The 55098-nt window shown below is 45.5% G+C and carries 66 protein-coding genes, 1 pseudogene and 1 riboswitch (1 of these 68 only partly in view); of the genes and pseudogenes, 20 read left to right on the top strand and 47 right to left on the bottom strand.

Annotated features, from left to right (window positions below; genetic code table 11):
* Nucleotides 1-231: the end of a LysR family transcriptional regulator gene (locus R7035_RS06355; protein ID WP_005379650.1), read on the top strand. The gene continues 717 nt to the left of window position 1, outside the view; the window shows 231 of its 948 coding nt (coding positions 718-948); its start codon lies off the left edge, out of view; its stop codon occupies nt 229-231.
* A gap of 18 nt (nt 232-249) precedes the next feature.
* Here the strand turns inward: R7035_RS06355 and thiQ are convergent, their stop codons facing one another.
* The 5 genes from thiQ to mpl all read right to left on the bottom strand — a co-directional run bounded on the left by thiQ (nt 250) and on the right by mpl (nt 5823).
* Entirely contained in the window at nt 250-954 is a 705-nt protein-coding gene (thiQ, locus tag R7035_RS06350) for a thiamine ABC transporter ATP-binding protein (RefSeq protein WP_005379648.1), read from the bottom strand.
* Nucleotides 954-2540, bottom strand: a complete 1587-nt coding sequence (thiP, locus tag R7035_RS06345) for a thiamine/thiamine pyrophosphate ABC transporter permease ThiP (protein WP_017820277.1) — start codon at nt 2538-2540, stop codon at nt 954-956. Before thiP ends, thiQ begins: the two co-directional genes overlap by 1 nt.
* A 41-nt stretch (nt 2541-2581) precedes the next feature.
* A complete protein-coding gene (thiB, locus tag R7035_RS06340) occupies nt 2582-3574 on the bottom strand; it encodes a thiamine ABC transporter substrate binding subunit (RefSeq protein ID WP_318146022.1) in 993 nt (330 codons plus the stop codon).
* 72 nt (nt 3575-3646) lie between these two features.
* A riboswitch (TPP riboswitch) is annotated at nt 3647-3783 on the bottom strand.
* 37 nt (nt 3784-3820) lie between these two features.
* Nucleotides 3821-4459, bottom strand: coding sequence for a flavin prenyltransferase UbiX (locus tag R7035_RS06335; protein WP_005379640.1), 639 nt, complete (start codon nt 4457-4459; stop codon nt 3821-3823).
* 5 nt (nt 4460-4464) lie between these two features.
* Nucleotides 4465-5823, bottom strand: a complete 1359-nt coding sequence (gene mpl, locus R7035_RS06330; RefSeq protein WP_033906021.1) for a UDP-N-acetylmuramate:L-alanyl-gamma-D-glutamyl-meso-diaminopimelate ligase — start codon at nt 5821-5823, stop codon at nt 4465-4467.
* Between the two features lie 312 nt (nt 5824-6135).
* Between mpl and fbp the strand changes: the two genes are divergently transcribed.
* Together fbp and ppa are read left to right on the top strand one after the other, a co-directional pair.
* Nucleotides 6136-7152 carry a class 1 fructose-bisphosphatase gene (fbp, locus tag R7035_RS06325; protein ID WP_005383114.1) on the top strand — a complete coding sequence of 339 codons (1017 nt, stop codon included), beginning with the start codon at nt 6136-6138 and terminating at the stop codon, nt 7150-7152.
* Between the two features lie 127 nt (nt 7153-7279).
* Nucleotides 7280-7810, top strand: coding sequence for an inorganic diphosphatase (ppa, locus tag R7035_RS06320; protein WP_005379635.1), 531 nt, complete (start codon nt 7280-7282; stop codon nt 7808-7810).
* A 73-nt stretch (nt 7811-7883) separates the two neighbouring features.
* Here ppa and R7035_RS06315 read toward each other — a convergent pair whose 3' ends face one another.
* From R7035_RS06315 to R7035_RS06300, 4 genes are read right to left on the bottom strand one after another with little or no spacing between them, the layout of a single operon-like run.
* Nucleotides 7884-8246, bottom strand: coding sequence for a DUF2799 domain-containing protein (locus tag R7035_RS06315; protein ID WP_065274122.1), 363 nt, complete (start codon nt 8244-8246; stop codon nt 7884-7886).
* Nucleotides 8247-8295: 49 nt separating this feature from the next.
* A complete protein-coding gene (locus tag R7035_RS06310) occupies nt 8296-8643 on the bottom strand; it encodes a gamma-glutamylcyclotransferase (RefSeq protein WP_054576638.1) in 348 nt (115 codons plus the stop codon).
* A gap of 44 nt (nt 8644-8687) precedes the next feature.
* The gene (locus R7035_RS06305) at nt 8688-12452 is read right to left on the bottom strand and encodes a translocation/assembly module TamB domain-containing protein (RefSeq protein WP_065274121.1); all 3765 of its coding nucleotides are present in this window, start codon (nt 12450-12452) and stop codon (nt 8688-8690) included.
* The gene (locus tag R7035_RS06300) at nt 12449-14161 is read right to left on the bottom strand and encodes an autotransporter assembly complex protein TamA (protein WP_053349698.1); all 1713 of its coding nucleotides are present in this window, start codon (nt 14159-14161) and stop codon (nt 12449-12451) included. Before R7035_RS06300 ends, R7035_RS06305 begins: the two co-directional genes overlap by 4 nt.
* Before the next feature lie 167 nt (nt 14162-14328).
* On the opposite strand from R7035_RS06300, the gene msrA reads away from it, so the two are divergent.
* On the top strand, nt 14329-14967 hold the full coding sequence (gene msrA / locus R7035_RS06295) for a peptide-methionine (S)-S-oxide reductase MsrA (protein WP_005379620.1): 639 nt from the start codon (nt 14329-14331) through the stop codon (nt 14965-14967).
* A 70-nt stretch (nt 14968-15037) separates the two neighbouring features.
* On the opposite strand, the pseudogene R7035_RS06290 reads toward msrA, so the two are convergent.
* A pseudogene (locus tag R7035_RS06290) lies at nt 15038-15239 on the bottom strand (DUF1107 domain-containing protein).
* A 215-nt stretch (nt 15240-15454) separates the two neighbouring features.
* Between R7035_RS06290 and R7035_RS06285 the strand changes: the two are divergent.
* The 7 genes from R7035_RS06285 to R7035_RS06255 all read left to right on the top strand — a co-directional run bounded on the left by R7035_RS06285 (nt 15455) and on the right by R7035_RS06255 (nt 21085).
* Nucleotides 15455-16006 carry a YtfJ family protein gene (locus R7035_RS06285; RefSeq protein WP_213960810.1) on the top strand — a complete coding sequence of 184 codons (552 nt, stop codon included), beginning with the start codon at nt 15455-15457 and terminating at the stop codon, nt 16004-16006.
* A gap of 227 nt (nt 16007-16233) precedes the next feature.
* Nucleotides 16234-16533: a DUF2607 family protein gene (locus tag R7035_RS06280; RefSeq protein WP_132936729.1), complete on the top strand. Its 300-nt coding sequence runs from the start codon at nt 16234-16236 to the stop codon at nt 16531-16533.
* 134 nt (nt 16534-16667) lie between these two features.
* Nucleotides 16668-17321: a zinc uptake protein ZrgA gene (gene zrgA / locus R7035_RS06275; RefSeq protein WP_085569684.1), complete on the top strand. Its 654-nt coding sequence runs from the start codon at nt 16668-16670 to the stop codon at nt 17319-17321.
* Between the two features lie 52 nt (nt 17322-17373).
* A complete protein-coding gene (locus R7035_RS06270) occupies nt 17374-18102 on the top strand; it encodes an ABC transporter ATP-binding protein (protein WP_042522447.1) in 729 nt (242 codons plus the stop codon).
* Nucleotides 18099-19358: an ABC transporter permease gene (locus R7035_RS06265; protein ID WP_213971570.1), complete on the top strand. Its 1260-nt coding sequence runs from the start codon at nt 18099-18101 to the stop codon at nt 19356-19358. Before R7035_RS06270 ends, R7035_RS06265 begins: the two co-directional genes overlap by 4 nt.
* Nucleotides 19359-19362: 4 nt before the next feature.
* Nucleotides 19363-19857, top strand: coding sequence for a DUF3299 domain-containing protein (locus R7035_RS06260; protein WP_005379600.1), 495 nt, complete (start codon nt 19363-19365; stop codon nt 19855-19857).
* A 322-nt stretch (nt 19858-20179) separates the two neighbouring features.
* Nucleotides 20180-21085 (top strand): TIGR03899 family protein, encoded by a 906-nt coding sequence (locus R7035_RS06255; RefSeq protein WP_064368954.1) that lies wholly within the window; start codon nt 20180-20182, stop codon nt 21083-21085.
* Between the two features lie 89 nt (nt 21086-21174).
* Here the strand turns inward: R7035_RS06255 and cysC are convergent, their stop codons facing one another.
* The 5 genes from cysC to cobA all read right to left on the bottom strand — a co-directional run bounded on the left by cysC (nt 21175) and on the right by cobA (nt 27085).
* Nucleotides 21175-21792, bottom strand: coding sequence for an adenylyl-sulfate kinase (gene cysC / locus R7035_RS06250; protein WP_005379598.1), 618 nt, complete (start codon nt 21790-21792; stop codon nt 21175-21177).
* A 24-nt stretch (nt 21793-21816) separates the two neighbouring features.
* Nucleotides 21817-23541 (bottom strand): SLC13 family permease, encoded by a 1725-nt coding sequence (locus tag R7035_RS06245; protein WP_005379596.1) that lies wholly within the window; start codon nt 23539-23541, stop codon nt 21817-21819.
* A gap of 251 nt (nt 23542-23792) precedes the next feature.
* Nucleotides 23793-25223, bottom strand: a complete 1431-nt coding sequence (gene cysN / locus R7035_RS06240; protein WP_213971569.1) for a sulfate adenylyltransferase subunit CysN — start codon at nt 25221-25223, stop codon at nt 23793-23795.
* Nucleotides 25224-25241: 18 nt separating this feature from the next.
* Nucleotides 25242-26150: a sulfate adenylyltransferase subunit CysD gene (gene cysD, locus R7035_RS06235; protein WP_005379592.1), complete on the bottom strand. Its 909-nt coding sequence runs from the start codon at nt 26148-26150 to the stop codon at nt 25242-25244.
* A gap of 59 nt (nt 26151-26209) precedes the next feature.
* Nucleotides 26210-27085 carry a uroporphyrinogen-III C-methyltransferase gene (cobA, locus tag R7035_RS06230; RefSeq protein ID WP_167426973.1) on the bottom strand — a complete coding sequence of 292 codons (876 nt, stop codon included), beginning with the start codon at nt 27083-27085 and terminating at the stop codon, nt 26210-26212.
* Nucleotides 27086-27360: 275 nt separating this feature from the next.
* Between cobA and cpdB the strand changes: the two genes are divergently transcribed.
* Nucleotides 27361-29334, top strand: coding sequence for a 2',3'-cyclic-nucleotide 2'-phosphodiesterase (gene cpdB / locus R7035_RS06225; protein ID WP_318146021.1), 1974 nt, complete (start codon nt 27361-27363; stop codon nt 29332-29334).
* A 115-nt stretch (nt 29335-29449) separates the two neighbouring features.
* Here cpdB and R7035_RS06220 read toward each other — a convergent pair whose 3' ends face one another.
* The gene (locus R7035_RS06220; protein WP_318146020.1) at nt 29450-30547 is read right to left on the bottom strand and encodes an RNA-guided endonuclease TnpB family protein; all 1098 of its coding nucleotides are present in this window, start codon (nt 30545-30547) and stop codon (nt 29450-29452) included.
* Nucleotides 30548-30612: 65 nt separating this feature from the next.
* Here R7035_RS06220 and tnpA point away from each other — a divergent pair, with 65 nt between their 5' ends.
* Nucleotides 30613-31032 (top strand): IS200/IS605 family transposase, encoded by a 420-nt coding sequence (tnpA, locus tag R7035_RS06215; protein WP_213971566.1) that lies wholly within the window; start codon nt 30613-30615, stop codon nt 31030-31032.
* Between the two features lie 93 nt (nt 31033-31125).
* The gene (locus tag R7035_RS06210) at nt 31126-31704 is read left to right on the top strand and encodes a Crp/Fnr family transcriptional regulator (RefSeq protein ID WP_012841168.1); all 579 of its coding nucleotides are present in this window, start codon (nt 31126-31128) and stop codon (nt 31702-31704) included.
* Between the two features lie 52 nt (nt 31705-31756).
* Here the strand turns inward: R7035_RS06210 and dbpA are convergent, their stop codons facing one another.
* Nucleotides 31757-33136 carry an ATP-dependent RNA helicase DbpA gene (dbpA, locus tag R7035_RS06205; RefSeq protein WP_047009023.1) on the bottom strand — a complete coding sequence of 460 codons (1380 nt, stop codon included), beginning with the start codon at nt 33134-33136 and terminating at the stop codon, nt 31757-31759.
* Between the two features lie 142 nt (nt 33137-33278).
* On the opposite strand from dbpA, the gene R7035_RS06200 reads away from it, so the two are divergent.
* On the top strand, nt 33279-33740 hold the full coding sequence (locus R7035_RS06200; RefSeq protein WP_213971565.1) for a GNAT family N-acetyltransferase: 462 nt from the start codon (nt 33279-33281) through the stop codon (nt 33738-33740).
* A gap of 91 nt (nt 33741-33831) precedes the next feature.
* On the opposite strand, the gene R7035_RS06195 is transcribed toward R7035_RS06200, so the two are convergent.
* The gene (locus R7035_RS06195) at nt 33832-34428 is read right to left on the bottom strand and encodes a LysM-like peptidoglycan-binding domain-containing protein (RefSeq protein ID WP_017820296.1); all 597 of its coding nucleotides are present in this window, start codon (nt 34426-34428) and stop codon (nt 33832-33834) included.
* Nucleotides 34429-34660: 232 nt separating this feature from the next.
* Between R7035_RS06195 and R7035_RS06190 the strand changes: the two genes are divergently transcribed.
* Together R7035_RS06190 and R7035_RS06185 are read left to right on the top strand one after the other, a co-directional pair.
* The gene (locus tag R7035_RS06190) at nt 34661-35281 is read left to right on the top strand and encodes an FKBP-type peptidyl-prolyl cis-trans isomerase (protein WP_005383137.1); all 621 of its coding nucleotides are present in this window, start codon (nt 34661-34663) and stop codon (nt 35279-35281) included.
* A gap of 153 nt (nt 35282-35434) precedes the next feature.
* Nucleotides 35435-35914: a DUF2780 domain-containing protein gene (locus tag R7035_RS06185; protein ID WP_017820297.1), complete on the top strand. Its 480-nt coding sequence runs from the start codon at nt 35435-35437 to the stop codon at nt 35912-35914.
* A 135-nt stretch (nt 35915-36049) separates the two neighbouring features.
* Here the strand turns inward: R7035_RS06185 and rplQ are convergent, their stop codons facing one another.
* From rplQ to rpmE, 29 genes are all read right to left on the bottom strand, one after another.
* On the bottom strand, nt 36050-36430 hold the full coding sequence (gene rplQ / locus R7035_RS06180) for a 50S ribosomal protein L17 (RefSeq protein WP_005383141.1): 381 nt from the start codon (nt 36428-36430) through the stop codon (nt 36050-36052).
* A 26-nt stretch (nt 36431-36456) separates the two neighbouring features.
* A complete protein-coding gene (locus R7035_RS06175) occupies nt 36457-37449 on the bottom strand; it encodes a DNA-directed RNA polymerase subunit alpha (protein WP_213913697.1) in 993 nt (330 codons plus the stop codon).
* Nucleotides 37450-37473: 24 nt separating this feature from the next.
* Entirely contained in the window at nt 37474-38094 is a 621-nt protein-coding gene (gene rpsD, locus R7035_RS06170) for a 30S ribosomal protein S4 (protein WP_005383146.1), read from the bottom strand.
* A 27-nt stretch (nt 38095-38121) separates the two neighbouring features.
* Nucleotides 38122-38511, bottom strand: coding sequence for a 30S ribosomal protein S11 (gene rpsK, locus R7035_RS06165; RefSeq protein ID WP_001118870.1), 390 nt, complete (start codon nt 38509-38511; stop codon nt 38122-38124).
* An 18-nt stretch (nt 38512-38529) separates the two neighbouring features.
* The gene (rpsM, locus tag R7035_RS06160) at nt 38530-38886 is read right to left on the bottom strand and encodes a 30S ribosomal protein S13 (protein ID WP_005383154.1); all 357 of its coding nucleotides are present in this window, start codon (nt 38884-38886) and stop codon (nt 38530-38532) included.
* A gap of 149 nt (nt 38887-39035) precedes the next feature.
* Nucleotides 39036-39149: a 50S ribosomal protein L36 gene (gene rpmJ / locus R7035_RS06155; RefSeq protein WP_000868186.1), complete on the bottom strand. Its 114-nt coding sequence runs from the start codon at nt 39147-39149 to the stop codon at nt 39036-39038.
* Nucleotides 39150-39187: 38 nt separating this feature from the next.
* On the bottom strand, nt 39188-40522 hold the full coding sequence (secY, locus tag R7035_RS06150; protein ID WP_005379562.1) for a preprotein translocase subunit SecY: 1335 nt from the start codon (nt 40520-40522) through the stop codon (nt 39188-39190).
* A 20-nt stretch (nt 40523-40542) separates the two neighbouring features.
* Nucleotides 40543-40977: a 50S ribosomal protein L15 gene (rplO, locus tag R7035_RS06145; protein WP_005383155.1), complete on the bottom strand. Its 435-nt coding sequence runs from the start codon at nt 40975-40977 to the stop codon at nt 40543-40545.
* Nucleotides 40978-40982: 5 nt separating this feature from the next.
* A complete protein-coding gene (rpmD, locus tag R7035_RS06140) occupies nt 40983-41159 on the bottom strand; it encodes a 50S ribosomal protein L30 (protein ID WP_005379565.1) in 177 nt (58 codons plus the stop codon).
* 7 nt (nt 41160-41166) lie between these two features.
* The gene (rpsE, locus tag R7035_RS06135) at nt 41167-41670 is read right to left on the bottom strand and encodes a 30S ribosomal protein S5 (protein WP_004745894.1); all 504 of its coding nucleotides are present in this window, start codon (nt 41668-41670) and stop codon (nt 41167-41169) included.
* Between the two features lie 14 nt (nt 41671-41684).
* A complete protein-coding gene (rplR, locus tag R7035_RS06130; RefSeq protein ID WP_005379568.1) occupies nt 41685-42038 on the bottom strand; it encodes a 50S ribosomal protein L18 in 354 nt (117 codons plus the stop codon).
* Between the two features lie 9 nt (nt 42039-42047).
* On the bottom strand, nt 42048-42581 hold the full coding sequence (gene rplF / locus R7035_RS06125; RefSeq protein WP_005379570.1) for a 50S ribosomal protein L6: 534 nt from the start codon (nt 42579-42581) through the stop codon (nt 42048-42050).
* Nucleotides 42582-42594: 13 nt separating this feature from the next.
* Nucleotides 42595-42987, bottom strand: a complete 393-nt coding sequence (gene rpsH, locus R7035_RS06120; protein WP_005379572.1) for a 30S ribosomal protein S8 — start codon at nt 42985-42987, stop codon at nt 42595-42597.
* Between the two features lie 29 nt (nt 42988-43016).
* Nucleotides 43017-43322, bottom strand: a complete 306-nt coding sequence (rpsN, locus tag R7035_RS06115; RefSeq protein WP_004410442.1) for a 30S ribosomal protein S14 — start codon at nt 43320-43322, stop codon at nt 43017-43019.
* 17 nt (nt 43323-43339) lie between these two features.
* Complete coding sequence (rplE, locus tag R7035_RS06110) at nt 43340-43879, bottom strand: 50S ribosomal protein L5 (protein WP_005379573.1); 540 nt, start codon at nt 43877-43879, stop codon at nt 43340-43342.
* Between the two features lie 23 nt (nt 43880-43902).
* Nucleotides 43903-44220: a 50S ribosomal protein L24 gene (rplX, locus tag R7035_RS06105; protein ID WP_005379574.1), complete on the bottom strand. Its 318-nt coding sequence runs from the start codon at nt 44218-44220 to the stop codon at nt 43903-43905.
* A 13-nt stretch (nt 44221-44233) separates the two neighbouring features.
* The gene (rplN, locus tag R7035_RS06100) at nt 44234-44605 is read right to left on the bottom strand and encodes a 50S ribosomal protein L14 (protein ID WP_004410450.1); all 372 of its coding nucleotides are present in this window, start codon (nt 44603-44605) and stop codon (nt 44234-44236) included.
* A gap of 162 nt (nt 44606-44767) precedes the next feature.
* A complete protein-coding gene (gene rpsQ, locus R7035_RS06095) occupies nt 44768-45022 on the bottom strand; it encodes a 30S ribosomal protein S17 (RefSeq protein WP_140367210.1) in 255 nt (84 codons plus the stop codon).
* Nucleotides 45022-45213 carry a 50S ribosomal protein L29 gene (gene rpmC / locus R7035_RS06090; protein WP_261834582.1) on the bottom strand — a complete coding sequence of 64 codons (192 nt, stop codon included), beginning with the start codon at nt 45211-45213 and terminating at the stop codon, nt 45022-45024. Before rpmC ends, rpsQ begins: the two co-directional genes overlap by 1 nt.
* The gene (gene rplP, locus R7035_RS06085; protein ID WP_005379577.1) at nt 45213-45623 is read right to left on the bottom strand and encodes a 50S ribosomal protein L16; all 411 of its coding nucleotides are present in this window, start codon (nt 45621-45623) and stop codon (nt 45213-45215) included. The genes rpmC and rplP overlap by 1 nt, the downstream gene beginning before the upstream one ends.
* An 11-nt stretch (nt 45624-45634) precedes the next feature.
* A complete protein-coding gene (gene rpsC / locus R7035_RS06080) occupies nt 45635-46333 on the bottom strand; it encodes a 30S ribosomal protein S3 (RefSeq protein ID WP_005383161.1) in 699 nt (232 codons plus the stop codon).
* 18 nt (nt 46334-46351) lie between these two features.
* Entirely contained in the window at nt 46352-46684 is a 333-nt protein-coding gene (gene rplV / locus R7035_RS06075; RefSeq protein WP_005383164.1) for a 50S ribosomal protein L22, read from the bottom strand.
* A gap of 10 nt (nt 46685-46694) precedes the next feature.
* Nucleotides 46695-46973 carry a 30S ribosomal protein S19 gene (gene rpsS, locus R7035_RS06070; RefSeq protein WP_004394525.1) on the bottom strand — a complete coding sequence of 93 codons (279 nt, stop codon included), beginning with the start codon at nt 46971-46973 and terminating at the stop codon, nt 46695-46697.
* A gap of 21 nt (nt 46974-46994) precedes the next feature.
* The gene (gene rplB / locus R7035_RS06065; protein WP_005383168.1) at nt 46995-47819 is read right to left on the bottom strand and encodes a 50S ribosomal protein L2; all 825 of its coding nucleotides are present in this window, start codon (nt 47817-47819) and stop codon (nt 46995-46997) included.
* Nucleotides 47820-47834: 15 nt separating this feature from the next.
* Complete coding sequence (rplW, locus tag R7035_RS06060) at nt 47835-48137, bottom strand: 50S ribosomal protein L23 (RefSeq protein WP_004398471.1); 303 nt, start codon at nt 48135-48137, stop codon at nt 47835-47837.
* Nucleotides 48134-48736 carry a 50S ribosomal protein L4 gene (gene rplD, locus R7035_RS06055; protein WP_005379556.1) on the bottom strand — a complete coding sequence of 201 codons (603 nt, stop codon included), beginning with the start codon at nt 48734-48736 and terminating at the stop codon, nt 48134-48136. The genes rplW and rplD overlap by 4 nt, the downstream gene beginning before the upstream one ends.
* 17 nt (nt 48737-48753) lie before the next feature.
* Entirely contained in the window at nt 48754-49383 is a 630-nt protein-coding gene (gene rplC, locus R7035_RS06050) for a 50S ribosomal protein L3 (protein ID WP_005379555.1), read from the bottom strand.
* 14 nt (nt 49384-49397) lie between these two features.
* Nucleotides 49398-49709: a 30S ribosomal protein S10 gene (rpsJ, locus tag R7035_RS06045; RefSeq protein WP_004410492.1), complete on the bottom strand. Its 312-nt coding sequence runs from the start codon at nt 49707-49709 to the stop codon at nt 49398-49400.
* A gap of 456 nt (nt 49710-50165) precedes the next feature.
* Nucleotides 50166-50387 (bottom strand): 50S ribosomal protein L31, encoded by a 222-nt coding sequence (rpmE, locus tag R7035_RS06040; protein WP_005379546.1) that lies wholly within the window; start codon nt 50385-50387, stop codon nt 50166-50168.
* A 296-nt stretch (nt 50388-50683) separates the two neighbouring features.
* Here rpmE and priA point away from each other — a divergent pair, with 296 nt between their 5' ends.
* From priA to ftsN, 3 genes are all read left to right on the top strand, one after another.
* Nucleotides 50684-52885, top strand: coding sequence for a primosomal protein N' (priA, locus tag R7035_RS06035; RefSeq protein WP_213971563.1), 2202 nt, complete (start codon nt 50684-50686; stop codon nt 52883-52885).
* Nucleotides 52886-53188: 303 nt separating this feature from the next.
* Entirely contained in the window at nt 53189-54217 is a 1029-nt protein-coding gene (gene cytR / locus R7035_RS06030; protein WP_254901949.1) for a DNA-binding transcriptional regulator CytR, read from the top strand.
* Between the two features lie 215 nt (nt 54218-54432).
* The gene (gene ftsN, locus R7035_RS06025; RefSeq protein ID WP_053809480.1) at nt 54433-54981 is read left to right on the top strand and encodes a cell division protein FtsN; all 549 of its coding nucleotides are present in this window, start codon (nt 54433-54435) and stop codon (nt 54979-54981) included.
* The last annotated feature ends 117 nt before the right edge of the window (nt 54982-55098 follow it).

The following is a 55098-nucleotide window of genomic DNA, read 5'->3' as shown; positions in this document are numbered from 1 at the left end:
GGACTAGGCATCGCGAACTTACCTGTGCAGAACATGACGCAAGAGCTAGAAAGTGGCACCTTAGTCAGAGTGTTACCGCAATGGCACACGGTACCAATGCCTATTTATTTAGTGTATCGTCCTGGAGCAAACCGCCCACGGCGTGTACAAGCAATGATTGACCATATCATGAGCTTAAGATCTCAATTTGAATTTGGCCCTCGGCATGGTTTGTGTTGCGGAGAAGCATAACCTAGCAACTATCAGGCACTAGCATGCTGCTCGGATAAATGCCGCAAGCTTCTCACTAGCATGCTGTTCACTCAATGCAGACATATCACCCGCGGCTTCCACTTTACCATCTGCCACAAACACAAAGTGGCTGGCAATCGCTTTGGCATCGCTTAAATGGTGCGTGACCATCAATACAGTTATTCCCCGCTCTGCTGCGAGTTTTTTTACCAAGCTCAGCATCTCTTCACGCAACACCGGATCAAGCGCCGAGAACGGCTCATCCAATAGCCACATGGGATGAGGCTGAACAAAACAACGCGCTAAGGCAACACGTTGACGCTGGCCACCAGAAAGATGCTCTGGCAAACGGTCGAGGTACTCTGCAACACCAACTTGCTGCGCGGCTTGTTCAATCTGACGATTTTGGTCCACCGTAAGCTTTAGCCCTGGGTGTAAGCCCAAACCGATGTTGTCACGCACCGATAAGTGAGCAAACAAATTGTGCTCTTGGAACAACATAGAGAACGGACGCAGATAAGGCTCTTTACGCACAATGGACTCACCATCAACACAAATATCACCACGGTCAGGATGGATGAATCCTGCCACCAACGCCAGCAAGGTTGACTTCCCTGCCCCACTTGGTCCCATCAGCGACACAATCTGTCCTTGCTCAATCGTTAAGTCAAAACGAAACAGTTCACGTTGGTAGGTGTACTGCACATCATCCAACACTAACATTACGCTCTCTCCTTCGTTTTCAATACTTTCTCAATCAAGGCAAAACAGCCCACACTCAACAACAATAGGGTCACCGATACCACCGCAGCTGCGTCCATCTGATAACTGCCAAGCAACTGGAACAAATACAGAGGTAAGGTACGAAACTCTTGTCCACCAAACAGTGCTATGGCACTTAAATCCCCTATTGCAAACATAAAGCTGATCGCAAACGCATGTGCAAACGGCTTGCGTAGCGCCTGCCACTCCACCACTTTAAACCGTTGCCAGCCACGCATGCCTAAGCTGGCACATACATACTGATACTGTTGTTCAATGTGCAGCATTGGCTGCGCTAGCGTTTTGATCACGTAAGGCAAAGCCATCAAACCGTTCACCAAAATCACGACAAAAAATGCCAAGCTAAAAACATCGGTAAATGCGCGCAGTAGTAAGAATAAACCGGTGCTAATCACCAGACCTGGAGTCACCAAAATAACGGTGCCGATTAACTCAATCTGATCGGCTCGCGTGTTTTTGTACTGCAACCGCCAACGGCGACTGGTCAATAGTATGGACACCCCTGCAGCGACCGCAAGCGCGCTAGCGACACAGGCGACTTTGAGGGAGTTCAATAGCGCAGACCAAAAACGCTCATCGGTTAATACTGTCCAAACTTGTTGGTTGATGCCACTCAGTAACACCATCAATAACGGCGGTATTACCAGTAAAAAGGCACCTATGATCCAAAAGCTATCCCAAGCTTTTGACCACCCATGATCCTTCGTTAAATATTGCTGTACCGATGTGCTTCCAGCACTGATAGAAACAGGCCTTGTTAACTTCTGCACTCCAATAGCAAGCAGTCCACATAACAGCATCTGCCACAGCGCCAATAACGCCCCAGCTTGTAAATCAAAATCAAACTTAATCGCTTGGTAAATGGCCAATTCAATGGTGGTGGATTTTGGCCCGCCCCCCAACGCCATTACAGTGGCAAAACTGGTAAAGCACAACATAAACACCAACCCACAAACGTGGGGAAGCTGCTGCCTTAAACGCGGCCATTCTACCCAACGAAACTTATCCCAATGGCTCATCCCAAGATGCGCGCAAAGCTTATGCTGCTCGGCAGGAATAGACTCCAAGGCTTGCAGAAGCAATCGTGCCGCGTAAGGTAAATTAAAGAACACATGGGCGAGTAAAATGCCGTTCAAACCGTAAATAGAGAATGGCAGTTTAGTGTCGAAACTTTGCAACCACTGCGCCAACAAACCACTGTTGCCATAAATCGCTAACAGCCCAAAAACACCAACCAAAACCGGCAAAACCAGTGTCGATGCAAACAGCTTAAGCAGTAATGATTTACCAATAAATTGGCGACGCGAAAGTGCGTGCGCTACTGGAATGGCAAAGCCAACACTGAGCAATGTGGAAAGAAACGCTTGGTAGAAACTGAACTTGGTGACATGTTGATAGTACGGGTCGCCCCATACCACAGACACATCAAGTGAAGGGGCTTGAACAATCAAAGCACCTAGGGCAGAAATAACAAAGGTCGCGATGATCATCGCGACCCCTAAACCTATTTTTGGAACAGAATTCAAAGGTAAAACCTATCTCATTCAGATGAGGATGGAAACGTCAGCTAAAACGTCAATGAGCTTTGCCATTCGCGAATCCAAGACTTACGCATTTTTGCCACTTCATCAGCACTAAAGCTCAACGACTTGCTTGGAACACTCAAAGTTTCAAAACCTTTAGGTAACTCAACGTCAGTGACTGGGTACATCCAGTTACCCGTTGGCATCGCCGATTGGAACTCATCACTTAAAATGAAACTCATAAATTGATCAGCAAGTTCTGAATTTTTTGCCCCTTTCACTTTGGCGGCTACTTCAACTTGCATGTAGTGGCCTTCAGCAAAATTCGCCGTAGCAAACTTCGAATCGTTTTCCGCAATTAAGTGGTACGCAGGTGAAGTGGTGTAAGAAAGCACTAAATCGGACTCACCATTGAGGAACATAGAATACGCCTCAGACCAACCTTTCGTGACCGTTACGGTTTTGCTCGCTAGCTTCTGCCACGCTTGCGTCACATCGTCGCCATAAATAGATTTCATCCATAGCATTAAGCCTTGGCCCGGCGTTGAAGTCCGCGGATCTTGGTAAATCACTTTCAGATCGTCGCGCGTTTCCACCAGCTCTTTCATGCTTTTCGGCGGATTAGCCAGTTTCTCTTTGTTGTACACAAACGCGAAGTAGCCGTAATCGTACGGTACAAACGTCGTGTCACTCCAACCGTTTGGTAACACTGTGTTAGCCGTATCCACATTGTGCTCGGCAAGCAGATCGGTTTTCTTCGCTTCTGCCATCAGATTGTTATCCAAACCTAATACGATGTCCGCTTTGCTATTACCGCCTTCAAGACGAAGACGATTCAGAATCGACACACCATCGTCCAACGCTACGAAGTTAACGTCACAGCCACATTTTGCTTCAAAAGCTTGCTCGATTTTAGGACCCGGCCCCCAATCTGCGGCAAAAGAGTCGTAGGTATAGATGGTTAATGTGTTTTCAGCGGCAAACGCTGAAGTAGAGGTGATTGCAGCTAGGGCAATCAGATTTAGAGTGGGTTTCACTGCTCGCTCTCCATGAGTATTTCAGAGAAATAAGTTGAGCGGCACAGGGTTTGAGGCGGCTATTAAGGACTTCCAATATCCAGACTCAATTCCTACGCCAGCATTATCTGGTTCAGGTAATACGGGTCCCTAGTTAAACACTTAGGTCTCAGCGCCCCAATGCATTGATTGACTCAATGCTAAATGGGTTTGCTCCCCGATGAGTTGGATGGATTGTAAAGGTATTTGAGTGGTTACACAATCAGCTCACGAGCGCTGGTCATAACCCCAACGAGGCACCAAACCTTGCTCAATACCTAAGTGGTCAAGAATTCTCGCCACCATAAAATCCACTAAGTCTTCAATACTCTTTGGCTGATGATAGAAGCCTGGAGCTGCTGGCATGATGGTGACGCCCATTTGCGACAGTTTGTGCATGTTCTCCAGATGTAGCGTTGAAAATGGTGTTTCGCGAACCACGAGCAACAGCTGCCCGCGCTCTTTCATTACCACATCAGCGGCACGTTCAATTAAGTTATCCGACATGCCGTGTGCAATGGCCGCGACACTGCCCGCGGAACATGGACACACCACCATTTGTTTTGGTGCCGCAGAGCCAGAAGCCACGGGCGAGAACCAATCGTCTTTACCACAAACAGTGATGTTATTTCGATTGCAGTTCAGGTGCTCTACCAATGCTTGCTGCGCCGCTTCTGGGCCACTTGGTAGCTTAAGATTATGCTCGGTTGCCATCACAACACGAGCTGCCGAAGAAATCAGAACGTAGACATGATAATCCGCCGCAACCAAGCATTCTAAAAGACGAAGGCCGTAGGGAGCACCAGAAGCCCCCGTTAATGCCAACGTGATGGCTTTTTTATGAGAGGGTTGTGTTTTGTTTTGCATATCAATCAGGCTTTTTGTTTTAACTGCTCAAGAAGTTTTCCGTGAATACCACCAAAGCCACCGTTGCTCATGACTAGAATTTGGTCACCTGGTCGCGCACGTTCGACGATCTTGGCTACAAAGTTATCTATATCCGCATCGACAAACGCTGGCTGTGTGCATTGGTCGGCAATGTCTTGCACAGACCACTCGATATTATCTGGCTGGAACAAGAAGACTTCATCTGCACTGTGTAGTGACTCTGCAAGTGTGTTTTTGTGTACGCCACGCTTCATGGTGGCAGAACGCGGCTCTAACACAGCTAGGATGCGTTTTTCACCTACCTTGTTACGCAAACCACCGACAGTAAGTTCAATTGCCGTTGGGTGATGCGCAAAATCATCGTAAACCGTCACACCTTGTTCTTCACCTTTCAGCTCTAAACGGCGCTTGGTATTGATGAAACGCCCTAATGCCTGGCAAGCAAGATCCGGAGTGACTCCAACATGTCGTGCAGCAGCGATTGCCATTAGCGCATTATCCACATTGTGGTCACCCACCAAATTCCATTCGACGGTACCAACCTTCTCGCCTTGCAACGCAACGTCAAATTTTGAGCCATCAAGCACTAATTTGTGCGCTTGCCAGTCACCATTCTCACCAGAGAACTGTTTTTCAGTCCAGCAGCCACGCTCTAATACATCCGCTAACGCTTGATCTTTCCTCGGCGCTAAGATCAATCCATTGCCCGGTACAGTTCGCACTAAATGATGGAATTGGCGCTTGATCGCTTCTAGATCATCGAAGATATCAGCATGATCGAACTCAAGGTTATTCATGATTAAAGTGCGAGGATGGTAATGCACAAACTTAGAACGCTTATCGAAAAAAGCACTGTCATATTCGTCGGCTTCAACGACAAAAAACATGCTTTCACCCAAACGAGCAGACACTCCGAAGTTACCGAGTACCCCACCGACTAAGAAACCCGGTTGATAACCACAATCTTCAAGTATCCAGGCAAGCATGCTCGACGTGGTCGTTTTCCCATGTGTACCCGATACCGCCAATACCCAACGATCATGCAGCAAAAACTCGTTGAGCCACTGCGGGCCAGAGGTGTAACGCATGTTAGTGTTGAGCACATGCTCGACACAAGGGTTGCCACGGCTCATCGCATTACCAATCACCACAAGATCTGGTTGAGGGTCGAGTTGAGACGGGTCAAAGCCTTCAATAATTTCAATACCTTGAGACTCAAGCAGTGTGCTCATTGGCGGATAAACGTTGGCATCAGAACCAGTGACTTTATGTCCTAATTGGCGCGCTAGAATCGCTGCGCCGCCCATAAATGTGCCACAGATACCCAAGATATGAATGTGCATAAACTAAACCTTGTAATGCGTTTTTTAATGCTTTCATTATCGCGATTACCGCCTGAAAAGCGAGTGACTTTAGCCTTCTTCTTGCAGTCCCTTTCACAAATATGACAAGGTTGAACACAGACTGTACAACCTCTTGCTTACTGATGAATCCCTCAAACAAGTCTACAAATAAATTGAGATCTCAAACAGTTACTTCATTACCATTAAAAAGATCTGCGACTTAAACTTACATCCAGCGCAATCGTTTAACATCCATAAAGAGATGCTCACTTGCGCACTACCCCCAATGAAATGAAAATGTAAGGATTAACCATGTCAGGACTGCGCACCCTAGGCGAGTTCATTGTCGAAAAACAAGCGGATTTCCCCCACGCTAGCGGTGATCTATCATCCCTTTTAGCCTCCATTCGTTTAGCTGCAAAAATCGTTAACCGCGAAATCAACGCAGCGGGTCTCGGTGATATCACTGGTGCTGTAGGCACGGAAAATGTCCAAGGTGAAGATCAGCAAAAGCTCGATGTTTACGCGAACGATAAGTTCAAAGCCGCGCTTGAAGCTCGTGATCAAGTGTGTGGCGTTGCCAGTGAAGAAGAAGACGAAGCAGTTGCGTTCAATAAAGAACTCAACCAAAACGCCAAATATGTAGTACTGATGGACCCACTTGATGGTTCTTCTAACATCGATGTGAACGTCTCTGTTGGTACTATCTTCTCGATTTACCGTCGTGTTTCTCCAATCGGTACTCCACCAACTGAAGAAGACTTCCTACAACCTGGTCACAAACAAGTGGCTGCGGGCTACGTAATTTACGGCTCCTCCACCATGTTGGTATACACAACTGGTAACGGCGTAAACGGCTTTACTTACGACCCATCTATCGGCAGCTTCTGTCTTTCTCATGAAAACATGATGATTCCTGATGATGGTAAGATCTACTCCATCAACGAAGGTAATTACATTCGTTTCCCTCAAGGGGTGAAGAAGTACATCAAGTACTGCCAAGAAAACGTGCCAGAAGACGGTCGCCCATACACTTCTCGCTACATTGGCTCGCTGGTTGCTGATTTCCACCGCAACCTACTGAAAGGTGGTATCTACCTTTACCCAAGCACACAAAGCCACCCACAAGGCAAGCTACGCCTGCTTTACGAATGTAACCCTATGGCATTCCTCATTGAGCAAGCTGGCGGCATTGCATCGGACGGCGTGAATCGCATTATGGACATCAAGCCTACTGAGTTGCACCAGCGTGTACCTTTCTTTGTGGGTTCGAAGAACATGGTTCGCAAAGTTGAAGAGTTCCTTGAACTGCACCGCGACGAAGAATAATTTCAGACCTTTGTCCAACGCGGCAGGTGTTTACCTGCCGCGTTTTTGTCGCTAAAGTGAAACGCGAATTTATCATCAGATGAAACCGCTTTTGTGTGACTCATCGTTAATGAAAAGGAATATTCTAATGAGCTTAAACCATGTACCAGCAGGCAAGTCGCTGCCTGAAGATATCTATGTCGTTATCGAAATTCCTGCAAATGCAGATCCAATCAAGTACGAAGTAGATAAAGACTCTGGTGCTGTATTTGTCGACCGTTTCATGTCTGCACCAATGTTCTACCCATGCAACTATGGCTACGTGAACAATACCCTGTCTCTTGATGGCGACCCAGTCGACGTATTGGTACCAACACCATACCCACTCATGCCAGGTTCAGTCATTCGCTGCCGCCCTGTTGGCGTTTTGAAGATGACAGATGAATCGGGTGAAGATGCAAAAGTGTTTGCGGTTCCCCACTCAAAAATCTCGAAAGAGTACGAGCACATCCAAGATGTGGACGATATCCCAGAACTACTGAAAGCGCAGATCACGCAATTCTTTGAGCGTTACAAAGAGCTTGAAGCAGGCAAATGGGTGAAAGTGGATGGTTGGGCAGATGTTGCTGCCGCCAAAGCTGAAATCCTAGAATCTTACGAGCGCGCTCAGAAAAAATAAGCATCACTGCTGATACAAAACTAAAAAGAGCTGCTCTAGGGCAGCTCTTTTGCTTTCATCTTACCTGTGTCAACTAGATAGGTGCGCCTGCTGAAGACATTCGTCCAGCGTCGTAGTCATGTTGAAAGAAGGGGTCAACATCATCACAAATGCCAAAATACGGCCGCCCGATAACACCGAGCATATAAGCACTTTGCTCGCAATACTCTTGCTTGCCTTGCTGGTAACCCGCTTGATAAGCCATTATCAGTTCTGCCGTCGCATGGTTAACATCATCCAGCTTCGCAATTCGCTCCTCAGATAACTCCCGTAATCCATCTAAAGCTGACTGCTTACCAAACACTTGCCAATCGGTCACATTATTCGAAGTCGGTAGTGTTGTTTGTGCGCATGCAGCAAGAAGCAACGCCATTACTCCAATTACGAATGCTTTCATCGTGACTCCTTAGTGTTTAGCTCGTTGCTATTGATAATGTCAGTATAGCTCACACCTTTTGACACCAATCGCCGGAAGCGATTTCTTCGGTTAATTGCTCAGTATCTTGATATAAGTAGATCCAAGCTTGGCCAAACGGCGTAACGATGCTCTCTCGGCGATATTCCACTGGCACATCTTCCAACTTATCTAGCTCGGATAAGGTTTCATCATCAATCAGATACACTTCACCTTGAATCGAGCGTTGCCCATCAGACAACGCTGGATAAGGGCCTAAGTCATACATTGCAAATTGAGCATCCGTTTCATGTAAACCAAGAAACTGCGCCGAGCGCAAATACTGATGGTTGTACTCTCCCTTGCGTAACGTGCCGTAGACAAAAATCAAATGCTGCATAACCACTCCTTAGTCATGACTGTGTATGCTTAGGTTAAAGCACTTTAATCGAACTCAAACTGATAGAGTAGGTCAACGGCGCTATCTACACCAGATACCGCTTCTAAATACAAGTCTTGCATCAATCGGTAACGCACAGTGAACTCACCTAGGGAGTTAAAGATGCCGACACCATATTTCACCTGCAAACCTGGCAGAATATAACCACTCACCGTCACTTGCGAATCATCGCCCGAACCAGCAGTGTCCAGCTGTAAATCCTGTACGCCAAAGGCTTCACCGATTTCACCAACCACACGACCACTCTTCGCCAAGCTTAAACCAATTAAGGTAGTCGTCATTGCATTACCACCGGCTTCACCATCAATATCTTGACCACGAAGTAGATAAGAAAGTGCATTGGCTTGGTTCATCGCGGGCTCTGAGAAAATTTCTATACTCGGATCAGATGCTGGGCCCGACACTTGTACCCCCGCAATGACATCATCTTGGGTATTGTCTGGATTACGAATCGCTTTGATAGACAAGTAAGGTTGATCTGGTGGACCATTCATCAGAATCTTACCTTCTTTAATCAATAAGTCCTGACCAAACGAACGATAAGAACCATCGACAACATTCACTTCACCAACGATGAACGGACCTTTGTCTTTTTGTGTCACGTTTAGGCTCCCTTTCAACCCACCTTTTAGGCCAAAAGCGGCAAGTTGGAAGTCATCACCAATTTTAATGTTGATGTTCGTTTCCACATCAAACGGCATCGCAGCCACATCGTCCACTGGCTGCAAGTTTTTATCGAGAATAACGGTATCACTCGATACGCCTACTGCACTTGGTGGAAGCTCTTCGACGACAATTCTTCCCCATGGCAAATTAATATCACCCTCAATTTTCGCAAGCTGAGGGGTCACATCTATTGTCATGTCAGGCTCAACTTTGATTTTTACCATTGGAGGCACATCAACATTGAGCTCTTTAGCAAATACACGCGCTTTAGTGCGCCAGTTCTGTAAGTCCTGCCAGTCGGCATCACCGGTAACGTTCAACTCACCATCCGGGGTTAGAATTCCGGCATCCAAGTCCGCTTGATGGCCTTTAAAGTTGATGACGACCTGCCCTGAGTTTATATCTATCGGTGTGACTTCACCCTGTAGCTTCATTTGGTCAATCAAGAACTGACCATTCACCTTCGGATGCATGACGTCACCTGATATCGCTAGGTCAGTATTCATGTTTGCTTTAAACAAGCTGTACTCACCAATCAACGGTGCCAAGAAATCCAAGTGGAACGTAGAGAGTGAAACCTTACCATCAATAGTGGGCTTTTCAGACGAGACATTCAGTAAAGAAACCTTACCAGACAAGTCACCGTTATCTTTCACATCAAATAGCCACTCGGCATCAAGCTTGTCTTTCGCTAATGCTGCTTTAAAGTTGAAGCTTTCCCAACCGACTTTAATTGGCTGTTCAAGCGCTTGTTCAACTTGGCCTTTTGGCATATTGACACTTAAGGTTACTTCAGGCTTTTTCTCTGGTGCCCATTTAGCAAAAGCCTGTGCATTAACCGAGCCTTGCAGCTTGGTTTCTGACGGCAGGAATTGTTTGATTTGGTCAAAATCAAAATCATTGATGGCTAACTTCGCCTGGCCACTCTTACCGACACTAATGTCTTCGGTTAGACATACGCTCGACTCCGCTTGCAACCAACAATGCGCTTGAACGTTCGCGATCTGTTTGTCGATATTGACCTTCACCGCGGTCGATTTTTGCAACGCCCACGGGCCTTGTTGCGAGCTCAGCGTCAAGCGGCGCAGCGCCCCATCCCAAATCATTTCTGGTTTCTGCTGGAATGTCCCTTCAATTTCTAAACTGGTCGACACTAGGTCAGACACTACATCGAGCGTAAGTTGATGCAGTTTTTCATCCCCAGAGACTTCAAGGTCAGCACTATCAACTTTTATGTCGTCATAGGTAATGTTGTTCGCAATAAGGCTTATGTTCGCTTTTGGTGCTGGCAGAGGCTTCACATCACCCTTTAAAGTGATCGTTTCTACGTTCGCCTGTTGCTGCCAGTTTATCTGATTTAAAGCGAGAGCAAGATTGATGTCTGGTTCTTTCAAGCTACCACGTAGTGCGACTTTACCTTGCATTTTACCTGCAAGATCCGGAACACTTTTCGCAAAATCAGGGAAGTTAACCTCAACATCCATCAGAATTTGCTTATCGATCTTACCCTTTGCACTCAGTTGGTTTGGACCATGAGAAAGCGCTAGACCCTGAGTGGTAAGTTGGATGTCTTCGCCTTTGCCGTTTTTATCAGACGCTTCAAGTTGCCCTTCAACATTCAGCGGATACCCTCGCAAAATGCCGTCAATGTCTAACTTAGGCAAACTGACTTGCCAGCCGCCTTGTTCTGTTAACGACCCCGAAGTCGAAAGGTTACCGCTGATATCCCCTTCAGCTTCTTTCCATTGTAAACCTGGTTGAATGTTTTTCAGGTTCAAGTCAGCTTGCCAGTTGATTGGCGCGGCCCAATTGGCCATGACTTTCCCAGAGAGTTCGCCCCCTAAGGTTTTCACTACAAGGCTTTCGAGGTCAATTTGCTCTAGCGTACCTTTGCCGTTTAGTGCGACATCAACGGCGGGAATATCTTTGCCCGAAGCTTTGGTTTCTAATGCGACTTCGTAGCCATCAAGTGAGCCTTTTGCCGCCAAGCTTGGTACAGAAACCTGGTAATCGCTTTGTCCAAATAGCGGCCATTGCGCCTGTACATTTTTAATCGCGACATCAAACGGCAACTGTGTTTTAAGCGGTTGAATATCACCTTTGATCTCCGCTTGTACAAGCTCAGAAAGCGTAGCATTTAGTGACAAATCACCAACCGAACCCGAGACCGAAAGCGACAGTTTTTGTCCCTTCGCATCCGCTTGCTTCACTAACGCGTCCAATTGCGCTTTGATAGGGTAATCAGAAGAAAGCGTCACTTGTGTGCTCAACTTGCCTTCCACTTCTGGCATGTCGAGCTCTAACGTTTTGACATCAACACGTTCACCGCCTGCTCTTGCAACCAAACCAAGATGATTGACGATCACTGGCGTTTCACCCGCCAGTTTGAAATTGTGAATATCAAGACGACGCGCTTCAACCGTCAGTGGAATCCATACTTCGGGTAACACAATATCTTGCGGCGTAACGTCAGTTTCTTTCGGCTCCTCGGCAGCCGCTTCAGGTTCAGCCTCACTTGGTGCTAAAGCCACATTAATGTCTTTCAACGCGGTAGGTGCAATCACCAAACGATCACCCTGCATCGACAAAGCGGTCGAGAATGTTTGCCAATTAATTTGATTGCCCAGCACATTGACATTGATGTCATTAAAGCTGACTTTATTAACAAAAATTGGCACTGGCGTACTGATAGAACGCAGTGGTGGTGTTTCCTCTTGCTCCTCGGTTGCTGGCGGTAGCTCAGGCATCTTAAAGTCAAGCCCCTGCAGTCTTAACTCATCGACACAGACCTTAGGGTCAAAGAAACAGCGGAAGTTCACTGCCAAAGCTAAACGCTCAACTTTGGCGTCGATATTCAAAGACTCATCGACAAAACTGACGTTATGCAGTTCGAAGCGAGGAAACAATGAACCCTGCACTTTTTCAATCTGCAATTGTGGTAATGCTTTTTCAGCTCCCCACAAGGCAAATTTGAGGCCTGGGTGGGTAAACAAAACTGTCGCGACAATAATGATGAGCAACAGCAATAGGCCAATCAAACTGAGCGACAGCCATTTGGTCCACTTAAACATCATTTTGATCATAGCTCAGGCCCCAATGAGAAGTGGATACGAAACTCTCGTTCTGGTTTTGCATCCAACCCCCATGCAAAATCAAAACTAACAGGGCCCACCGGAGACGCCCAGCGGATACCAACACCAGCACCTGATTTCCAATCTGGTGTTTCATTAAACGCATCACCAATATCGTAAAACGTTGCAGCCCACCAGTTTCCATAAACACGATATTGGTATTCTAATGTACTGCTAACAATGTATTTACCACCCGTCAAAGCACCACTCTCATCCACAGGTGAAATAGATTCATAGCCGTAACCACGAATATTATTGTCACCACCTGCGAAGAAACGCAGCGACGGTGATAGCTTTTCAAGTTCATCGGTAATATTCGCACCACCTTCTAAGCGGAACAAACCACGATGATTCTCTCCAATACCACGAATCCAAGAAGTCGAGCCAATTAAGCGGAGCACTCTAGTTTCAGAAAGCATAGCGGTATCACCATACTCAATAGTGATGCTTTGCTTGTCTCCCCACATTGGCATATTGCCCCCTCGAACCCTAGTCCGAGAAAATGTCGCACCTGGAAGTACGAAGTTGAATTCATCATCTTGTAAACCTTGCGTAAAGCTCTCGTACAAATGACGAACATAAACGGTATTATGCCAACCACCGTCTGCTAACCAATGACGCTCCACTGCAAGGTTAGACTCGATACTCTGCGTGTCACGGTTGTCTAGGTTTTTAAGCCCATATTGAACTTGATAATAATCGTTAGCGACATCTTCTAAAGGAATTTTGTAAGAAGCAGTCACGGTTTGCTCTGGCTTAGATAGGGATAAAGCGGTGTTGAAACTGTGTCCTCGGGAGCTCACCCAAGGTTTCTTCCACTTCAACGTCCCTCGAACGCCGACATCCGTTGAGTAACCAATACCCGTCTCGATCTGATTCTTGGAAGCAGGAGATAAAGACACTTTAATTGGCAAGTCTCGGCCATCATCAAGCCTATCCAATTCAGGCTCAACAAAAACTGAGGAAAACCACTCCGTATTTGATAGCTTCTGGTTAAACTCGCCCAGCTTCGAAACGTTGTATGGGTCCCCTTCTTTAAAAGGTTGTAATGATGCGACACGATCTTCCCAGATGTGGTTGCCAATAAAAGAAACGTCGCCAAAATTGAAACGTATTCCACTGCTGTAGTGCAAACGGACATTAGCTTCGTTCAGATCAGGGATAACCTCTAATCGACTTAGCGTAAACTCACCATTGAAGTAACCACGCTGAAGCGCCAAGTTACGAATGCCTGACTTAAGGCTGTCGTATTGGCCTTGATTCAAAACTTGACCAACTTTGAGCGGAGAGCGCTCAATAAGTTTTGCAAACTCTTCATCGTCCTTGGCCTCTCCAGTGATGGCCACATCCATGACTTTCACTTTCACTGGCAAGCCCGGCTTGATGAGCACAATTAACTCATCATTCGCTTCAGGAATAGAGTATGAAATTTTTGCATGATAATACCCAAGCGCGTTAAGCGCTTCAGTGATACTTTGATCTAATCTCGCTTGAAAACGCAGAGAAGTGGAGTAATCCTTCTCTGGAATAGATGATAGATACGCACTGACATTCTCTTCTAAAGCGCCATCAATGCCTTTCAAAGTCAAAGAAACATCGGCATAGGCACCATGAGAAAAGGCAAACAGGCCAACAATGGTGGGGAGAGCTTTTTTTATCATGCTTTTATGGCTGAATGAGGTTAAGTAAACGTAAATAATGATAACGCCAATTAGATTCTAAGTCTGTAATATTAATAGGTTTAACGCGGTCTATGTCATCACAGCATCAGATACAGACGAAATGAAAAAGTTCGCAAATTTAAGACACGTATTGAAGGACAAATACCATGCTCAACAAACAAACATTGATCAGTATAGAAGATGCCTTGCCAGGTAGAGATCAACCAATGCAGATTGACGATCATCATTTTGTAAATAAATCTAACCTAAAGGCGCCTCTTGCGTCACACCAACAGCAGATTTTGCTCGGAATGGGCTGTTTTTGGGGCGCTGAGCGCGTATTTTGGCAACTCGACGGCGTTGTATCTACTTCGGTCGGTTACGCTGGGGGGTACACACCCAATCCCACGTATGAAGAGGTCTGTACAGGTAAAACGGGTCATACTGAAGTCGTACGAGTCGTTTTCGATGAACGCGTCATCTCATTAGAAAAGCTACTGGCTGTTTTTTGGGAAAAACACGACCCAACTCAGGGAATGCGTCAAGGTAACGACTTAGGTACTCAATATCGTTCTGCAATTTACACTTATTCGACGGAGCAGCTCGAGAGCGCAGAGAAATCGAAACTCTTGTATCAGCAAGCACTGCAAGAAGAGCAACGCGCGAACATCACCACCGAAATACAACCAGCAGGTCCGTATTACTTTGCGGAAACCTACCACCAGCAATATTTGGCGAAAAACCCTGATGGTTACTGTGGCATCGGAGGAACGGGAGTTTGCTTCCCACCAAGCCTCCAAGGATAAACCTAACCAGCAACAAAAAGAGCGACCGATATGGTCGCTCTTTTCTAAATCTAAGTGGGTACCAAGCTAACTAAGCCGATAATGATGCTATCACTTGGTTGACTTCTTTAAAGATGGTGAGCCTTTTATGATCGTTGACGTCAGGTAGTAACACTTTGCCATTGTCGAACTGAAAACAGCCAACCCCCAACAATAAAAAACTGACCTTTGAACAACGTTTTAACAAAACGGGCCACTTGTAATGGTCGATATACAGCAAACTCACGTAGCATAACTCACCTCAATTCCTTTGAGAAAACACGGATTGCTTATTTTTCCTCTGCAATCTTAATGCGCAATTTGCGACGGAACTCATTTTAGCAAATTCTAAATATAACGCAAGATTACACCACTCCATACGTTAAATAAATGTTATCAACGGTCCTACAAATTTCTAGGTTCTGGATATATACTGGAAGCTTCCAAACCTCGTACGGAATATAACAATATGAAAACTAAGACTCTCCTACCTCTATTACTGGCCTTAACGCCAAGCTTGACCTTTGCACACAACTTGTCAGTGGGAAAAAGCGTTCCTCCTGTCAATGTTGCCGCTTACGGCGAGATTGTTTTACAAGGCGAAGGCGTTGCATACCAACCCTGGGCAACTCAACATATGCAAGGCAAAGTTCGTGTTATTCAAGCCATTGCAGGCCGTAGCAGTTCAAAAGAAATGAATGCCCCTTTAATGTCGGCAATAACAGCGGCAAATTTTCCACAAGAAAGCTACCAGACCACAACTATCATCAACCAAGATGATGCAATTTGGGGGACAGGCTCTTTCGTGAAGTCTTCAGCTCAAGACAGCAAAAAAGAGTTTCCTTGGTCATCCATGGTTCTTGATGAAAATGGCGTAGTTGCCAATACTTGGGGCCTGAAAGAAGAAAGTTCGGCCATTATTGTTCAAGACAAAACGGGCAAAGTTCTGTTCGTCAAAGAGGGCGCACTTGAGCAAGATGAGATAACAAAAGTCATTGAGCTTATTAAACAGAACATCTAGCTTCATTGAATGGCTCCTTGTTCTTGTTGTAAGGAGCTATATGAATTTGATTAGAAGCATGGGCAGTGATAACTCTGCTCTTTATAAGTGCGACACTTCCATCAGAGAGTATTACCAATATTTTTCGGCACGTATGTGTGGAGTTAAATTTTTCTGCTAGCCAACAAAAGAGTGAACTTTTATTCATTATGGGTGTTATATTATAACAGTCGGTAAGAGGAGCTCAGATGTACCACCACCAGCAAAAAACACTAAGATATTGGTATCGCACTGCTTTATTTTTCAGTGTTGCGTTGCTGATCGCTTGGAACTTTGCGGTTGTACTCCATCAAGTCGATCTGACGCCCGACCATCATACCCATCATCATTGCCAATTGTTTTCTGGTGTTCAGCACGGTATAGCAAAGGTACAACCTACCCTCTCTACACCGACTTTTGCGCGCGCCCAGCATCATCATGTTTTTTTGCATCTCGTGTACGGCGAAGAAGTTCTTGGCGCTGCTCGTGCCCCTCCTTATTTTGCTTAATTTCCAAACTATTCCACACTCAAAATTATTGAGTTCATTCCCGCACCTAGTGTGTCAGGGAACAATAACTTAGTGAAACTCGAATCTGAGCAATACCGCCTTTGGTTAATGCCAGTAAAATTAGGAAAAATACAATGTCATCAAAACACGTTTTAGCCCTTGCTATTGGCCTCACTTTATCGACAGCAGCGAATGCAAACGAATACCGCCAGCATGGTGCTCATGTGCATGGTCACGTCGAGTTTAATATCGCCCAAGATGGCAAAGATCTGTTAGTAGAGATCACAGCTCCTGGAGCTGATGTTGTGGGTTTCGAACATGCTCCAGAAAACGCACAACAAGAGCAAGCGCTTAAACAAGCCGTCGCTACACTCGAAGACAGCAACGCATTGTTCGCTATTAACTCACAAGCTGATTGTAATATTGAAGAAGCTTACGTGAGCCACAACCTAAGCGAAACTCATGAGGAACATGATCATAGTGAGCACGACCATGATGACCATGCACATCACGATCATGAAGGACACGAACACCATGATCATAATGAACATCATGATAAACATGACCACCATGACGATCATGATGAGGCGCACGATCATGGCGGTCACGGTGAATTTTCGGTGCAATATCGCTTCAATTGCGAACAAGTTAATCAGCTTAGCCAAATCCAAACCGATTGGTTTAACCAATTCCCAACTACAGAGTCCATCAGCGTCAATATATTCACTGATACCATGCAATCAGCAATTAAATTAAGCAAAGATAACACCCAAATCGTAATCAAATAACACGAGTGGCGTGTAAGTACCCACTTACACGCCACAGCTTTGGTGATTTAATATGACTGAAACCACACCAAATGTTGTCGAGCTAGAGGATGCCCAATTTTTCTGGCCCGGTTCAACCAACGCGACCATCCACATCCCCAAATTACACATTACACAAGGCGAACATGTGTTTATCAAAGGTCCAAGTGGCTGCGGTAAATCGACCTTGCTCGCTTTGTTGACGGGGATTAACACATTAACTTCAGGCTCTCTATCTGTACTCGATACTGACCTTGCTAGTTTAAGTGCCAGTCAGAGAGACCGCTTTCGCGCCAATCATATTGGCTACATCTTTCAACAGTTCAATTTATTGCCGTACCTTAACGTACTTGAAAACGTATTATTGCCATGTCAGTTCAGTAAAATACGACGTGACCGTGCCCATTTAGGTGCCTCATCTCAAACGTTAAATGAACAGGCTCAGGCCCTACTAGAACGACTGCACTTGCCAAACGAGCTTCATACACGCCCTGTCTCTGAATTGAGTATTGGTCAACAACAACGTGTGGCTGCGGCTCGAGCTCTGATAGGACATCCAGAGTTAGTGATCGCTGACGAACCAACCTCAGCTTTAGACTATGACAATCGTAAAGCATTTATTGAGCTCCTTATGGAGCAAGCGAATCAAGCCAATGCCACACTGGTATTCGTTAGCCACGACCCAACACTCGAACCCTTATTCGATCGCACGCTCAATCTACCCGACATTAATCAAGTATCTAGCCTAGGAGCCATATCATGAGTGCTGTTGTAAAGCTCGCCTGGAAGAGCTTGATGAACCGCAAAGCGACGGCAATTCTAACCATCATGACCGTTGCGATTTCAGTGGTACTCCTCTTGGGCGTCGAGCGTATCCGAACTCAAGCCAAGGATAGCTTCGCCAATACAATTTCAGGCACAGACCTCATTATTGGTGGACGCTCTGGGCAAGTGAACCTATTGCTCTATTCTGTGTTTCGTATTGGTAATGCGACCAACAACATCGATTGGAAAAGCTACCAAGAGTTTGCCAATCATCGTTCAGTCGATTGGGCTATTCCAATCTCGCTTGGCGACTCGCATAAAGGCTTCCGAGTTATGGGAACCAATCACAGTTACTTTGAGCATTACAAGTTTGGAAGTAAGCAACCACTAACATTCAGCAAGGGTAGAGAATTCAATGGTTTATTTGAAACCGTACTAGGTTCTGATGTCGCTAAACAACTTGGTTATGATATCGGTAGCGAAATCATCATTGCCCACGGCATTAGCGACGTTGGCTTTAGCCGTCATGACAATCTGCCATTTAAAGTTGTCGGTATCCTTGCACCTACAGGAACACCAGTCGACAAAACTGTCCATGTATCATTGGAAGCCATCGAAGCCATTCACGTTGGGTGGGAAAGTGGTGCGCGTTTGGGCCCGACACCCAAGGCACAAGATCTCAAAAACAGAGACTTTCAGCCCAAACAAATTACCGCTATGCTCGTTGGTTTGAAATCTCGTATTCAAACTTTCGCCCTGCAAAGACAAATTAACACCTACCCCAAAGAGCCGCTTAGCGCCATTATGCCCGGCGTTGCGTTGCATGAGTTATGGGGAATGATGTCGGTTGCAGAGCAAGCCCTAATGGCAGTATCTGGTTTTGTCGTGATTGCAGGGTTGTTAGGTATGTTAAGCAGTCTATTAACTAGCCTACAGGAACGCCGCCGTGAAATGGCGATTTTGCGTGCCATGGGAGCAAGGCCTCGTCATGTTTTCTCACTCTTAATTAGTGAAGCCAGCTTGCTTACTGCTGCTGGTATTATTACTGGCGTTACAGGGCTGTATGCTATTCTTGCTATCGCGCAGCCGATCATCCAACAGCACTATGGAATACATCTCACCTTAAGCATCTTATCTACTTATGAGTGGATACTATTAGGTTTCGTACAATGCGCTGGTATTGTGATTGGTTTCATTCCCGCACTCCGCGCCTACCGACAGTCACTGAGTGACGGAATGACAATAAGGATTTAATAAAATGTGGAAAAAAATACTCGCAAGTTGCTTGCTGGTCGTCGCATTCACAGCGCCTGTTATGGCCAGCGAAGAACCATTGAAGCTTGACTGGATTGACCTTGTTCCAGAAAAAGAGCGTAAATTGTTCGACAGTATAGGCATGCCTGCATCTGATCACAGTGGTGGCGCAGCGCAGCAGTCCAAGATTGGTAATGTTCGACCAGAACTGAACGGAAGCCAAGTTAAAATTCCAGGGTTTGTTATCCCACTTGAAGGTGATGCCGATACCGTCACCGAGTTTTTATTAGTGCCATACTTTGGAGCTTGTATTCACGTGCCACCACCGCCTCCAAACCAGATCATTTACGTGAAGTTTCCGAAAGGCGCGCCTGTTCAAGAGTTGTGGGATGTTATATATGTGGTTGGAACGTTGAAAACCGAGACGATAAACCACGAACTAGCAGAAACGGCTTACGTTATTGAGGGATCAGAAATAGAAGCCTACGACGATATGTAATTTAAGTCGTCGATAAGCCTCGCTACACCTAAGGCGTCACACTGGCGCCTTTTTTAGCTTTGTGCTACACGATATAACGAGATAAATACGCTAATACGCCCACATAAATAACCAAAAGAAACGCTATCGACAGGTGCTTTTTGAGTTTACCTGCTTCTGAGAACTTCATAGCCCCTCCAAAATAACGATAACAATTTTAACAACTCATTATCATTTTGAATAGCCCTATTCGTTCAAAAACTGAGAACTCCTGTCTGGTCGCTTGGTCAGATAAGGTGTAAATTTAAACGTGCGAACCGCGCAGTTCTTGGTAGGAAAACGAATGGCAGACCCGACAAAGCAACCTGTTGTCATCGAACATCAGTCAGACACAAAAAAAAATACGCAACAAGAAAAGAAACAAGGCTACATAAAAGACAGTGCTAGTAAGGTAAAAACCATTGCCCAAATACACGGTCTTGACGCCTTACTGCAAACCGGCCCGCCAGCCAAATCTGCGTTTGAAAGAGCCCAATTGCGAGAGCAAAGACGCCAAGAACAGCGACAAAAAAACTTAGAACAGATTTTAAAATTAGCGCACAGTTCATGCCGAGATGAGACAGCGGGAGAGCCAGACCAAGATTGGTTGCATCGATTTTTTGAGATGGCTCAAGACATCCATAACAGCGCGATGCAAAAGCTATGGGCTCAAGTGATGAAGCGTGAAGTGACCAATCCGGGTTCAACGTCCATGAAAGCGTTGAAAACCCTCAAGGATATGTCACCAAAGGAAGCACAAACTCTGCAAAGAGCCGCCTCTTTAGCGTGCAGTTTTGGAGGGGATCACAGCAGAAAACTGCTGATTGGTTACAAAGCGCAAGGAGGCATATTTAGCTTCGGCAAGCGAGACGTCGCTAACAGCCTAAATATGGGAAGTTTTCAACTGCCGTATTCAAGCTTGTTGCTCTTAATTGAATTAGGGCTGCTGCACAGTGCCGAACTTGAATCTGGCGAAATTAGTATCGAGACACCGTTGGTCCTCACCTACCAAGGTAAAAACTTATCACTGAACGTAAACAGCAAAGGTGTCCGCCTTTTATATTACCGATTCACACCCACAGGTAATGAGCTCTGTACCTTGCTCGGTAACAAACCACATGCCGAATACTACGACCAAATGCTTGCACTGTTAAATCATAGATTTAGTGTCCATAGTGAAGCTAAAAGTACGGTTCATCATACCGTCTAGCCAGCTTGAGAAGCATTTGACTACCTATGAGCCAAATACTTCTCCAGCTGTTCAAAGAGCTTTAGGTCACCTATGATCTAAATGCTTTTTTATCGGATCACACCGCGTTGTTTAAGATCGATTAAGCACAAATCCACCAGCTCATCGACACTCTTTTCTCCCGCGGGCAAATCGATTTCAGGGTTCTCTGGCGCTTGATATTCCGAATCAATACCAGTGAAATTAGGAATCTCTCCCGCACGGGCTTTACGGTATAAACCCTTAGGATCTCGACCTTCGCAAACCTCTAGAGATGCATTGACATACACTTCGATAAACTCGCCTTCTGGCAATAAATCGCGCACTAACTTCCGCTCTGCACGATGCGGTGAAATAAACGCCGACAGAACAATTAAACCCGCATCTGCCATCAACTTCGCCAGTTCACCAATGCGACGAATGTTCTCGCGACGGTCCTGTTCAGAAAAACCTAAATCGCTACACAAACCATGTCGTACATTGTCACCATCCAATAAATAGGTGTGGTAACCCAATGCTGCAAGGCGATTTTCCAACGCCCCAGCTACGGTTGATTTACCCGCTCCAGATAAACCAGTGAACCACAATACGGCAGGTTTTTGCTTCTTTAATTCAGCACGAAACTGTTTATCAACCGAATGCTGGTGCCAAACAATGTTTTCATCTTTTACCGTCGTTTCGGCAGTCATAACGTATCCTTGTAAATATCGGAATTAAAACGGGAAAAAGACCGGGATCAAAGTAAGTACTAATACAGAGTACACAATCGAAATTGGCACTCCAATTCTCACGTAGTCGGTCAATTTGTAATTTCCTACGCTGTACACCAGCAGGTTAGTTTGGTAACCGTAGGGAGAGATAAAGCTCGCACTCGCGCCGAACAAAACCGCCATGATGAATGGCATCGGATCCACGCCATAACCCACCGCCATGCTATAGCCGATAGGAAAAGAAAGCGCAGCCGCGGCATTGTTTGTCACCAATTCAGTGAGTACCAATGTCATGATATAAGTCGCCACCAAGGCACCAAATACTCCCCAGCCATTAAACGCTTCAATAAACATCACTCCCATTCTTTCTGACAATCCAGAAGAGATCATCAGTTGAGCAATAGACAAAGCGGAACCGACAATCACGACGATATCGATCGGAAAACGGCGGCGCAGTTCTGAAATCTGCACAATACCAAACGCAATAAGCGCGATAAGGTACGCAGCTAGACCTTTAATAATTGGCACTAACTCTAATAGAGCGCATCCAATTACGGCTGCAAAGCCCAGTAATACAATGGAAGACTTATTGGTATCAAGCCGAGCGCTAGAGTCCAAGTCATGCACTAAGACAAACTCTTTACGATGAGCTCGGCGTTCAGACTCAAAACGCTTGCCTGGAACCAGAACTAACGTGTCCCCTGGCGCTAAGGTAATACTACCCAAGCCACCTTCTAGGCGTTCGTGGCCTCGGCGAATCGCCACAACAACGGCATCGAATCGGTCGCGGAATCGGCTCTCTTTGAGGGTTTTGTAGCAAAATGTCGCCGACGAGCTCACCACAACTTCGATAAAGTTTTGCCCATTTAAGTGCTGCTGACCAAACAACTTGAGGCCCGGAATTTCTTGCAGGGTCGCGACGCTCTCAACATCGCCACAAAATAACAGGCGGTCTTTTGCATTGAGCACAAAATCCGGTCCCACAGAAGAAACAGTAACACCATCGCGCACCACTTCTGCAAGAAACAGTTTGCGCAGAGCACGTAAATTATTCTCGCTGATCGTACGCCCAACTAGCGGTGAGCCTGGCTCAACGCGAGACTCAAGAAAGTAAGGTAAATCTTCTTGGTTTTGATCATCATAATTCGGTAGCAAGTAGCTGAGCGGGATAAGAATCAGCATCCCTCCCACCAGCACAGCCAAACCTATCATCGTGGGTGTAAAAAAGCTCAGGCTCGGTAAGCCTGCGTCTTCGACAAAGCTGTTGATGATTAAGTTAGTCGACGTACCAATCAAAGTTAATGTGCCACCAAAAATGGCGGCGTAAGACAAGGGAATAAGTAATTTCGAAGGTGCATGCTGCTGATTACGCTTAATCGCCCCAATCAATGAGACAACCACAGCGGTATTATTCGTAAATGAAGAGAGCAAGGCTGTCGATACACCGAGCTTAGCAATCACGCTGCCTAACTGACCCTCAGAGATACTTCGGCTCACCCAACTGATCAGCAGTGTTTTTTCTAGAGCACAGGATGCAAGAATCAATAAAACCAGGGTTAACAATGAAGAGTTGGTAAAATTGGATGCGATAGTGGCTGAATCCATCATCCCAGCCATGAATGCAATAAAAGCGGCACCCGCAAAGACGTAACTAGGCTTAATTTTCGTGACAAGCAAGCAAGTGATAATGCCAAGCAAAATCGCTAACACAAACCCTTGTTCCCACATAGCCTTTCCTTACCAAATAGCCCCAAAGGGCACAACAACGACTCATTTATCCATGAAACACCGACAAACGAGTAAACAGACAAAAATCAGCGCAAGCGAAAAGAACATCAGAATGCTCGGTTTTCTTGGGCTCCACCGAAGCATTCTGGTATTAGGAGAATACCTAACGACATTTCGCAATTCAGTTAGGTAGCGACGCCCCAAGTACAACAGCAGACAGAGCCTGAAATTATCGTACTTGGGTAAGCCAGTTACTTTTTCAGAAACTGGCTGACGTCTTTTGCTTCCCAGTGTGGGAAGTGTTTACGGACAAGCGCATTAAGCTCAACTTCAAACGCAGAGATGTCCGTCAAATCGCGCTCAACCACGGCGAGGCTCTCTTTAACCATGCCAGCACCAACCGTCACGTTTGTCAGACGATCGATAATGATAAAGCCACCGGTATCTGCACAGTCTTGATAATTGTCCAGCGCGACTGACTCATTAAGAGACCATTCACACAAACCAATACCATTCAATGGCAGCTCTGCCGAGCTATGAGTCGAGAGATTATTAATGTCATATTGATGACGAATCGCTTCAACATGACCTACGGTTTTCTTACCTGCGATTTTGATGTCATAGTCACGACCCGGTTGCAGGGGTTGCTCTGTCATCCACACCACATCGGCAAGCAAATGGTTTGTGGTTTCCACTTGAGCATTATCTAGAACAATTAAGTCGCCACGGCTAATATCGATCTCATCGCTTAGCGTCAGAGTGACAGCTAATCCGGCACGAGCTTCTTCGATATCACCATCAAAGGTCACAATACGAGCCACAGTTGACGTTTTACCCGATGGCAATGCTTTAATGGCATCACCGACTTTGATCGAACCAGAAGAAATGGTCCCCGCAAAACCACGGAAATCGAGGTTAGGACGATTAACGTATTGCACAGGGAAGCGGAATTCACCCGCGCCTTTTTCTTGATCCACATCGACCGTTTCAAGAAGCTCAAACAATGATGGGCCTTTAAACCAAGTCAGGTTTTGGCCTTTATCCACCACATTGTCCCCTTCAAGCGCTGAGATCGGGATGATTTGAATATCAATATCCCCTGTCAGATTCTCAGAGAACTTCAGATACTCATCGCGGATCTCTTCAAAGCGCTCTTGGGAGTAATCCACTAAGTCCATCTTGTTGATCGCCACAACAAAGTGCTTCAAACCCAAAAGGTTGGAAATGAAAGAGTGACGACGAGTTTGATCGAGAATGCCCTTACGTGCATCAACCAGAATCACAGCTAAGTCACATGTCGATGCGCCTGTAGCCATGTTACGTGTGTACTGCTCGTGTCCAGGAGTATCTGCAATGATGAATTTACGTTTCTGCGTCGAGAAATAGCGGTAAGCCACATCAATCGTGATCCCCTGCTCTCGCTCAGCTTGTAAGCCATCGACCAACAACGCAAGGTCGGGCTTTTCACCCGTGGTACCCACACGTTGGCTGTCTGAATGCACTGCCGCTAGCTGATCTTCATAAATTTGTTTTGAGTCATGGAGTAAGCGACCGATTAATGTACTTTTACCGTCATCCACCGAGCCACAAGTCAAGAATCTAAGTAACGACTTGTACTGGTGTTGTGTTAAATAGCCTTCGATACCAAGCTCGGCTAATTGAGCTTCAACTGCACTGTTCATTATCTTTCCTTAGATCCTTTAGAAGTAACCTTGACGTTTCTTAAGCTCCATCGATCCTGACTGATCGTGGTCGATCGCTCGGCCTTGGCGCTCACTCGACGTTGCCACCAGCATCTCTTCGATAATGCCAGTTAAAGTGTTTGCTTCAGACTCGATGGCCCCGGTCAATGGATAACAGCCAAGGGTACGGAAGCGCACACTCTTCTCTTCAATCACTTCACCCGGTTGAAGCTCCATACGATCATCATCAACCATGATCAGCATGCCATCGCGTTCAACAACTGGGCGTTTGTCCGCGAGGTAAAGCGGCACGATCTCGATGTTTTCTAAATAGATGTATTGCCAGATATCAAGCTCAGTCCAGTTAGACAGTGGGAATACACGAATGCTCTCACCCTTATTGACCTGACCGTTGTACGTCTTCCATAGCTCAGGACGTTGGTTTTTAGGGTCCCATGTATGGTTCTTATCGCGGAATGAATACACGCGCTCTTTCGCCCGTGATTTCTCTTCGTCGCGGCGCGCGCCACCAAAGGCCGCATCAAAACCGTACTTGTTCAGCGCTTGTTTTAAGCCTTGAGTCTTCATGATGTCAGTGTGCTTAGAAGAACCATGAACAAACGGGCTACAGCCCATGGCTAGACCTTCTGGATTCTTATGTACCAAAAGCTCAAAACCGTATTTGGCCGCGGTGCGATCACGAAATTCAATCATCTCGCGGAACTTCCAATCGGTGTCAACATGCAGCAATGGAAATGGAATCTTACCTGGGTAAAAAGCTTTACGCGCAAGGTGCAGCATCACTGATGAGTCTTTACCAATCGAATACATCATGACTGGGTTATCAAACTCAGCCGCAACTTCACGGATGATGTGGATACTCTCCGCTTCGAGTTGTTTAAGGTGAGTTAAACGTTGTTGGTCCATGTTTTGTATTTCCTTTTTAAGCTTGAAGGCGCATTACGTCTCTAATCTTTGGTCTGAAATTATATGGAGTTGGCAATAGCACTTTTGTTGAATTCAGTACTAGACAAAAACCAGTCTAACTTTTGAGACAGTCGCACTACCTCTCCGACAACAATCAAAGATGGCGACTGTGCTTCCTTCGATAAATCAGAGAGTTGGGAGAGTTCTCCCGTAAATACTTTTTGTTGAATCTGCGTGCCACGCTCAATAATGGCAATCGGAGTCGACGCTGAACGACCATGCTTAATGAGTTGATTCTGAATATAGTGTGATTTCATCAGCCCCATGTAGATCACTAAAGTCTGATTCCCACGCGCCAACGTGGACCAATCCATCTCATCACTTTCTTCTTTCAAGTGGCCAGTCACAAAGATGGCCGATTGCGCATAATCACGATGAGTCAGTGGAATACCAGCATAAGCGGTTGCGCCAGCTGCTGCGGTAATGCCAGGGACAACTTGAAAACGAACGCCGGCATCAGCAAGCACTTCTAACTCTTCACCACCACGACCAAATACAAACGGATCACCACCTTTAATGCGTACTACTTTGTAGCCCTGCTTGGCAAAATCCACCAAAAGCTGATTCGTCTTCTCCTGCGGCACACTGTGATGCCCAGCTCGCTTCCCAACGCACACCAAAATCGTATCGCTTGGAATCAATGCCATGATTTCTTCAGACACCAAGTAGTCGAACAAAACCACGTCAGCTTGCTGCAAGCAGTTCAGTGCTTTCACCGTCAGAAGTTCAGGATCGCCTGGTCCTGCACCTACTAAGGCGACTTCACCAGGCTGTAGTGATTGCTTTGCAAAACGAGTAACACCAGCGACTGGGTTGTCAGAAACTAACCGGGGCTTTGGTTTAGGAAAAGAAGTGACTGAATCGTTCGTTGCCATGTGCTTGCTCATCGTCCATTGATATCGTTATGCAAGCATTATGGCGGGGCGTTTATATTACCTGAAATTCTAAAATTTCATTTTTTATTCAAAAATCTGCTAAGAAGTTTTTGTTTGGTCTCATTCAAAAGCGTGAAAAAGTCGGCGGTTAATATGAATAAGGTTCAGTAAACTGATTAATGTTCACAGTTTTCTGTATCTTTATCATCGAGTTGCATCTGTGTTTGATACATTACGCAGTACGATTTCCCCTTATCATTGAATTGGAGCACCAAATGAAAGTGGCAGTTCATCCTATTTCCCTCGCAGTATTAAGTGGCATGCTAACGCTTGCTGGCCCAGCAATGGCCGATACCATCAAGCTTCGTATTATCGAAACCACCGACATTCACACCAACGTGATGGATTACGATTACTACAAAGACCAACCATCACAGCAAATCGGTTTAAGTCGCGCTGCGACAATAGTGAGACAGGCTAAGTCCGAGACAGAAAACACGGTACTAGTAGATAACGGCGATTTAATTCAGGGCAGCCCAATGGGCGATTACATGGCGGCAAAGGGGATTAACCCCGACGACGTGCACCCAGTCTACAAAGCGATGAACAAGCTAGACTACGATGTGGGCAACATTGGCAATCATGAGTTCAACTATGGCTTAGATTTCCTACAAACGACGTTGAAGGGTGCAAACTTCCCTTACATCAATGCAAACGTATTTGATAAACAAACCGGTGAGTATTACTTCAAGCCTTACCTCATCAAAACTCACACATTTAAAGACACAAACGGCGAAGCGCATCAAATAAAAGTGGGTTACATCGGCTTTGTACCACCACAAATTATGGTGTGGGATAAGAAGAACTTAGAAGGCAAAGTCTTTGCTAAAGACATTAAGGAAACAGCAGAGAAACTGATTCCTCAAATGAAGAAAGAAGGCGCAGACGTGATTGTGGCGATTCCACACTCGGGCATTTCTACTGATCCATACAAGCTAGGCGCTGAAAACTCTGTTTACTACCTCACAGAAGTTGAAGGTATTGATGCAATTGCTTTTGGCCACTCTCACGCAGTCTTCCCAGGGAAAGACTTCGCAAACCTACCTGGTGTTGATATAGATAAAGGGACCATCAATGGTGTAACGTCCGTGATGCCGGGTCGCTGGGGAAGTCACGTAGGTGTGATGGATTTGATGCTGAAAGAGAAAGACGGCAGATGGCAAGTCATCGAAGGCCAAGCAGAAGCACGCCCTATCTTCGATAAAGTAAATAAGAAGTCATTAGCTAAAGCCGATGAAGATATTGTGAAAGCGTTAGAAGAAGATCACAAAGGCACTCGTGAATTTGTAAACCAACCAATCGGCAAAGCAAATGATGTCATGTACAGCTTCTTGGCATTAGTGCAGGACGACCCCACCATTCAAATCGTTAACCTTGCTCAGAAAGACTACGTAGAACGCTTTATTCAAGGCGACCCAGACCTTTCTGACATTCCAGTACTGAGTGCGGCAGCACCATTTAAAGTCGGCGGTCGTAAGAACGATCCGAATAACTTTACAGAAGTAGAATCCGGTCAGCTCACCTTTCGTAATGCGGCCGATCTTTACTTATACCCAAACACCTTGGTTGCGATGAAAGTGAAAGGTAAAGAAGTTCGCGAATGGCTAGAGTGCAGTGCGGGTCAATTCAACCACATCGACATCAACAATCCTAAACCGCAATCTTTGATTGATTGGGATAATTTCCGTACTTACAACTTCGATGTTATTGATGGGGTTAACTACCAAATCGACGTTACCCAACCGCCGAAGTACGATGCGGATTGTAAAGTGATTAATCCAGATTCTCAGCGTATTGTGAACCTGACGTTCAACGGTAAGCCTTTCAATCCGAAGCAAGATTTCATCATCGCAACCAATAACTACCGTGCATATAGCAATACTTTCCCTGGTACAGGCCCAGATTTCATTGCATTTGACGCACCAGATGAAAACCGCTCTGTCGTCGCCACTTATATTTCTCGCGTGAGTGAAGAAAAAGGAGAAGTGACACCAAGCGCTGACAACAACTGGTCTTTCGCACCGATTAAGTCCGATAACAAGCTAGATATTCGTTTCGAAACCTCCCCTAGCGATAAAGCGGCGCAGTTCATCAAAGAGAAAGGACAATACCCAATGAAACGTGTCGCGACTGACGATATTGGTTTCGCGATTTACCAAATCGATCTGATTGAACTACCACACCCCTAAAGGAGTGTGGATTCCTGTCGTCTGCGACATTTGCGCTCCATTACTAAAATCGAGTCGGCTTACATTGTCTCTTACAGGCGTTTAACGTGTTGGTAGTCCCTACCACCACAAATACTTAAGCTGCTAACCGTAACCCCTCTATGTGGATATTGTTAGCGGCATTCAAATCCCTGTCGTTTACAGAACCGCAGTCACATCGCCATTCACGAATAGCAAGTGACCATTTGCCCTGATATACAGCCCCACAACAAGCACACAATTTAGAGCTTGGGAACCACTGGTCAATCTTAGACACTATTCGACCATACCAAGCAGCTTTGTACTCTAGCTGCCTGACGATTTCGCCAAAGTTTGCGTCACTAATTGCTTTTACTAGCTTTTTGTTTTTCACCATGTTTTTAACTCGCAATGACTCGGTACAGATCACTTGGTTTTCGTTTATCAGTTTCGTCGTCATTTTATGCGTGAAATCAACACGACAATTTGCAATCTTCTCATGGATCTTTGCCACGATGATGCGTTGCTTATTGAAATTGTTAGAACCTTTCGTCTTCTTGGAAAGTTTACGTTGCGCTTTAGCCAGCTTCTTCTCGTACTTCGTGGTGTATTTGGGATTGTTGAATACAACGCCATCAGAACAAACCGCAAGTGATTTGATACCAACGTCTACACCAACAGTTTTGCTTGCAATAGGTAACGGTTGAATTTCGGTTTCAACAAGCATAGAAATGAAGTATTTGCCTGTTTTAGTTTTGGATACATAGACGGAAGACGGGCTGCCATTGAATAGTCTTGATAGTTTGACTTTCAGTGGATTTTTCATCTTGGCTAAGGTGATTTGCTTTGTATCAGCGTTGAATTTAAAAGCGTTCGCCATGTAGCAAGCAGATTGCTTACCACGTTTGTTTTTGAACTTAGGATAGCCAAATCCAGATTTGAAAAATGCTTTAAACGCTTTATCAAGATGACGGAGCGATTGCTGTAACGGCACACTTGATACGTTCTTCAACCAAGAAAACCCAGCATCTTTTTTAAGTGTAGTTAGATTTTTATTCCAATCGTTGAAGTTGGTTTTATTACCTTGTTCATACTGCTCTTTCGAGAAAGCCAAAGCATTATTGTAAACAAATCGCACGCAGCCAAAGGTATGCTCAAGCATTTCTGCTTGCTCTTTACTTGGCTTAAACCGATATTTGTAAGCTACTAATGTCATTTGGTCTTTCCTGATAAGATGCCTTATTATGAATAGACTTAAACAACAAATCAATAGTTGGTCTAATGACACATAGCCAAGAATATCCGATCCGTCGAGGTCGCCATTGCGTCAGCGTATTACACGCACATTTGGTTTTTGTTACCAAGTATCGGTCGAAGGTGTTCAATGACGAAATACTGATCCGTTTGGAACAAATATTAAGAGAGGTATGTAACGATTTTGAAGTTGAGCTAAAGGAGTTCAACGGTGAGAAAGATCACGTTCATCTACTGCTTGAGTACCCTCCAAAAGTGCAGTTATCGAAGCTGATCAATTCATTGAAAGGGGTTAGTTCTAGGCTTCTACGGCAAGAGTTCCCTGTCATTCATCGTTACTTGTGGAAAGGGGCGCTTTGGAGTCCTAGTTACTTTGCTGGATCTTGCGGAGGAGCAAGTCTTGAAGCTTTAACTAGGTACATTGAGAGTCAGAATCGTCCTGACTAATTTTTGCTACTTCGTAGCAATGGCTTACATCCTCCCCATAAATGGGGAGGTTTTACGCCAAAATGATAAAGAAAACCGTTTCTGAGTTATCACATGCACAGCGATCTTTTTTCAGACTTAGTCAATCATGGCTTCTTAGACACAGAAGCAAACCAACTTATCGAAAATGGTGAGTTACTCGAACTGCCTACGCGCCACATTCTTAACCACCAAGGAGAGTTTAGCTCGCACCTTTACTTCATTATTGAAGGGTTATGCCATGCAAGCTATCTCACTGAGCAGGGCAAAGAGTTCAGTAAAGAGTTTTATTGGGAGAAAGACTGGGTTATCGGCTTTGAGAGCATAATTAAGAACCAACCTTCGCCTTACTTATTGGAAACGCTGAGCGCTTGTCAGCTATTTTGCTTACCAATTGAAACGTTGCATCAATGGCGAGCAGAAAAACACGCCATTTACTTAAAGCTACTCGAAAACCAACTGGTTAATAAAGAGAACAAAGAACGCTTTATGCTGCTCTACTCGCCAGAGGAACGATACCAATTATTTTGCGCCCACTACCCAGACTTAAAGCTACGTATTACCGATAGCCAAATAGCTGCTTATCTTGGGATCACGCCTATCAGTTTGAGCCGAATTAAAGCGCGCTTAACTAAAGATCACACATCCAAGTAAACTCGAAAAAGAAAAGGCCCTTCAAACGAAGAGCCTTTCTATGCTATTTAAGCTATTTAAGAAGCCGCGCCCGGAACTGACGCCCTTTCATCTTGCCATTACTAATGGTTTGTAGAGCCTTTTTGGCAGCTGACTTCTCGACCGCAACGTAGGCGCGCATCGGGAAAAGGTGAATCTTGCCAACTTGAGAGCCTGGGATACCATTTTTTCCCGTCAGACACCCTAAGATATCACCCGGTCGTACTTTCTGTTTCTTACCGCCATCAATGTTAATCGTCACCATCTTCGCTTGGTATGGCTGCTGATTTGATTTGGCAGGCAATGTTGCTGGTACCACGTCCATATCTAGGTATTCTTCAATACGAGCTACACGCAAACCGTCTTTCTCTCCAAAGAAGCTGAACGCCAAACCTTTACTACCTGCACGGCCTGTACGACCGATACGGTGTACATGAACCTCAGGATCGCGCGATAGCTCAAAGTTAAAGACTGCATCAAGGTTATCTACGTCCAAACCACGCGCCGCGACGTCTGTTGCGACAAGGATAGAAACACTCTTGTTAGCAAACTGCACCAATGCTTGATCGCGTTCACGCTGTTCTAAGTCCCCATGGATATCGATAACGCTGAACCCTTTGCGATGCAACTCATCTGCGACACTTTGCACTTCTTTTTTGGTATTGCAAAAAACCACAGCGGACTCTGGTTGGTGAGTCAGTAGCAAGTTCGCCAACGCTTCATCACGCGCTTCCGAACCTTCAACTTTGTAGAAATGCTGAGCAATGCTTGAGGTATCATGAGTCGATTCCACCTTAATGACTTCAGGCGTCTGCATAATACGCTGCGCAATTTGCTCAATTTTCTCTGGGAAAGTAGCACTGAAAAGTAGAGTTTGACGCTGCTTTGGCGCTGCATCAATAATCGCATCTAATGCGTCTTGGAAACCCATGTCCAACATGCGATCAGCTTCATCTAGCACCAAGGTATTCAGCTCGCTCAGGTTAATTCGGCCTTTCTCAAGGTGATCCAAAATACGACCAGGAGTACCAACTAGGATATGCGCACCATGCTCCAGCGAACCAATTTGTGGCCCCATTGGCATCCCACCGCAGAGAGTAAGCACTTTAATATTATGAATGCCGCGACCTAAAGTACGAATTTCCTTCGCTACTTGGTCTGCAAGCTCACGTGTTGGACACAATACTAATGACTGGACACGAAAGCGTTTGACGTTGAGGTTCGATAAAACCCCTAAACCAAATGCAGCGGTTTTACCTGAGCCCGTTTTACCCTGCCCGATGACATCACGATGTTTTAGGATTGCAGGCAAGCTCAAAGCTTGAATTGGCGTCATGTGGGTATAGTTCAGGGAATCAAGTGTGGCGAGTAACGCTGGGTTCAGCCCAACTTGATCGAATGTTTGTTTGCTCACGGGGATATCCTCAGGTGAGATGGAAAGAGGGCACATTATCACCAGATTTGGTGGGAAAACCAGTGCTAATTAACCTTTGTTAATGAGTATGAGCTCAAAACAAAGTAAAGTCAGTCACTCGATTCTCATTACGGATAACAACATGCTCACTTGGATTACTTTGCCCTTTGCTCAGCTAACAACCACACAGCTGTATGAAATGATGAAATTGCGTGTGGATGTATTCGTTGTTGAACAAACCTGCCCTTATCCTGAACTGGATGGTAAGGACACACTCGAAGGCGTTTATCATCTAATAGGCTATCACGGTGATGAACTGGTTGCTTGCGCACGATTACTGCCCGCAGGCACCACGTATGACAATGTGAGTATTGGTCGAGTGGTGACAAAGCAAACCGCGCGAGGCGGTGGCTTAGGTCATAAGTTATTGGACAAGGCCTTGGCACAATGCGAAACATTATGGCCAGGGCTGACAATCGATATAGGTGCTCAAGAACACCTCATCCAGTTTTATGCAAGTCATGGATTCAAGGTTATCTCAGAGTGCTATCTTGAAGATGGTATCCCTCATGTGGATATGCGGAAAGAATCCGTAGCGCTATAAGCTTCAACTCGATTGGTTACTATGAAAACTAATCGCTATGAAAAACTGACTAAAAAGACGCGATATCTTCGCGTCTTTTCATTTGAAGCGTTTACTTGTTACGTCCAAAGGTCCCATCCGATAAACGGAAAAACATAACGGACCGCCCGCTTTTTTCCAGCTGTAGCATATCTAACTCACCTTCGTCACTAAGCTTAAAGCGAATCAACTGTCCCTGCTTTATTTGGCTTAGCGGCTTATCACTGCCTTCTATTTTGACCAGAGCGCTAAGATCCGCCATAGAGAGCTGATTGCTTCTGAAAACCTGCGCTAATGTATCACCATTTTTAACCGTGTACTCTTTCCAGTCTTCAGATTTCGGTCCAGAGTTCTGAGAGGTTCTCTGCTGGCTTAAACTCTGCGCGTTCAGCTCAATCGCTACGCGTTGATGATCGACCTCAGTCTGCTCAACTGGTTGATCTGTTTTATTTGGCAAAGGAATGACAAGGAGTACCAGAATCAATGGCACTAAGACCATCAAAGCACGCTGATGAAATTTAGGCAGACGCAACCAAAACTGCTTAACAGGCTGTATACGCTCCAACCATTGCTCTTTGTTGAACGGCTGCTTCCAGTCGATAGCAGCGAATTTTTGTTTAACCAATTCGACATAGTCGACTTGCTGCTTTTTCTTTCTGCGACGATTCATTGTAATGAGTCCCTTAATACTTCTACGGTCAGTATAAAAATACCGACGCGGAGAGTATATGTTTTTCACCAAACTAAAATGGAATTGGGATTAAATTAGCAGAAATTTCACTTGGAGTAAGAGATAAGTCACAACCTGGCCGCCTCAATTAAGCATTCAGTCGCAATCATTTAAACCTAAGCTCGAAACTGATATCCTGTTACCTTTATCACTCCTAATAAGAGCGACATTCATGTCTGAAATTAAATTTGAAACTGCAGAACAAAAAGCAAGCTACGGCATTGGTCTGCAAATGGGTCAGCAACTTGCAGGCTCTGGTCTTGAAGGTCTTAGCGTTGATGCTATCGCAGCAGGTATTGCAACAGCACTAACTGGTGACATGCCATCAATCGAAATTGATGAAATCAACAAAGCACTACAAGAACTTCACACTCGTGCAGAAACAGCTCGCCAAGAAGCAGCAAAAATTGCGGCAGCAGAAGGCGAAGCGTTCCTAAAAGACAACGCTCTACGACCTGAAGTTAACGTTCTAGACTCTGGTCTTCAGTACGAAATCATTTCTGAAGGTACTGGTGCAGTTCCTACAGCAGAAAGCTCAGTTCGCGTTCACTACCACGGTGAGCTAACTGACGGTACTGTATTCGATAGCTCTGTATCTCGCGGTCAACCTGCTGAATTCCCTGTTACAGGTGTAATCAAAGGTTGGGTAGAGGCACTACAACTAATGCCTGTTGGCTCTAAGTGGAAGCTATACGTACCACAAGATCTTGCGTACGGTGAGCGTGGCGCTGGTGCGGCTATCCCTCCATTTGCAGCTTTAGTTTTCGAAGTAGAACTATTAGATATTATCTAATTGAAACCATTTTCAATTATGATTAAATAAAACGGCGCACTAGCGCCGTTTTTTTGTCTAAACTGAATAGACTTTCTCACCTCTGAACCTTTCACTCTGATAGCCTTTAAAAATAAAATCACTTTTAAAAAACGCTCAACCTTTGGAGGTACTATGCGTAAAACACTCCTAACTCTAGCACTCCTATCAATCAACATTGGTAGTGCGCACGCATTCTTAGATTCAGTCACTCAAAAAAGTAAAGAAAGTGGCCTGATGGACATGGTCGGCAGCAGCTTGAACACCGAGTCGTCTCCATTAACAGACATGCTAACTAGCCAATTACCAGTATCCACTGAGCAAGCAGCCGGAGGCAGTGGTGCACTACTCGCTTTGGCTCAAAGCCAGCTTTCGCAAGAAAATAGTAGTGAATTACAGTCTTTGATTCCTGGACTTTCAAACTTGCAAGGAGCACAAAGCTTACTAGGAAATATTGAGAATATCAGTGCAGTAAAAAGTGCATTCGATACGTTAGGTTTAGACCCATCTATGATCAGTCAGTTTGCTCCAGTAATCTTGGATTACTTGAACAAGCAAGGCGCTAGCGAAGGGCTTCTAAGTTCGTTGGGCGGGTTGTGGAATACTAGTAAATAAGCGTAAGTGATAATCACTTTTTAAATTGCCAGTCTGCATGGGTTGAAATAAATGTAGGCTGGATATAAAGGTTTACTGAATTACAGATACAAAAAAGCCGAGCTAATGCTCGGCTTTCTCGTTCTTACGAACTGATTACTCAGCAGCTTCTTCAGCAGCTGGGCGATCTACAAGCTCAATGTAAGCCATTGGAGCTTTATCACCAGCACGGAAGCCAGCTTTTAGGATACGAGTGTAACCGCCCTGACGAGCAGCAAAACGTGGACCTAGTTCGTTAAATAGTTTTGCAACTACTTCGTTGTCACGAGTACGTGCAAATGCTAGACGACGGTTAGCAACACTGTCAGTCTTAGCTAGTGTAATCAAAGGCTCAACTACGCGACGTAGCTCTTTTGCTTTTGGCAAAGTAGTCTTGATAACTTCATGACGTACTAGAGAGCTAGCCATGTTGCTGAACATCGCTTTGCGATGTGAGCTGTTGCGGTTGAGTTGACGACCACTCTTACGATGGCGCATGACCTAATCCTTCTAACTAGTATCGATTAATCTTCAGCGATTGATGCAGGTGGCCAGTTTTCTAGGCGCATGCCCAGAGACAGACCACGTGACGCAAGTACGTCTTTAATCTCAGTAAGAGATTTTTTACCAAGGTTAGGCGTTTTAAGTAGCTCAACCTCAGTACGTTGTACTAGATCACCGATGTAGTGAATCGCTTCTGCTTTCAGACAGTTAGCAGAGCGAACTGTTAGTTCAAGATCGTCTACAGGACGCAGTAGGATCGGATCGAATTCTGGCTTCTCTTCCTTCTCCTCAGGAACTCGTACATCACGAAGATCTACGAATGCATCCAATTGTTCAGCTAGGATTGTAGCTGCACGACGGATTGCTTCCTCAGGTTCTAGAGTACCGTTTGTTTCCATATCGATAACAAGCTTGTCTAGATCAGTACGCTGTTCTACACGAGCTGCTTCTACAGCGTAGGCAATTTTGTCTACTGGGCTATAAGTAGCATCTACTAGTAGGCGACCGATAGGACGCTCGTCTTCTTCGTTATGGATACGCGCAGAAGCTGGAACATAACCACGACCACGTTCAACTTTGATACGCATTGCGATCTCAGCGTTGTCATCCGTTAGGTGACAAATTACGTGTTCAGGGTTAGCGATCTCTACATCACCATCATGGGTGATGTCACCTGCAACCACAGGGCCCGAGCCTGATTTGTTCAAAGTAATGAACACTTCATCTTTGCCTTCGGCAACGCGCACAGCCAAACCTTTAAGGTTTAGAAGAACTTCAAGAATATCTTCTTGAACGCCTTCTTTCGTGCTGTACTCATGAAGTACGCCTTCGATTTCTACTTCTGTTACAGCACAACCTGGCATAGAAGATAGAAGGATGCGGCGAAGTGCATTACCCAGAGTATGACCAAAGCCACGCTCTAATGGCTCAAGAGTTACTTTTGCGTGAGTCGAGCTGATTTGTTCAATGTCAACTAGACGTGGCTTAAGAAATTCTGTTACAGAACCCTGCATTGTGTCCTCTCTTTAGTTTAAACCTTACTTAGAGTAAAGCTCGACGATCAATTGTTCGTTGATGTCAGCTGATAGATCAGAACGCTCAGGCATACGCTTGAATGTACCTTCCATCTTGCCACCATCTACTTCAATCCAAGTTGGTTTTTCACGTTGTTCAGCAACTTCTAGAGCTGCTTTGATACGAGCTTGCTGTTTAGCTTTCTCGCGAATAGAAACAACGTCATTAGCCGCTACTTTGAAAGAAGGAACGTTTACAACTTTACCGTTTACTAGGATAGCTTTGTGGCTAACTAGCTGACGTGCTTCTGCGCGAGTTGCGCCAAAGCCCATGCGGTAAACTACGTTATCAAGACGACCTTCAAGAAGCTGAAGTAGGTTTTCACCAGTGTTGCCTTTTAGGCGAGCAGCTTCTTTGTAGTAGTTACGGAATTGTTTTTCTAAAACGCCGTACATACGACGTACTTTTTGCTTCTCACGAAGCTGAACGCCATACTCAGATAGACGACCGCGACGAGCGCCGTGTACACCTGGTGCGTTATCAATTTTACACTTGGTATCGATCGCGCGAACACCAGACTTAAGGAATAAGTCAGTGCCTTCACGACGGCTAAGCTTCAGCTTAGGACCCAAATATCTTGCCATGATTCTTCTCCAATTGTCCTAGAAACGTTATACGCGACGTTTCTTAGGTGGACGACAACCGTTATGAGGGATTGGTGTAGCATCAACGATGTTTGTGATGCGGAAACCAGCGGCGTTTAGTGCACGAACAGTAGATTCGCGACCTGGACCAGGACCCTTAACCATAACTTCCAAGTTCTTTAGGCCGTATTCTTTAGCCATTTCAGCACAACGCTCAGCAGCAACCTGTGCAGCGAACGGAGTAGACTTACGAGAACCACGGAAACCAGAACCACCTGCAGTAGCCCATGCAAGAGCGTTACCTTGACGGTCAGTAATGGTTACGATTGTGTTATTGAAAGAAGCATGGATGTGCGCAACGCCATCTGCAACTTGCTTGCGTACGCGCTTACGAGCGCGAGTTGGTTGTTTAGCCATTGTACTCTACCTTCCCGATTATTTCTTGATCGGCTTACGCGGACCCTTACGGGTGCGAGCGTTGGTTTTAGTACGCTGTCCACGTAGTGGTAGACTGCGACGATGACGAAGACCACGGTAACAGCCAAGGTCCATAAGACGCTTGATGTTCATAGATACTTCACGACGTAGATCACCTTCTACAGTGTACTTAGCTACACCATCACGCAGTTGATCGATCTGCTCTTCAGTTAGTTCACTGATCTTAACATTTTCAGCAATACCCACTTCAGCTAGGATAGCTTGAGAGCGAGTTTTACCGATGCCGTAGATCGCTGTTAGAGCGATTACTGCATGTTTCTGATCAGGAATGTTAATGCCTGCTATACGGGCCATTATTCACTCCTAAGTGTTTCTATAAAAGAATTAGCCGCAGCAAAGCCCGTTATGGATACGCTGCGGAATACTACTTCTTTTGCACGCAAAAGGTAGGCCGAGGAATATACTCGACCCAACCTTCATTTTCAAGTAAAAATTTCTGCTAATTAGCCTTGGCGCTGTTTGTGCTTTGGCTCACTGCAAATCACGCGAACGACACCGTTACGCTTGATTACTTTACAGTTACGGCAGATTTTTTTAACGGAAGCACGAACTTTCATTGCTAAACTCCGTAAATGAAACTGAGTCTACTGCCGGATTAACGGCCGTAGCCTTTCAGATTCGCTTTCTTCAACACAGAATCATACTGTTGAGACATCAGATGAGTCTGTACCTGTGCCATAAAGTCCATAATTACAACAACTACGATTAGTAGCGATGTACCGCCGAAGTAGAAACGTACGTTCCACGCGACCATCATGAACTCGGGAATCAGACAGATAAAGGTAATGTACAGTGCACCAGCAAGGGTTAGACGTGTCATTACTTTATCAATGTATTTCGCTGTCTGCTCACCTGGGCGGATACCGGGTACGAATGCACCAGACTTCTTCAAGTTATCTGCTGTTTCACGTGGGTTGAAAACCAACGCAGTGTAGAAGAAACAGAAGAAGATAATTGCTGCTGCATAAAGCATTACATACAACGGTTGACCTGGGCTAAGAGCCAAAGACACGTCAGTTAACCAACCAAACGCGCTGCTCTCACCGTTTTGACCAAACCACTGAGCCAATGTTCCTGGGAACAAGATAATACTTGATGCAAAGATCGCGGGAATTACACCTGCCATGTTAATTTTAAGAGGCAAGTGCGAGCTTTGCGCAGCAAATACTTTACGACCTTGTTGACGTTTCGCATAGTTAACGACGATTCGGCGTTGACCACGTTCCATGAAAACAACGAAGTAAATTACTGCAAAAGCTAATACCGCGATTAGCAACAGAAGAAGTACATGCAATTCACCTTGACGCGCTTGCTCGATTGTTTGACCGATTGCAGAAGGCAATCCAGCAACAATACCTGCAAAAATTAGTATCGAAATACCATTACCAATTCCGCGCTCTGTAATTTGTTCACCTAACCACATCAAGAACATGGTACCGGTTACTAAACTTACGGTAGCAATTAGCGTAAACATGGTTTGGTTGATAACAACCAGATTGTCGACCATGTTTGGTAGGCCAGTTGCAATACCTATAGCTTGGAAGGTTGCAAGTACAAGCGTGCCGTAGCGTGTGTATTGGCTTATCTTACGACGGCCTGCTTCACCCTCTTTTTTGAGTTCAGCTAACGCTGGATGAACTACAGTTAGCAATTGGACAACAATAGATGCCGAAATATACGGCATGATGCCCAATGCTAATATAGATGCACGCTCAAGAGCACCACCGGAGAACATGTTAAACATTTCAACGATGGTACCTTTTTGCTGTTCGAACAAATCGGCAAGTACAGCAGCGTCAATACCAGGAATCGGCACAAAAGAGCCGGCTCGGAATACTAAAAGTGCACCAATTACGAATAACAAGCGCGACTTTAGTTCACTTAAGCCGCTCTGAGCACTACGAAAATCTTGTCCTGGTTTCTTAGCCATCTGTACCTCGTTCCTCGAGATTATTCCTCGATTTTACCGCCTGCAGCTTCGATTGCAGCTTTAGCGCCTTTAGTCACACGTAGACCTTTAACAGTCACTGCTTTGTTGATTTCACCAGAAAGAACAACTTTTACAAATTCGATGTTCTTAGTGATGATGTTAGCAGCTTTAAGACTGTTTAGATCAACTACGTCACCAGAAACTTTCGCTAGCTCAGCTAGACGAACTTCAGCAGACACTAGGCTCTTACGAGAAGTGAAACCGAATTTTGGTAGACGTTGTTTCAGAGGCATCTGACCGCCTTCGAAACCTGGACGAACACTGCCGCCAGAACGTGATTTTTGACCTTTGTGACCACGGCCACCAGTTTTACCTAGGCCTGAACCGATACCACGACCTACTCGCTTCGCAGAAGTTTTCGCGCCAGCAGCCGGTGCTAGAGTATTCAAACGCATTCTGATTACTCCTCAACTTTAACCATGTAGTAAACCTTGTTGATCATACCGCGAATACACGGAGTATCTTCAAGTTCTACTGTGTGGTTGATTTTACGAAGACCTAGACCGCGCAAAGTAGCTTTGTGCTTTGGCAGACGACCAATTGAGCTTTTAGTTTGAGTTACTTTAATAGTTGCCATGGTGTTCTTACTCCGAAATAGATTCAACAGTTAGACCACGTTTAGCAGCAACCATTTCTGGTGACTTCATGCTACCTAGTGCATCGATCGTTGCACGAACGATGTTGATAGGGTTCGTAGAACCGTACGCTTTAGATAGTACGTTGTGTACACCAGCAACTTCTAGTACTGCACGCATCGCACCACCTGCGATAACACCAGTACCTTCTGCAGCAGGCTGCATGTAAACTTTAGAGCCCGAATGGCGACCTTTCACTGGGTGGTGAAGAGTGCCTTCGTTTAGAGCGATCGTAGTCATATTACGACGCGCTTTTTCCATTGCTTTTTGAATCGCTGCAGGTACTTCACGAGCTTTGCCGTAACCGAAACCTACACGACCGTTACCGTCACCAACTACTGTTAGTGCAGTGAAGCTCATGATTCGACCACCTTTAACCGTTTTAGAAACACGGTTAACTGCGATTAGCTTTTCTTGCAAATCATTCGCTTGAACTTGTTGTTCTTTAGCCATCTTCCAACCCTACCTTAGAATTTCAGACCAGCTTCGCGAGCAGATTCTGCTAGCGCCGCTACTCGACCGTGGTATTGGAAACCAGAACGATCAAATGCAACTGCAGTTACGCCCTTCTCTAGAGCGCGCTCAGCAATAGCTTTACCCACTGCTTTAGCTGCATCAACGTTACCAGTGTATTTCACTTGCTCACGGATCGCTTTTTCTACAGTAGAAGCTGCTGCGATAACCTCAGAGCCGTTAGCCGCGATAACCTGTGCGTACACGTGACGAGGAGTACGGTGTACAACTAGGCGAGTCGCACCCAGTTCTGCAATCTTACGACGTGCACGTGTAGCACGACGGATGCGAGATGCTTTCTTATCCATAGTGTTACCTTACTTCTTCTTAGCTTCTTTAGTACGCACATTTTCATCTGCGTAACGAACACCTTTGCCTTTGTATGGCTCAGGCTCACGGTAAGAACGAATGTCAGCCGCAACTTGACCAACTAGTTGCTTGTCAGCACCAGTGATCACGATTTCAGTTTGGCTTGGACATTCAGCTTTAATACCCGCTGGCAACTCGTGCTCAACTGGGTGTGAGAAGCCTAGTGTTAGACCTACAGCGTTGCCTTTGATAGCAGCACGGTAACCTACACCTTTAAGAGTTAGCTTCTTAGTAAAGCCTTCAGTAACACCAACAACCATGTTGTTAACTAGAGCGCGAGCAGTACCTGCTTGAGCCCATGCGTTAGCAACACCTTCTTTAGGACCGAAAGTCAGGTTATTTTCTTCCTGAGCGATTACAACTGCGTTGTTAAGAACGCGAGTTAGTTCGCCTTTCGCACCTTTTACAGTGATTTCTTGGCCGTTTAGTTTCACCTCTACGCCAGCTGGAATAGCGACAGGTGCTTTTGCAACACGAGACATAGTCTACTCCTTATTAAGCTACGTAAGCGATGATTTCACCACCAAGACCTGCTTTACGTGCAGCGCGGTCTGACATAAGACCCTTGGAAGTAGAAACGATAGCAATACCAAGACCACCCATTACAGAAGGAAGTTCATCTTTCTTCTTGTAAACACGTAGACCTGGACGAGAAACACGTTTAAGTTGCTCGATTACTGGTTTAGCTTGGAAGTACTTAAGTGTAACTTCTAGCTCAGGTTTTGCTTCGCCTTCAACAGCGAAGTCAACGATGTAACCTTCAGCTTTTAGTAGTGCAGCAATTGCAACTTTAAGCTTTGAAGAAGGCATTTTTACAGCAACTTTGTTTGCTGCCTGACCGTTACGAACGCGGGTCAGCATATCCGAAATCGGATCTTGCATGCTCATATGATTTACTCCAAATGATTAAGTGGCAATTACCAGCTAGCCTTACGAAGACCCGGAATCTCGCCTTTCATGCAAGCTTCACGAACCTTAATACGGCTTAGACCGAACTTACGTAGGTAACCGTGTGGACGACCAGTTTGGTTGCAACGGTTGCGCTGACGTGATGCACTTGAATCACGTGGAAGAGATTGCAGTGTAAGAACCGCGTTCCAACGATCTTCTTCAGATGCGTTTACATCGCTGATGATAGCTTTTAGCGCTGCACGCTTTTCAGCGAACTTAGCTACTAGCTTCGCACGTTTTGCTTCACGTGCTTTCATTGAATTTTTAGCCATAACAGTAACCCTTCACCTTACTTACGGAATGGGAAGTTAAAGGCAGCCAGCAGAGCACGGCCTTCCTCATCAGTACCAGCAGACGTCGTAATAGTGATGTCTAGACCGCGTACTCGATCAACTTTATCAAAGTCGATTTCCGGGAAGATGATTTGCTCGCGAACGCCCATGCTGTAGTTACCGCGACCGTCAAAAGACTTAGCGCTAACACCACGGAAGTCACGTACACGTGGAAGAGCGATGTTAATTAAACGCTCAAGAAAATCCCACATACGTTCGCCACGCAAGGTTACTTTACAACCGATAGGGTAGCCTTCACGGATTTTGAAACCTGCAACAGATTTGCGCGCTTTTGTGATAAGTGGCTTTTGACCAGAGATCGTTGCCATATCAGACGCTGCATTTTCTAGCAGTTTCTTATCGTTGATTGCTTCACCAACACCCATGTTTAGGGTGATTTTCTCGATTCTAGGGACTTGCATGACGCTTGTGTAACCGAACTGTTTGGTCAGTTCAGCGACTACAGACGACTTGTAGTAATCATGCAGTTTCGCCATAGTAGAACTCCAAATTACTTCTATTAGTTAGAAACGGTTTCGCCGTTAGACTTGAAGAAACGAACTTTTTTGCCGTCTTCAAAACGGAAACCGATACGGTCAGCTTTACCAGTAGCTGCGTTAAAGATAGCCACGTTAGAAACGTCGATAGCTGCTTCTTGCTCTACGATACCGCCTTGGATACCCATAGCTGGAACAGGTTTCTGATGTTTCTTAACTAGGTTGATACCTTCAACGATAACTTTACCAGTTGCTAGAACCTTAGTTACTTTACCTTTCTTGCCTTTGTCTTTACCAGCAAGAACGATTACTTCGTCATTACGACGGATTTTAGCTGCCATTTCTACGTGCTCCTTACAGAACTTCTGGAGCCAGTGAAACGATCTTCATGAACTTATCGCCACGAAGTTCGCGTGTCACAGGACCAAAGATACGTGTACCGATTGGTTGCTCAGTATTGTCGTTTAGCAATACGCAAGCATTTCGGTCGAAGCGAATGACAGAACCGTCAGGACGACGTACGCCTTTACGGGTGCGCACTACCACCGCCTTCAGAACATCACCTTTTTTAACTTTACCGCGAGGGATTGCTTCCTTCACAGTAACTTTGATGACGTCACCGATATGTGCATAACGGCGGTGAGAGCCACCCAGAACCTTAATACACATTACGCTGCGTGCGCCTGAGTTATCAGCTGCGTCCAGCATACTTTGCATTTGGATCATGTTAGTGCTCCGCTAAATATTAATAACTAGACCCATCACGGGTCGGGCTGCCTCTTTAAAAGGGACGCGAATTGTACCACCCTTTTTTGTGATTGGGTAGTCAAAAAATAAACGGCTCCAAAAATATTTTGGAGCCGCTTTAGTTTCATAGAATTAACGAGATTAAATCTTCGCCTTTTCTAGAACTTTTACCAAAGTCCAAGACTTAGTCTTAGACAGTGGACGACACTCTGCGATTTCAACTGTGTCGCCTAGGCCACACTCGTTGTTCTCGTCATGTGCGTGTACTTTAGTCGTACGTTTTACGTATTTACCGTAGATTGGGTGTTTTACGAAACGTTCGATAGCAACAGTGATAGACTTGTCCATCTTGTCGCTAATTACACGACCTTGTTGAGTACGTTTTACTTCGCTCATTATGCGCCTGCCTTCTCAGTCAAAACAGTTTTCACACGTGCGATATCACGGCGTACAGCTTTCAGAGTATGAGTTTGCTGTAGTTGACCAGTCGCAGCTTGCATGCGCAAGTTGAACTGTTCGCGTAGCAAATTCATTAGCTCAGCGTTAAGCTCTTCAACGCTTTTCTCGCGTAGTTCTTGTGCTTTCATCACATCACCTGCTTAGTTACAAATGTAGTTTTGAAAGGCAGTTTACGTGCCGCAAGACGGAACGCTTCACGTGCCAATTCTTCAGGTACACCACCCATTTCGTACATAACCTTACCAGGTTGGATTTGGGCTACCCAGTACTCAACGTTACCTTTACCCTTACCTTGACGAACTTCAAGTGGTTTTTCTGTGATTGGTTTGTCTGGGAACACACGGATCCAGATTTTACCTTGACGCTTAACGTGACGTGTCATTGCACGACGTGCCGCTTCGATTTGACGAGCAGTTAGACGACCACGGCCAACAGCTTTAAGACCGAATTCGCCGAAGCTTACATCAGTACCTTTAGCTAGACCACGGTTACGACCAGTCTGAACCTTACGGAACTTAGTACGTTTAGGTTGTAGCATCTGTCGACTCCTTACTTACGGCCTTTACGCTGCTTCTTAGGCTTGTCGCCTTTAGGCTCTACAGCGTTAGCTGCTGGCATACCACCTAGGATTTCACCTTTGAAGATCCAAGTTTTAATGCCGATCACACCGTATTGAGTGTGAGCCGAAGAAGTTGCGTAATCAATGTCAGCACGTAGAGTGTGTAGAGGCACACGGCCTTCACGGTACCACTCTGAACGTGCGATTTCAGCGCCGCCTAGACGACCGCTTACTTCCACTTTGATACCTTTAGCGCCTAGGCGCATTGCGTTTTGTACTGCGCGCTTCATAGCACGGCGGAACATAACACGACGCTCTAGCTGAGACGCGATGCTGTCACCAACAAGTTGCGCATCTAGTTCAGGCTTACGTACTTCAGCGATGTTAATTTGCGCTGGTACACCTGCAATTTTAGCTACAGCTGCGCGTAGCTTCTCAACGTCTTCACCTTTCTTACCGATAACAACGCCTGGACGAGCAGTGTGAATAGTCACACGGATGCTCTTAGCAGGACGCTCGATAACGATACGTGATAGAGACGCTTTTTTCAGTTCACTTGTAAGGAACTGACGTACCTTGAAGTCGCCGTCTAGGTTGTCAGCGAAATCTTTGGTGTTAGCAAACCATGTAGCATTCCAAGGCTTAACGATGCCTAGACGAATACCATTTGGATGTACTTTTTGACCCATTGCTTACTCTCCTAGTCTCTAGCGATCTGCTACAACAACAGTGATGTGGCTTGAACGCTTCAAGATACGATCCGCACGACCTTTAGCACGAGGCATAATACGCTTCATGGTTGGGCCTTCATCTACAAAGATTTTTGCGACATTCAGATCGTCAATATCTGCACCTTCGTTGTGCTCCGCGTTAGCGATAGCAGACTCTAGAACTTTCTTAACTAGTGCAGCAGCTTTTTTGTTGCTGAACGTTAGGATTTCTAGAGCTTGGTCAACAGATTTACCACGGATTAGATCCGCAACTAAGCGAGCTTTCTGAGGCGAAATGCGAGCAAAGTTATGTTTAGCAATTGCTTCCATTATCTACTCCTTAGCGCTTCTTAGCTTTCTTATCCGCAGCGTGACCGCGGTAAGTGCGTGTTGGTGCGAATTCACCCAGTTTGTGACCGATCATTTCATCAGTTACAAATACTGGTACGTGCTGACGACCATTATGGACAGCGATGGTCAAACCGATCATCGTAGGGATGATCATTGAACGACGGGACCAAGTCTTAATAGGCTTTTTGTCTCCGCTTTCCACCGCTTTCTCTACCTTCTTCAGCAAGTGTAGGTCAATAAAAGGACCTTTCTTGAGAGAACGTGGCATGGCGATTCCTCTTTATATAGATTACTTGTTACGACGACGTACGATGTACTTGTCAGTGCGTTTGTTCTTACGAGTCTTGAAGCCTTTAGTAGGCATACCCCAAGGAGATACTGGGTGACGACCACCAGAAGTACGGCCTTCACCACCACCATGTGGGTGGTCAATCGGGTTCATTACAACACCACGAACCGTTGGACGGATACCGCGATGACGTGATGCACCTGCTTTACCAAGTTCACGTAGCATGTGCTCAGAGTTACCAACTTCACCGATTGTTGCACGGCCTTCAGAAAGAACTTTGCGCATCTCGCCAGAACGTAGACGGATAGTTACGTACGCACCGTCGCGAGCAACGATTTGAGCGTAAGCACCAGCCGAACGAGCTAGCTGACCACCTTTACCAGGCTTAAGTTCAACGTTATGTACTGTTGAACCTACTGGGATATTACGCATTGGTAGAGTGTTACCAGCTTTGATTGGTGCATCAACACCAGACTGAATAACATCACCAGCTACAACACCTTTAGGTGCTAGGATGTAGCGACGCTCACCGTCTTTGTAAAGAACTAGAGCAATGTTTGCGCTACGGTTTGGATCGTATTCAAGACGCTCAACTGTCGCTGGAATACCATCTTTAGTACGTTTGAAGTCAACTACACGGTAGTGGTGCTTGTGACCACCGCCGATGTGACGTACTGTGATACGACCCTTGTTGTTACGACCACCGTTCTTAGAGTTTTTCTCTAGAAGAGGTGCGTATGGCTTGCCCTTGTGTAGGTCAGCGTTAACAACTTTAACAACGTGACGACGACCAGGGGAAGTCGGCTTACATTTAACAATAGCCATTTTTAACTACTCCTGTTATTCCGCGCCGCCAACGAAGTCAAGATCTTGACCTTCTTTCAAAGTAACGTACGCTTTCTTAACGTCGCTGCGGCGACCTTGGCGTAGACCTTGACGTTTGGTCTTACCCTTAGTGATAAGAGTATTTACAGACTTAACTTCAACTTCAAATAGCTTTTCTACAGCTGCTTTGATCTCTTTTTTAGTCGCATCTTTCGCTACTTTGAAAACGATAGTGTTCGCTTTCTCAGCTGCCATAGTTGCTTTTTCAGAGATGTGCGGTGCACGTAGAACTTTTAGGATACGCTCTTCAGTGATCATGCTAGCATTTCCTCTACTTGCTTAACTGCTTCTGCAGTCATTACAACTTTGTCAAACGCGATTAGAGATACTGGATCGATACCAGCAACATCACGTGCGTCAACTTTGTATAGGTTACGAGCAGCTAGGAATAGATTCTCATCTACTTCGCTAGTCACGATTAGAGCGTCAGTTAGCTCAAGCTCTTTAAGCTTAGCAACTAGCTCTTTAGTCTTTGGTGCTTCAACTGAGAAGTTATCAACAACGATTAGACGCTCTTGACGAACAAGCTCAGAAAGAATGCTCTTCATAGCACCACGGTACATTTTTTTGTTTACTTTTTGGCTGTGATCTTGTGGTTTCGCAGCAAAAGTAACACCACCTGTACGCCAGATTGGGCTACGGATTGTACCAGCACGCGCACGGCCAGTACCTTTTTGACGCCATGGCTTAGCGCCACCGCCAGAAACTTCTGAACGTGTTTTTTGAGCACGAGTACCTTGACGAGCACCTGCTGCGTACGCAACAACTACTTGGTGTACAAGAGCTTCGTTAAACTCACGTCCGAAAGTAGTTTCGGAAACAGTTAGTGCATCGGCACCTTTAACCATTAGTTCCATTACTTACTCCTGAGACGTTATGCTTTAACAGCTGGTTTAACGATCACGTTGCCGCCAGTTGCGCCTGGGACTGCACCTTTAATAAGAAGCAGGTTGCGCTCAGCGTCAACACGTACGATCTCTAGGTTTTGAGTCGTTACACGCTCAGCACCCATGTGACCTGCCATTTTCTTGCCTTTAAATACGCGACCTGGAGTCTGACATTGACCGATAGAACCAGGAGCACGGTGAGACAATGAGTTACCGTGAGTCATATCTTGAGTACGGAAGTTCCAACGCTTAACAGCGCCTTGGAAACCTTTACCCTTAGATGTACCAGTAACGTCTACTTTCTTAGTTTCGTTGAATAGTTCAACAGTTAGTTCTGAACCAACTTCGAACTCTTCGCCGTTTTCTAAACGGAATTCCCAAAGACCGCGACCAGCTTCAACGCCAGCTTTAGCAAAGTGACCTGCTTCAGCTTTGTTTACGCGGTTAGCTTTCTTAGAACCAGCTGTAACCTGGATTGCTGCGTAGCCGTCAGTTTCAAGAGTTTTCACTTGAGAAACACGGTTAGCTTCAACCTCAACAACAGTTACTGGGATAGAAACGCCTTCTTCAGTAAATACGCGGGTCATGCCCACTTTACGACCGATTAGACCAATCATACTTCTAATCTCCCTTAACCTAGGCTAATTTGAACGTCAACGCCCGCAGCAAGGTCTAGACGCATTAGAGCATCAACAGTCTTGTCTGTTGGCTCAACGATGTCGATTAGACGCTTGTGAGTACGGATTTCGTACTGGTCACGTGCTTTCTTGTTAACGTGTGGAGAGATAAGAACTGTGAAACGCTCTTTACGAGTTGGCAGTGGGATTGGACCACGAACCTGTGCGCCAGTGCGCTTAGCTGTTTCAACGATTTCCGCTGTAGAAGCATCGATTAGTTTGTAATCGAAAGCTTTTAGGCGGATACGGATACGTTGGTTCTGCATGAGACAGAGCTCCAAATTTAATAAATTACACAAACAATATCGCCACTCAAACTCGTCAAGACGAGAGAATGCCGATTGATTTATGTGAAACCGTAGCATCCAAGATTAGGACGCATTGTCAGTTAATTTTCGATTAACTATCCCTATATGCCAAAGTCACCTTTGAGGATAGTTTTTCCGAAGAAAAGATAGCTAATTGTATTAACCGCGAACATAAGCTGAGTATACATTACCTCACAAATCCTTAGATTTGCTCGCTCCTCACTGCTCATTGGTTCACAACTGGCTTAACCAGTGCGCTGCATTATACAGATCACACTTTAGGTTGCAAGCGCTGAGTGAAAAATAATCGGGAATATTCCAAACCCCATACATTCATCTTCGCTTGGTAGCCATTAAAACAAAAAGGACGCCGAAGCGTCCTTTTCTAAACTGTAATCGTAATAGCGGCTGCTATTATTTCTTACCGCTTGATAGTGCACCGAAACGCTTGTTGAAGCGATCAACACGGCCGCCTGTATCAACGATACGTTGCTTACCAGTGTAGAATGGGTGACACTTGTCACATACGTCTAGGTGGATAGACTCTTTACCTAGAGTAGAGTTGAACTCAAAAGAGTTGCCGCAAGAACAAGTCGCTTTTACTGCTTTGTATTCTGGGTGGATACCAGCTTTCATGGGATAACCTCAATAGTAGGCCGTGTCGCTATACGAATCTAAGCCGCACACCACACGCAATTAATAATAAAATGGGATACCGCATCAACTAATTGCCGAAGCCATATCTCAAGGCGCGATATAGTAAAGAATCACATTGCTCGGATCAACACATTTGGCAACTTTTTCGCCACTTTTTTAGCCAGACTAATCATAGAGGCACGATTCACGCTGAATCGCATTGCTTTACTCGAATTTCCATACCGATTTTAATAGACTCTCATTTCCTTTCCCTCTTTTTTAATAGCTAAGAATTTATGCGTCCAACCATTGCTAGAGTGGCATTACCCGTTCCGCTCGACAAACAATTTGATTACGCCATTCCGGGGCACCTGTTTCCGATCATTGGTGGACGCGTTTCCGTACCTTTTGGACGCCAAACCTTAGTCGGCATCGTCACCGCAATGGTGAACCACTCCGACTTTCCTAAAGAGCAGCTTAAGCCAATCAAAGCGGTATTAGACTCCCAACCGATATGGCCAGAGACGCTTTATTCTCTGCTAAATTGGAGCAGCCAGTTCTATCAGTACCCTCTAGGTGACACTCTACACAATGCAATGCCTGCCGCGCTGAGGAAAGGCAAACCGGCTGACTTTGCAACGCTACAAGAATGGCAACTGACAGAAGCAGGAAGAAATAAGCTCATGCAAGGGCTTGGACGTGCGATAAAACAACAGCGTGCACTCCAAATGATGGTCAACGGCCCAACCTCGCATCAAGAGCTCTTGGATCAAGAAGTAAACTCAACCATCTTAAAAAACCTCGAAGAAAAAGGTTGGGTCGAGCGCATCGAGAAAAAGCCGACCATTACGAAATGGAGTCAAAATGTAGAGTGTACGGTTGAGAAACCAAAGCTTAACCATGAACAAGCACTCGCGATTGCCAGCGTAAATAGCCAAACGGGCTTTGCTTGCTATTTATTAGAAGGGGTAACTGGCTCTGGTAAAACCGAAGTTTACTTAAACCTTATCAAGCCCGTTCTAGAGCAAGGGAAACAAGCATTAGTTTTAGTACCTGAGATCGGTCTAACGCCCCAAACCATCAACCGCTTTAAACATCGATTTAATGTCCCGGTAGATGTGATTCATTCCGGTTTGAATGAAACAGAGCGTTTGAACGCCTGGTTATCGGCTCGCGATAAAGCCGCGGGGATCATCATTGGTACGCGCTCAGCCCTACTGACACCTTTTGCTGATTTGGGGATTATTATCGTTGATGAAGAGCATGACGCATCGTATAAGCAACAAGACAGCTTGCGTTACCATGCCCGTGATGTTGCCGTCATGCGTGCCCATAAAGAGCAAGTACCGATTGTCCTTGGCTCAGCGACGCCAGCGTTAGAAACCCTACATAATGCACTGTCTGGTAAATATCACCATTTAACACTCACCCAACGAGCTGGCTCTGCCGTGCCAACCACCAATAAAGTGTTAGATGTAAAAGGTCAGTATTTAGAAAGCGGCTTATCCGCCCAACTGATTGCAGAAATGCGCAAACACTTAAAAGTGGGCAATCAGGTTATGTTGTTTCTTAACCGCCGAGGTTTCTCGCCCGCTTTGATGTGCCATGAATGTGGTTGGATTGCAGAATGTAAACGCTGTGATGCGTACTATACGTTCCACCATTACAGCAACGAAATACGCTGCCATCACTGCGGCTCACAACAACCTGTCATTCATCAGTGTCAGGGGTGTGGTTCAACTCAATTGGTTACCGTCGGCGTAGGAACGGAACAACTCGAACAACAATTGGCTCAGTTATTTCCAGAATACAACGCCATTCGCATCGACAGAGACAGCACACGTCGCAAAGGTAGTTTGGAAGATGCCCTTGAGTCGATTCGTAAAGGTGAATACCAAATACTGATAGGCACTCAAATGCTGGCTAAGGGGCACCACTTTCCAAATGTAACGCTCGTAGCTCTTTTGGATGTTGATGGCTCTTTGTATAGTAGTGATTTTCGCGCTTCGGAGCGATTAGCTCAGCTGTTTATTCAGGTCGCAGGTCGTGCTGGCCGAGCAAGTAAACCTGGCGAAGTGATCCTGCAAACTCACCATCCTGAGCACAGCTTGCTGCAAGCCCTACTTCAAAAAGACTATCGTCACTTTGCTATGACAGCTCTGGAAGAACGCAAACTGGCTCAGCTTCCGCCTTATAGTTTCTTGACTCTGTTTAAAGCAGAAGCAAACCAAAGTGAGGTAGTTGAAGACTTCCTGCGTCAGGTTCGCTTTACGTTAGAATCACACCCTCTGTTCGATGATTCCTGCATGGTGTTAGGCCCCACTCCTTCACCTTTGGCCAAGCGGGCTGGTAAATACCGCTGGCAGCTGTTACTTCAAACCCAGCATCGTTCATTGATGCAAAAGTTATTAACCAGTGCCAAACCTGCTATTGAGTTGTTGCCAAATGCCAAGAAAGTTCGCTGGAATTTAGACATAGAGCCACAAGATCTCAGCTAGCAAACGTTTAACTATGTAATGAATTACCATTTAATGTGACGAGCATCACGACGGGATTGCAATTTTTGTTAAACAGACCGTAACTTTCACTTTAGAAATGAATAGACTATCCAAATTAGAAAAGTCTAAAGTGACTTGTTCGCACAGGCTTAGATTAAAACAATGACTATTCCCACAAATTGATGTCGCAGTGAAGAATCCATTTTTCCACTTGTTAACACGAACTGAGCGAAGAGCAAACGCTGCTCTAACTCAGCGTGATTACTATGATTTCAAACCGGAATAACGTCATCTTGGCAAAAAATAAACGAGAGGTTAAAAACTATGGCGACAATGAAGGATGTTGCCCAGCTTGCGGGAGTGTCTACGGCTACGGTATCTCGAGCATTAATGAACCCAGAGAAGGTCTCTTCTTCAACGAGAAAAAGAGTAGAAGATGCCGTACTTGAAGCGGGTTATTCTCCAAACTCATTAGCGCGTAACTTACGTAGAAACGAATCAAAAACCATTGTCACTATCGTTCCCGACATCTGTGATCCTTATTTTTCTGAAATTATTCGCGGTATTGAAGATGCTGCCATGGAACATGGCTATCTAGTCCTGCTGGGCGATAGCGGACAACAGAAGAAACGCGAAAGTTCTTTCGTTAACCTCGTATTTACTAAGCAGGCGGATGGAATGCTACTGCTTGGCACAGATCTACCGTTCGATGTCAGTAAGCCAGAACAAAAGAACTTACCTCCGATGGTAATGGCGTGTGAATTTGCGCCAGAGTTAGAACTTCCGACAGTACATATTGACAACCTGACCTCAGCATTTGAAGCGGTGAATTACCTAACCCAACTAGGTCATAAACGCATCGCGCAAATCTCGGGGCCAGATACGGCAATATTGTGTCAGTTCCGCCAGCAAGGCTACCAACAAGCCCTGCGCCGTGCCGGCATCAATAAAGATCCACAATATAGTGTCATTACTGAGTTCTCTTTTGATGGCGGAGCAAAAGCCGTTCGCAAACTGCTCGAATTGCCTGAGCCACCAACGGCTATTTTCTGTCACTGTGACACAATGGCCATCGGCGCAATTCAAGAAGCGAAAAAGCTTGGCTTACGAGTACCGCAAGATCTCTCTGTTGTGGGCTTTGATGACATTAACTTCGCTCAGTACTGCGATCCACCGTTGACCACCATCTCTCAGCCTCGCTATGAGATTGGTCGACAAGCAATGCTAATGATGCTCGAGATGTTAAAAGGCCACGACGTGCATTCAGGCTCGCGTTTGCTTGAAACTAATCTCGTCATTCGCGGAAGTGCAGCGCCACCACAGCGCCCTTAACCTAAAAATTAAGTATCCATACCCAAAGCGGTGCTAAGGCGCCGCTTTTTATTTACCCCATCTGCTTTTTGTTTATCCCGCACAAATATAAGCTCGAACGGAAACACACTCCGACGTTGTCGCGCTTTAGCTATCAAGATTCTATCAATAGGGTGTTTTCTCAACTCGTTCTGGATTAACATATTTGCAAGAATCCTTGATGACCAGAAATAACCGTGGCAAATAGAGATTATGTAAGACGGGGGCGAGGTGCCCCAAAAAAGTCGACAAAAAAACAACCGCCGAGAAGAAAAAAACCTTGGCGTAGTGGCCTGCTCGCTATCTTGCTTGTGGGCGGTTTTGGCTATGGCCTTTACCTTTTGAGTAGCGACCCAGAACCAAAACCACCTGTCGTGAAACAGCCAACAACCACTGTGAGCAAACCAAAGCCGAAAAAAGATTTGCCGCCACCACCAGAAGAAAAATGGGAATATGTCGAGTCACTACCGAAACGTGAAGTTGAAGTTGTGGCCAAAGAAATTGAAGTTTCTAAGATTCCCTACATCATGCAATGTGGCGCTTACAAAACCCAGGCGCAAGCAGAAGAGCGCAAGCTTGCAATCGCGTTCCAAGGGATGTCGAGCAAGATTCGTAAGAAAGAAGGCAGTTCATGGTATCGCGTGGTGCTAGGTCCGTATAAGTTCAAACGTGATGCAGAACGTGACCGTCATAAACTGCAACGCGCGAAAATCGAGCCATGTGCGATTTGGAAAGAAAATCTTTAAACTCAGGCCCAAGGAGCTAAGATCCTAGGGCCTTTCTTTTGGTTCATCGCGGCTTTCCGGGGAAAGCCGCTTTTATCTTTAAGAAGAAGTAATCAGTATCTCGATATCCATACCCCA

Origin of the sequence: Vibrio sp. 1731 (genome assembly GCF_033339955.1) — a bacterium.
Taxonomy (GTDB): domain Bacteria; phylum Pseudomonadota; class Gammaproteobacteria; order Enterobacterales; family Vibrionaceae; genus Vibrio; species Vibrio alginolyticus.
The sequence above is the reverse complement of the archived record's forward strand: the minus strand, read 5'-3'. Positions and strand labels throughout refer to the sequence as shown.

Excerpts from the sequence above, each read along its gene's own strand:
- rplW (WP_004398471.1), bottom strand. The coding sequence starts at position 48,137 with ATGATCACTGAAGAGCGTATCCTAAAAGTTCTACGTGCACCGCACATC.
- R7035_RS06195 (WP_017820296.1), bottom strand. The coding sequence starts at position 34,428 with ATGAATCGTCGCAGAAAGAAAAAGCAGCAAGTCGACTATGTCGAATTG.
- mpl (WP_033906021.1), bottom strand. The coding sequence starts at position 5,823 with ATGCACATTCATATCTTGGGTATCTGTGGCACATTTATGGGCGGCGCA.
- cysD (WP_005379592.1), bottom strand. The coding sequence starts at position 26,150 with ATGGACCAACAACGTTTAACTCACCTTAAACAACTCGAAGCGGAGAGT.
- rplE (WP_005379573.1), bottom strand. The coding sequence starts at position 43,879 with ATGGCGAAACTGCATGATTACTACAAGTCGTCTGTAGTCGCTGAACTG.
- rpsE (WP_004745894.1), bottom strand. The coding sequence starts at position 41,670 with ATGGCTAAAGAACAACAAGTTCAAGCGAATGATTTGCAAGAAAAGCTA.
- R7035_RS06185 (WP_017820297.1), top strand. The coding sequence starts at position 35,435 with ATGCGTAAAACACTCCTAACTCTAGCACTCCTATCAATCAACATTGGT.
- fbp (WP_005383114.1), top strand. The coding sequence starts at position 6,136 with ATGTCAGGACTGCGCACCCTAGGCGAGTTCATTGTCGAAAAACAAGCG.
- R7035_RS06175 (WP_213913697.1), bottom strand. The coding sequence starts at position 37,449 with ATGCAGGGTTCTGTAACAGAATTTCTTAAGCCACGTCTAGTTGACATT.
- rplC (WP_005379555.1), bottom strand. The coding sequence starts at position 49,383 with ATGATTGGTCTAATCGGTCGTAAAGTGGGCATGACCCGCGTATTTACT.
- R7035_RS06245 (WP_005379596.1), bottom strand. The coding sequence starts at position 23,541 with ATGTGGGAACAAGGGTTTGTGTTAGCGATTTTGCTTGGCATTATCACT.
- rplO (WP_005383155.1), bottom strand. The coding sequence starts at position 40,977 with ATGCGTTTGAATACTCTAGCACCGGCTGCTGGCGCGAAAACTTCTGCG.
- R7035_RS06315 (WP_065274122.1), bottom strand. The coding sequence starts at position 8,246 with ATGAAAGCATTCGTAATTGGAGTAATGGCGTTGCTTCTTGCTGCATGC.
- R7035_RS06300 (WP_053349698.1), bottom strand. The coding sequence starts at position 14,161 with ATGATAAAAAAAGCTCTCCCCACCATTGTTGGCCTGTTTGCCTTTTCT.
- rpmE (WP_005379546.1), bottom strand. The coding sequence starts at position 50,387 with ATGAAAGCTGGTATCCACCCAGAATACAAAGCAGTAAAAGCGACTTGT.
- rplF (WP_005379570.1), bottom strand. The coding sequence starts at position 42,581 with ATGTCTCGTGTTGCAAAAGCACCTGTCGCTATTCCAGCTGGCGTAGAG.
- rpsS (WP_004394525.1), bottom strand. The coding sequence starts at position 46,973 with ATGCCACGTTCTCTCAAGAAAGGTCCTTTTATTGACCTACACTTGCTG.
- rpmJ (WP_000868186.1), bottom strand. The coding sequence starts at position 39,149 with ATGAAAGTTCGTGCTTCCGTTAAAAAAATCTGCCGTAACTGTAAAGTA.
- R7035_RS06210 (WP_012841168.1), top strand. The coding sequence starts at position 31,126 with ATGCACAGCGATCTTTTTTCAGACTTAGTCAATCATGGCTTCTTAGAC.
- tnpA (WP_213971566.1), top strand. The coding sequence starts at position 30,613 with ATGACACATAGCCAAGAATATCCGATCCGTCGAGGTCGCCATTGCGTC.
- rpsH (WP_005379572.1), bottom strand. The coding sequence starts at position 42,987 with ATGAGCATGCAAGATCCGATTTCGGATATGCTGACCCGCGTTCGTAAC.
- rpsD (WP_005383146.1), bottom strand. The coding sequence starts at position 38,094 with ATGGCAAGATATTTGGGTCCTAAGCTGAAGCTTAGCCGTCGTGAAGGC.
- R7035_RS06200 (WP_213971565.1), top strand. The coding sequence starts at position 33,279 with ATGCTCACTTGGATTACTTTGCCCTTTGCTCAGCTAACAACCACACAG.
- R7035_RS06255 (WP_064368954.1), top strand. The coding sequence starts at position 20,180 with ATGGCAGACCCGACAAAGCAACCTGTTGTCATCGAACATCAGTCAGAC.
- cobA (WP_167426973.1), bottom strand. The coding sequence starts at position 27,085 with ATGGCAACGAACGATTCAGTCACTTCTTTTCCTAAACCAAAGCCCCGG.
- rpsM (WP_005383154.1), bottom strand. The coding sequence starts at position 38,886 with ATGGCCCGTATAGCAGGCATTAACATTCCTGATCAGAAACATGCAGTA.
- rplV (WP_005383164.1), bottom strand. The coding sequence starts at position 46,684 with ATGGAAGCAATTGCTAAACATAACTTTGCTCGCATTTCGCCTCAGAAA.
- cysC (WP_005379598.1), bottom strand. The coding sequence starts at position 21,792 with ATGACTGCCGAAACGACGGTAAAAGATGAAAACATTGTTTGGCACCAG.
- R7035_RS06260 (WP_005379600.1), top strand. The coding sequence starts at position 19,363 with ATGTGGAAAAAAATACTCGCAAGTTGCTTGCTGGTCGTCGCATTCACA.
- rpsN (WP_004410442.1), bottom strand. The coding sequence starts at position 43,322 with ATGGCTAAAAATTCAATGAAAGCACGTGAAGCAAAACGTGCGAAGCTA.
- rpsQ (WP_140367210.1), bottom strand. The coding sequence starts at position 45,022 with ATGAGCGAAGTAAAACGTACTCAACAAGGTCGTGTAATTAGCGACAAG.
- rplD (WP_005379556.1), bottom strand. The coding sequence starts at position 48,736 with ATGGAACTAATGGTTAAAGGTGCCGATGCACTAACTGTTTCCGAAACT.
- thiQ (WP_005379648.1), bottom strand. The coding sequence starts at position 954 with ATGTTAGTGTTGGATGATGTGCAGTACACCTACCAACGTGAACTGTTT.
- ppa (WP_005379635.1), top strand. The coding sequence starts at position 7,280 with ATGAGCTTAAACCATGTACCAGCAGGCAAGTCGCTGCCTGAAGATATC.
- R7035_RS06305 (WP_065274121.1), bottom strand. The coding sequence starts at position 12,452 with ATGATCAAAATGATGTTTAAGTGGACCAAATGGCTGTCGCTCAGTTTG.
- cpdB (WP_318146021.1), top strand. The coding sequence starts at position 27,361 with ATGAAAGTGGCAGTTCATCCTATTTCCCTCGCAGTATTAAGTGGCATG.
- R7035_RS06220 (WP_318146020.1), bottom strand. The coding sequence starts at position 30,547 with ATGACATTAGTAGCTTACAAATATCGGTTTAAGCCAAGTAAAGAGCAA.
- R7035_RS06310 (WP_054576638.1), bottom strand. The coding sequence starts at position 8,643 with ATGCAGCATTTGATTTTTGTCTACGGCACGTTACGCAAGGGAGAGTAC.
- rpmD (WP_005379565.1), bottom strand. The coding sequence starts at position 41,159 with ATGGCAACTATTAAAGTAACTCAAACTAAAAGCTCAATTGGTCGTCTG.
- rplX (WP_005379574.1), bottom strand. The coding sequence starts at position 44,220 with ATGGCAGCTAAAATCCGTCGTAATGACGAAGTAATCGTTCTTGCTGGT.
- cysN (WP_213971569.1), bottom strand. The coding sequence starts at position 25,223 with ATGAACAGTGCAGTTGAAGCTCAATTAGCCGAGCTTGGTATCGAAGGC.
- rpsK (WP_001118870.1), bottom strand. The coding sequence starts at position 38,511 with ATGGCTAAACAACCAACTCGCGCTCGTAAGCGCGTACGCAAGCAAGTT.
- R7035_RS06280 (WP_132936729.1), top strand. The coding sequence starts at position 16,234 with ATGTACCACCACCAGCAAAAAACACTAAGATATTGGTATCGCACTGCT.
- R7035_RS06265 (WP_213971570.1), top strand. The coding sequence starts at position 18,099 with ATGAGTGCTGTTGTAAAGCTCGCCTGGAAGAGCTTGATGAACCGCAAA.
- rpmC (WP_261834582.1), bottom strand. The coding sequence starts at position 45,213 with ATGAAAGCACAAGAACTACGCGAGAAAAGCGTTGAAGAGCTTAACGCT.
- R7035_RS06335 (WP_005379640.1), bottom strand. The coding sequence starts at position 4,459 with ATGCAAAACAAAACACAACCCTCTCATAAAAAAGCCATCACGTTGGCA.
- priA (WP_213971563.1), top strand. The coding sequence starts at position 50,684 with ATGCGTCCAACCATTGCTAGAGTGGCATTACCCGTTCCGCTCGACAAA.
- R7035_RS06285 (WP_213960810.1), top strand. The coding sequence starts at position 15,455 with ATGAAAACTAAGACTCTCCTACCTCTATTACTGGCCTTAACGCCAAGC.
- R7035_RS06190 (WP_005383137.1), top strand. The coding sequence starts at position 34,661 with ATGTCTGAAATTAAATTTGAAACTGCAGAACAAAAAGCAAGCTACGGC.
- rplB (WP_005383168.1), bottom strand. The coding sequence starts at position 47,819 with ATGGCTATTGTTAAATGTAAGCCGACTTCCCCTGGTCGTCGTCACGTT.
- rplQ (WP_005383141.1), bottom strand. The coding sequence starts at position 36,430 with ATGCGCCATCGTAAGAGTGGTCGTCAACTCAACCGCAACAGCTCACAT.
- msrA (WP_005379620.1), top strand. The coding sequence starts at position 14,329 with ATGCTCAACAAACAAACATTGATCAGTATAGAAGATGCCTTGCCAGGT.
- secY (WP_005379562.1), bottom strand. The coding sequence starts at position 40,522 with ATGGCTAAGAAACCAGGACAAGATTTTCGTAGTGCTCAGAGCGGCTTA.
- rplP (WP_005379577.1), bottom strand. The coding sequence starts at position 45,623 with ATGCTACAACCTAAACGTACTAAGTTCCGTAAGGTTCAGACTGGTCGT.
- rpsJ (WP_004410492.1), bottom strand. The coding sequence starts at position 49,709 with ATGCAGAACCAACGTATCCGTATCCGCCTAAAAGCTTTCGATTACAAA.
- zrgA (WP_085569684.1), top strand. The coding sequence starts at position 16,668 with ATGTCATCAAAACACGTTTTAGCCCTTGCTATTGGCCTCACTTTATCG.
- rplR (WP_005379568.1), bottom strand. The coding sequence starts at position 42,038 with ATGGATAAGAAAGCATCTCGCATCCGTCGTGCTACACGTGCACGTCGT.
- rpsC (WP_005383161.1), bottom strand. The coding sequence starts at position 46,333 with ATGGGTCAAAAAGTACATCCAAATGGTATTCGTCTAGGCATCGTTAAG.
- R7035_RS06270 (WP_042522447.1), top strand. The coding sequence starts at position 17,374 with ATGACTGAAACCACACCAAATGTTGTCGAGCTAGAGGATGCCCAATTT.
- rplN (WP_004410450.1), bottom strand. The coding sequence starts at position 44,605 with ATGATCCAAATGCAAAGTATGCTGGACGCAGCTGATAACTCAGGCGCA.